The sequence below is a fragment of the Lachnoclostridium sp. An169 genome (genome assembly GCF_002160525.1).
Classification (GTDB): domain Bacteria; phylum Bacillota; class Clostridia; order Lachnospirales; family Lachnospiraceae; genus Mediterraneibacter; species Mediterraneibacter cottocaccae.
The window spans coordinates 1-57278 of the sequence record NZ_NFKT01000001.1; the positions used below are offsets into that span (position 1 = coordinate 1).

General features: G+C 49.8%; 57 protein-coding genes, 1 tRNA gene and 3 pseudogenes (1 of these 61 running past the window's edge). 43 read left to right on the plus strand and 18 right to left on the minus strand.

The genetic code is table 11. From position 1 onward, the window contains the following. The 14 genes and pseudogenes from B5F07_RS22525 to thiI all read left to right on the plus strand — a co-directional run. A pseudogene (locus B5F07_RS22525) lies at positions 1-368 on the plus strand (PD-(D/E)XK nuclease family transposase); the annotation flags it as partial. 245 nt (positions 369-613) lie between these two features. After that, positions 614-937 carry a PadR family transcriptional regulator gene (locus B5F07_RS00010; RefSeq protein ID WP_087159240.1) on the plus strand — a complete coding sequence of 108 codons (324 nt, stop codon included), beginning with the start codon at positions 614-616 and terminating at the stop codon, positions 935-937. Further along, a complete protein-coding gene (locus tag B5F07_RS00015) occupies positions 934-2340 on the plus strand; it encodes a DUF2812 domain-containing protein (RefSeq protein ID WP_087159241.1) in 1407 nt (468 codons plus the stop codon). The genes B5F07_RS00010 and B5F07_RS00015 overlap by 4 nt, the downstream gene beginning before the upstream one ends. Before the next feature lie 124 nt (positions 2341-2464). Beyond that, on the plus strand, positions 2465-3664 hold the full coding sequence (locus B5F07_RS00020) for a hypothetical protein (protein ID WP_087159242.1): 1200 nt from the start codon (positions 2465-2467) through the stop codon (positions 3662-3664). Continuing rightward, positions 3661-5313 carry a dihydrofolate reductase family protein gene (locus tag B5F07_RS23305; protein WP_087159243.1) on the plus strand — a complete coding sequence of 551 codons (1653 nt, stop codon included), beginning with the start codon at positions 3661-3663 and terminating at the stop codon, positions 5311-5313. The genes B5F07_RS00020 and B5F07_RS23305 overlap by 4 nt, the downstream gene beginning before the upstream one ends. Further along, positions 5294-5812, plus strand: coding sequence for a cyclic pyranopterin monophosphate synthase MoaC (gene moaC / locus B5F07_RS00030; protein ID WP_087159244.1), 519 nt, complete (start codon positions 5294-5296; stop codon positions 5810-5812). Before B5F07_RS23305 ends, moaC begins: the two co-directional genes overlap by 20 nt. Further along, on the plus strand, positions 5812-6315 hold the full coding sequence (locus tag B5F07_RS00035) for a MogA/MoaB family molybdenum cofactor biosynthesis protein (RefSeq protein ID WP_087159245.1): 504 nt from the start codon (positions 5812-5814) through the stop codon (positions 6313-6315). Before moaC ends, B5F07_RS00035 begins: the two co-directional genes overlap by 1 nt. 52 nt (positions 6316-6367) lie before the next feature. Further along, on the plus strand, positions 6368-7363 hold the full coding sequence (moaA, locus tag B5F07_RS00040; protein ID WP_087159517.1) for a GTP 3',8-cyclase MoaA: 996 nt from the start codon (positions 6368-6370) through the stop codon (positions 7361-7363). An 18-nt stretch (positions 7364-7381) separates the two neighbouring features. Beyond that, positions 7382-7822, plus strand: coding sequence for an MOSC domain-containing protein (locus B5F07_RS00045; protein ID WP_087159246.1), 441 nt, complete (start codon positions 7382-7384; stop codon positions 7820-7822). Positions 7823-7960: 138 nt separating this feature from the next. Beyond that, positions 7961-8866: a glycoside hydrolase family 25 protein gene (locus B5F07_RS00050; protein ID WP_087159247.1), complete on the plus strand. Its 906-nt coding sequence runs from the start codon at positions 7961-7963 to the stop codon at positions 8864-8866. Beyond that, positions 8863-9816 (plus strand): 50S ribosomal protein L11 methyltransferase, encoded by a 954-nt coding sequence (gene prmA / locus B5F07_RS00055; protein WP_087159248.1) that lies wholly within the window; start codon positions 8863-8865, stop codon positions 9814-9816. The genes B5F07_RS00050 and prmA overlap by 4 nt, the downstream gene beginning before the upstream one ends. Next, a complete protein-coding gene (locus tag B5F07_RS00060; RefSeq protein ID WP_087159249.1) occupies positions 9816-10583 on the plus strand; it encodes a 16S rRNA (uracil(1498)-N(3))-methyltransferase in 768 nt (255 codons plus the stop codon). Before prmA ends, B5F07_RS00060 begins: the two co-directional genes overlap by 1 nt. A gap of 12 nt (positions 10584-10595) precedes the next feature. Then, positions 10596-11753, plus strand: a complete 1158-nt coding sequence (locus B5F07_RS00065) for a cysteine desulfurase family protein (RefSeq protein ID WP_087159250.1) — start codon at positions 10596-10598, stop codon at positions 11751-11753. A 60-nt stretch (positions 11754-11813) separates the two neighbouring features. Further along, a complete protein-coding gene (gene thiI, locus B5F07_RS00070; protein WP_087159251.1) occupies positions 11814-13013 on the plus strand; it encodes a tRNA uracil 4-sulfurtransferase ThiI in 1200 nt (399 codons plus the stop codon). Positions 13014-13086: 73 nt separating this feature from the next. On the opposite strand, the gene B5F07_RS00075 is transcribed toward thiI, so the two are convergent. Beyond that, positions 13087-13320: an HPr family phosphocarrier protein gene (locus tag B5F07_RS00075; RefSeq protein ID WP_087159252.1), complete on the minus strand. Its 234-nt coding sequence runs from the start codon at positions 13318-13320 to the stop codon at positions 13087-13089. Between the two features lie 116 nt (positions 13321-13436). Between B5F07_RS00075 and mtaB the strand changes: the two genes are divergently transcribed. From mtaB to B5F07_RS00115, 8 genes are all read left to right on the plus strand, one after another. After that, positions 13437-14750, plus strand: coding sequence for a tRNA (N(6)-L-threonylcarbamoyladenosine(37)-C(2))-methylthiotransferase MtaB (gene mtaB / locus B5F07_RS00080; protein WP_087159253.1), 1314 nt, complete (start codon positions 13437-13439; stop codon positions 14748-14750). Positions 14751-14842: 92 nt separating this feature from the next. Beyond that, positions 14843-15106, plus strand: a complete 264-nt coding sequence (locus tag B5F07_RS00085; protein ID WP_087159254.1) for an IreB family regulatory phosphoprotein — start codon at positions 14843-14845, stop codon at positions 15104-15106. A 6-nt stretch (positions 15107-15112) separates the two neighbouring features. Further along, on the plus strand, positions 15113-15556 hold the full coding sequence (ruvX, locus tag B5F07_RS00090) for a Holliday junction resolvase RuvX (RefSeq protein WP_087159255.1): 444 nt from the start codon (positions 15113-15115) through the stop codon (positions 15554-15556). Between the two features lie 25 nt (positions 15557-15581). After that, positions 15582-15842 carry a DUF1292 domain-containing protein gene (locus B5F07_RS00095; RefSeq protein ID WP_087159256.1) on the plus strand — a complete coding sequence of 87 codons (261 nt, stop codon included), beginning with the start codon at positions 15582-15584 and terminating at the stop codon, positions 15840-15842. A gap of 56 nt (positions 15843-15898) precedes the next feature. Continuing rightward, positions 15899-16360 carry a Fur family transcriptional regulator gene (locus B5F07_RS00100; protein ID WP_087159257.1) on the plus strand — a complete coding sequence of 154 codons (462 nt, stop codon included), beginning with the start codon at positions 15899-15901 and terminating at the stop codon, positions 16358-16360. A 111-nt stretch (positions 16361-16471) separates the two neighbouring features. After that, positions 16472-18142, plus strand: coding sequence for a ribonuclease J (locus tag B5F07_RS00105; protein ID WP_087159258.1), 1671 nt, complete (start codon positions 16472-16474; stop codon positions 18140-18142). Positions 18143-18145: 3 nt separating this feature from the next. Continuing rightward, positions 18146-18808 carry an O-methyltransferase gene (locus B5F07_RS00110; RefSeq protein ID WP_087159259.1) on the plus strand — a complete coding sequence of 221 codons (663 nt, stop codon included), beginning with the start codon at positions 18146-18148 and terminating at the stop codon, positions 18806-18808. After that, positions 18792-20048 carry a peptidase U32 family protein gene (locus B5F07_RS00115; protein ID WP_087159260.1) on the plus strand — a complete coding sequence of 419 codons (1257 nt, stop codon included), beginning with the start codon at positions 18792-18794 and terminating at the stop codon, positions 20046-20048. Before B5F07_RS00110 ends, B5F07_RS00115 begins: the two co-directional genes overlap by 17 nt. Before the next feature lie 3 nt (positions 20049-20051). Here B5F07_RS00115 and B5F07_RS00120 read toward each other — a convergent pair. Together B5F07_RS00120 and B5F07_RS00125 are read right to left on the minus strand one after the other, a co-directional pair. Continuing rightward, a pseudogene (locus tag B5F07_RS00120) lies at positions 20052-20429 on the minus strand (sigma-70 family RNA polymerase sigma factor); the annotation flags it as partial. Beyond that, entirely contained in the window at positions 20419-22215 is a 1797-nt protein-coding gene (locus tag B5F07_RS00125) for a recombinase family protein (protein WP_087159262.1), read from the minus strand. The pseudogene B5F07_RS00120 and the gene B5F07_RS00125, both read right to left, overlap by 11 nt. A 571-nt stretch (positions 22216-22786) precedes the next feature. On the opposite strand from B5F07_RS00125, the gene licT reads away from it, so the two are divergent. The 3 genes from licT to B5F07_RS00140 all read left to right on the plus strand — a co-directional run bounded on the left by licT (position 22787) and on the right by B5F07_RS00140 (position 27148). Beyond that, on the plus strand, positions 22787-23626 hold the full coding sequence (gene licT / locus B5F07_RS00130; RefSeq protein WP_087159263.1) for a BglG family transcription antiterminator LicT: 840 nt from the start codon (positions 22787-22789) through the stop codon (positions 23624-23626). Between the two features lie 141 nt (positions 23627-23767). Then, positions 23768-25663 carry a beta-glucoside-specific PTS transporter subunit IIABC gene (locus B5F07_RS00135; RefSeq protein WP_087159264.1) on the plus strand — a complete coding sequence of 632 codons (1896 nt, stop codon included), beginning with the start codon at positions 23768-23770 and terminating at the stop codon, positions 25661-25663. A 24-nt stretch (positions 25664-25687) separates the two neighbouring features. Continuing rightward, positions 25688-27148, plus strand: a complete 1461-nt coding sequence (locus B5F07_RS00140) for a glycoside hydrolase family 1 protein (protein WP_087159265.1) — start codon at positions 25688-25690, stop codon at positions 27146-27148. A gap of 115 nt (positions 27149-27263) precedes the next feature. Here the strand turns inward: B5F07_RS00140 and mobQ are convergent, their stop codons facing one another. From mobQ to B5F07_RS00180, 8 genes are all read right to left on the minus strand, one after another. Continuing rightward, a complete protein-coding gene (mobQ, locus tag B5F07_RS00145) occupies positions 27264-28973 on the minus strand; it encodes a MobQ family relaxase (RefSeq protein ID WP_087159518.1) in 1710 nt (569 codons plus the stop codon). 95 nt (positions 28974-29068) lie between these two features. Then, positions 29069-29260, minus strand: coding sequence for a hypothetical protein (locus B5F07_RS00150; RefSeq protein WP_087159266.1), 192 nt, complete (start codon positions 29258-29260; stop codon positions 29069-29071). A gap of 143 nt (positions 29261-29403) precedes the next feature. Beyond that, on the minus strand, positions 29404-29625 hold the full coding sequence (locus B5F07_RS00155) for a DUF3847 domain-containing protein (protein ID WP_071144372.1): 222 nt from the start codon (positions 29623-29625) through the stop codon (positions 29404-29406). Between the two features lie 115 nt (positions 29626-29740). Then, positions 29741-30553: an ATP-binding protein gene (locus tag B5F07_RS00160; RefSeq protein ID WP_242972376.1), complete on the minus strand. Its 813-nt coding sequence runs from the start codon at positions 30551-30553 to the stop codon at positions 29741-29743. Beyond that, positions 30550-31098 carry a replication initiator protein A gene (locus B5F07_RS00165; RefSeq protein WP_087159268.1) on the minus strand — a complete coding sequence of 183 codons (549 nt, stop codon included), beginning with the start codon at positions 31096-31098 and terminating at the stop codon, positions 30550-30552. The genes B5F07_RS00160 and B5F07_RS00165 overlap by 4 nt, the downstream gene beginning before the upstream one ends. A 33-nt stretch (positions 31099-31131) precedes the next feature. Then, positions 31132-31509, minus strand: coding sequence for an adenylate cyclase (locus tag B5F07_RS00170; protein ID WP_087159269.1), 378 nt, complete (start codon positions 31507-31509; stop codon positions 31132-31134). Further along, complete coding sequence (locus tag B5F07_RS00175) at positions 31506-32429, minus strand: ParM/StbA family protein (RefSeq protein ID WP_087159270.1); 924 nt, start codon at positions 32427-32429, stop codon at positions 31506-31508. The genes B5F07_RS00170 and B5F07_RS00175 overlap by 4 nt, the downstream gene beginning before the upstream one ends. Positions 32430-32622: 193 nt before the next feature. Then, entirely contained in the window at positions 32623-32979 is a 357-nt protein-coding gene (locus tag B5F07_RS00180) for a hypothetical protein (RefSeq protein WP_242972377.1), read from the minus strand. A gap of 127 nt (positions 32980-33106) precedes the next feature. Between B5F07_RS00180 and B5F07_RS00185 the strand changes: the two genes are divergently transcribed. Beyond that, complete coding sequence (locus B5F07_RS00185; RefSeq protein ID WP_330397696.1) at positions 33107-33301, plus strand: helix-turn-helix transcriptional regulator; 195 nt, start codon at positions 33107-33109, stop codon at positions 33299-33301. Here B5F07_RS00185 and B5F07_RS00190 read toward each other — a convergent pair. Further along, a complete protein-coding gene (locus B5F07_RS00190) occupies positions 33253-35565 on the minus strand; it encodes a tetratricopeptide repeat protein (protein ID WP_330397682.1) in 2313 nt (770 codons plus the stop codon). The genes B5F07_RS00185 and B5F07_RS00190 overlap by 49 nt on opposite strands. A gap of 209 nt (positions 35566-35774) precedes the next feature. On the opposite strand from B5F07_RS00190, the gene B5F07_RS00195 reads away from it, so the two are divergent. Further along, on the plus strand, positions 35775-35987 hold the full coding sequence (locus B5F07_RS00195) for a hypothetical protein (RefSeq protein ID WP_207744723.1): 213 nt from the start codon (positions 35775-35777) through the stop codon (positions 35985-35987). Positions 35988-36035: 48 nt separating this feature from the next. On the opposite strand, the gene B5F07_RS00200 is transcribed toward B5F07_RS00195, so the two are convergent. Both B5F07_RS00200 and B5F07_RS00205 read right to left on the minus strand, forming a co-directional pair. After that, complete coding sequence (locus tag B5F07_RS00200) at positions 36036-36581, minus strand: helix-turn-helix transcriptional regulator (protein ID WP_087159271.1); 546 nt, start codon at positions 36579-36581, stop codon at positions 36036-36038. A gap of 44 nt (positions 36582-36625) precedes the next feature. Continuing rightward, a pseudogene (locus tag B5F07_RS00205) lies at positions 36626-36952 on the minus strand (sigma-70 family RNA polymerase sigma factor); the annotation flags it as partial. A 288-nt stretch (positions 36953-37240) separates the two neighbouring features. On the opposite strand from B5F07_RS00205, the gene B5F07_RS00210 reads away from it, so the two are divergent. From B5F07_RS00210 to B5F07_RS00275, 14 genes are all read left to right on the plus strand, one after another. Then, on the plus strand, positions 37241-38842 hold the full coding sequence (locus B5F07_RS00210) for a YifB family Mg chelatase-like AAA ATPase (RefSeq protein ID WP_087159272.1): 1602 nt from the start codon (positions 37241-37243) through the stop codon (positions 38840-38842). After that, positions 38842-39960: a DNA-processing protein DprA gene (gene dprA / locus B5F07_RS00215; protein ID WP_087159273.1), complete on the plus strand. Its 1119-nt coding sequence runs from the start codon at positions 38842-38844 to the stop codon at positions 39958-39960. The genes B5F07_RS00210 and dprA overlap by 1 nt, the downstream gene beginning before the upstream one ends. A gap of 60 nt (positions 39961-40020) precedes the next feature. Next, positions 40021-42099 (plus strand): type I DNA topoisomerase, encoded by a 2079-nt coding sequence (topA, locus tag B5F07_RS00220; RefSeq protein ID WP_087159274.1) that lies wholly within the window; start codon positions 40021-40023, stop codon positions 42097-42099. 104 nt (positions 42100-42203) lie between these two features. Further along, positions 42204-42983 (plus strand): GTP-sensing pleiotropic transcriptional regulator CodY, encoded by a 780-nt coding sequence (gene codY, locus B5F07_RS00225; RefSeq protein WP_087159275.1) that lies wholly within the window; start codon positions 42204-42206, stop codon positions 42981-42983. A gap of 16 nt (positions 42984-42999) precedes the next feature. Beyond that, a complete protein-coding gene (locus tag B5F07_RS00230) occupies positions 43000-43329 on the plus strand; it encodes a hypothetical protein (protein WP_087159276.1) in 330 nt (109 codons plus the stop codon). A 155-nt stretch (positions 43330-43484) separates the two neighbouring features. Beyond that, positions 43485-43772, plus strand: a complete 288-nt coding sequence (locus B5F07_RS00235) for a co-chaperone GroES (protein ID WP_087159277.1) — start codon at positions 43485-43487, stop codon at positions 43770-43772. A 27-nt stretch (positions 43773-43799) separates the two neighbouring features. Next, a complete protein-coding gene (groL, locus tag B5F07_RS00240; RefSeq protein WP_087159278.1) occupies positions 43800-45425 on the plus strand; it encodes a chaperonin GroEL in 1626 nt (541 codons plus the stop codon). Between the two features lie 336 nt (positions 45426-45761). Further along, complete coding sequence (gene guaB, locus B5F07_RS00245) at positions 45762-47216, plus strand: IMP dehydrogenase (protein WP_087159521.1); 1455 nt, start codon at positions 45762-45764, stop codon at positions 47214-47216. A 112-nt stretch (positions 47217-47328) separates the two neighbouring features. Continuing rightward, the gene (locus B5F07_RS00250; protein WP_087159279.1) at positions 47329-48063 is read left to right on the plus strand and encodes a peptidoglycan recognition protein family protein; all 735 of its coding nucleotides are present in this window, start codon (positions 47329-47331) and stop codon (positions 48061-48063) included. A gap of 80 nt (positions 48064-48143) precedes the next feature. Beyond that, positions 48144-48929, plus strand: coding sequence for a shikimate kinase (locus B5F07_RS00255; RefSeq protein WP_087159280.1), 786 nt, complete (start codon positions 48144-48146; stop codon positions 48927-48929). Then, positions 48929-49438, plus strand: a complete 510-nt coding sequence (locus B5F07_RS00260; RefSeq protein WP_087159281.1) for a YqeG family HAD IIIA-type phosphatase — start codon at positions 48929-48931, stop codon at positions 49436-49438. The genes B5F07_RS00255 and B5F07_RS00260 overlap by 1 nt, the downstream gene beginning before the upstream one ends. Before the next feature lie 129 nt (positions 49439-49567). After that, positions 49568-50125 carry an elongation factor P gene (gene efp, locus B5F07_RS00265; protein WP_087159282.1) on the plus strand — a complete coding sequence of 186 codons (558 nt, stop codon included), beginning with the start codon at positions 49568-49570 and terminating at the stop codon, positions 50123-50125. Positions 50126-50349: 224 nt separating this feature from the next. Next, positions 50350-51294 (plus strand): DUF5688 family protein, encoded by a 945-nt coding sequence (locus tag B5F07_RS00270; RefSeq protein ID WP_087159283.1) that lies wholly within the window; start codon positions 50350-50352, stop codon positions 51292-51294. A gap of 145 nt (positions 51295-51439) precedes the next feature. Further along, positions 51440-51511, plus strand: a tRNA-Arg gene (locus B5F07_RS00275). Positions 51512-51572: 61 nt separating this feature from the next. Here B5F07_RS00275 and B5F07_RS00280 read toward each other — a convergent pair. The 4 genes from B5F07_RS00280 to B5F07_RS00295 all read right to left on the minus strand — a co-directional run bounded on the left by B5F07_RS00280 (position 51573) and on the right by B5F07_RS00295 (position 54431). Beyond that, positions 51573-52382 (minus strand): hypothetical protein, encoded by an 810-nt coding sequence (locus tag B5F07_RS00280; RefSeq protein ID WP_087159284.1) that lies wholly within the window; start codon positions 52380-52382, stop codon positions 51573-51575. Further along, complete coding sequence (locus tag B5F07_RS00285; protein ID WP_087159285.1) at positions 52376-53074, minus strand: ABC transporter ATP-binding protein; 699 nt, start codon at positions 53072-53074, stop codon at positions 52376-52378. Before B5F07_RS00285 ends, B5F07_RS00280 begins: the two co-directional genes overlap by 7 nt. After that, complete coding sequence (locus B5F07_RS00290) at positions 53058-53441, minus strand: GntR family transcriptional regulator (RefSeq protein ID WP_087159286.1); 384 nt, start codon at positions 53439-53441, stop codon at positions 53058-53060. Before B5F07_RS00290 ends, B5F07_RS00285 begins: the two co-directional genes overlap by 17 nt. A gap of 87 nt (positions 53442-53528) precedes the next feature. Then, positions 53529-54431: a deoxyribonuclease IV gene (locus B5F07_RS00295; protein ID WP_087159287.1), complete on the minus strand. Its 903-nt coding sequence runs from the start codon at positions 54429-54431 to the stop codon at positions 53529-53531. A 620-nt stretch (positions 54432-55051) separates the two neighbouring features. Here B5F07_RS00295 and B5F07_RS00305 point away from each other — a divergent pair. Next, positions 55052-56761 carry a [Fe-Fe] hydrogenase large subunit C-terminal domain-containing protein gene (locus B5F07_RS00305; RefSeq protein WP_087159522.1) on the plus strand — a complete coding sequence of 570 codons (1710 nt, stop codon included), beginning with the start codon at positions 55052-55054 and terminating at the stop codon, positions 56759-56761. A 3-nt stretch (positions 56762-56764) separates the two neighbouring features. Then, positions 56765-57278: the beginning of a SpoIIE family protein phosphatase gene (locus tag B5F07_RS00310; protein WP_087159289.1), read on the plus strand. It continues 662 nt past the right edge of the window; the window shows 514 of its 1176 coding nt (coding positions 1-514); its start codon is at positions 56765-56767; the stop codon falls past the right edge of the window.

The following is a 57278-nucleotide window of genomic DNA, read 5'->3' on the forward strand; positions in this document are numbered from 1 at the left end:
CATGGCTTGCTTTCCTCAGTGTGGACGAACCGGAAGTGATTGTAAAGCTGATCGGGGAGTATCCGCAGTTTAAGAAATATTATGAGGAAATCTATACACTGTGCCGGAATATGGAGAAGGTGATGAATATGTTTTCCAAGGAACTGCAGGAACTGGACCGGAATACCGTACAGTATATGATCGATGAGATGCAGAATGAGATTGATGCTTTAAAGTTGGAAAAGGACAGTGCGTTGGCGGAGAAGGAGGCTGTCATTTCAGAAAAGGACAGTGTGTTGGCAGAGAAGGAGGCTGCTCTCTCTGAAAAAGACAGGGAGATTGCAGAATTAAAAGCACAGCTTGCCAGGCTTTCTTCTGGCGGCAATTAATTCCTGCGATTGGTAAGATCAGCTGCTTTTACGATCGGGGGAAGATATTGATAAATCAGCCGGAGTAAATCCCGGCACACAGAGAAGGAAGAAAAAAACGGGGAAGTGCCAGGGGAATTTTATCACCAGGTAGTTCCCCGTTCTTTCTGCTTGACATTCTCGAATATCGAGAATATACTGAAAGTAAGAAAACTCGAATATCGAGAATGAACTTATACCTGTATATTCAGAAGGGGGTGACGCCCATGCCAAGAGCGAAGTTTCAGACACTGACCGAGCAGATGTTCTACATTCTTCTCTGCCTGAAAGAAGAATGCTACGGGATGGATATTCTGGACCGGGTGCCCGCCATGACGGAGAACCGTGTCAGCGTGGGATCGGGGACACTTTACAATCTGCTGGAGCAGTTTCTGAACGAAGGTTTTATCCGTGAGACAAAAGTGGAGGGACGGCGGAGAAGCTATATCCTGACGGAGAAAGGGCGGGAGATCCTGAAGAAGGAATATGACCGTATCTGCGCCCAGGCTGTGGATTACCGCCGGATCTTTGGAGAGGAGGAGGGACAATGAGAGAGACAAAGCGAAGAATGGAGCTGTTTTCATCTTATGACCGCAGAGGGATGGAACTCCATATGGAGCGGATGGCTGCGGAGGGATGGCTGATCGAAGAGATATCGACCTTTACATGGAAATACAGAAGGATCGAGCCGAAGAAACTGCATTTCTGTGTGACGTTTCATCCGGATGCTTCTGAGTTTGAGCCGGAACCATCAGAGAATGAACTGGAATTTGAAGAATTCTGCAGGCATACGGGATGGGTTCTGGCGATGAAGCGGGCTTCCATGCTTGTCTTTTACAATGAGCGGGAGAATCCCACGCCCATTGAGACGGAGCCGGAAGTGGAGATCGACGCCATCCATACAGGCATGGTGAAAACGGTCCTTGTGCCGTACCTGGTTCTTGCCGTGATGGCTCTTGTGGCGGGCGGCGTCTGTCTGTTTTTCATACTGCAGAATCCAGCCGTACAACTGGCAAATGCGGGAGCAGCAGCGAGTGTGTTGGAAATGGGGGCGCTGCTTCTGCTCTGCATGGTTGAGATCGGCGGGTATTACCTGTGGCGGTTCCGTGCGCGAAGGGCAGCGGTACACGGAGAATTTCTGGAATCCGGGAGATGGGCAACCCTGTTTCAGAGGATTCTTGTTATCTTTGTTATTCTTGTATTTGCCGGAATGCTTGTCAGCCTGGCAGTACAGTCCGGATCTGCGGCGGCTCGGGTACTGCTGACGACACTCGTCTATGCAGTGGGAGCTGTACTGATCAACGGAGTGAGAAATGCCCTGAGAAAGAGAAAAGCGTCCCCCGGAGTGAACAAAGTCGTTTCCTTCCTTGTCGGTTTCCTCTTCCTTTTCACTCTCCTTATGGTGGTCAACATCGGGATGATGGTGCTCAATGACACGGTATTTGCCGATTCCGATGAGGAGAGTTATGAATATGAGGGGAATACGTTTACTGCTTATCACGATGAACTCCCCCTGACTCTGGAGGAGCTGCTTGGTATTCCTTCAGACGGATACAGTATGCGGCGCTGGTATGAAGGATCATTTCTTGTACAGCGCTCGGAGATGTCTCAGTACCCCAGGTTTGACGCGGAAGATTTCCGGGAAATGCCGGATATGTCCTATACGGTCACGCATATTTCCGTACCTGCACTGTATGGAATCTGCCGGGAAGATCTCCTGAATGACGCGCAGAATACAGTCAGTGACGGAGAGGTTATTTACCGGGACTTTTATGAACCGGTGGACCCTGTGCCGTGGGGGGCAAAAGAAGCTTACAGAAGATACCATCTGGAAAGCTATACGAATCAATATCTGCTATTCTACAGCGACCGGATCATAGAGATCCGCTTTTCCTGGGAGCCGGATGAGCAGCAGATGCAGACCGCCGCAGAAAAACTCCTGGCTGGTCAGTGAAGCTCTCTGTACAGGGAAAATTTCCATTCGGAACCCTCTGCCTGTAATTAAAAATCCTCTGCTTGTATCAGAGGGAAACATTCGCTATAATGGGAAAAGAACATAAAAGCAGGGGGACAGAATTTTGAAAGAGAAGATTGTCGGAGTGATCATGTTTATCCTGTTTCTCGCCGCAGGCGGCGCGGGCGGGTATGCGCTTGCCGCCTGGGCTGACCGGGTGGAACTGGATGCCGGGGAGTTTGTGTTTTATGCGGCGTTTCTGCTTGTCAGTATTTATATTGCATATTTTATCCAGACTATTCTCCATGAGGGAGGACATCTGATCTTCGGACTGCTGAGCGGCTATACATTCTGCTCTTTCCGCATCGGAAGTTTTCTGTGGATGAGAGAAAATGGCAGGATTGTCCGGAAACGTTACGCCCTGGCGGGTACGGGAGGACAGTGTCTGATGGCGCCGCCGGATATGCAGGACGGGAAGGTTCTCTATGTGCTCTACAACCTGGGCGGAGTCCTGGTCAATCTGATTACCGGTGCATTCTTTCTGGCAGCTGCTCTGCTTTTAAGCGGTGCTGTTCTGCCGCAGATCTTTTTTGGATGCCTTGCTGTACTGGGATTTCTGGCCGCACTGACAAACGGGATTCCCATGAAAGCAGCACTTATAAATAACGACGGACAGAATATCGTGGATATCGGAAAAAGCCGGGAAGCCATGAATTCTTTCTGGGTTATGATGAAGATCGGAGAATTGCAGACAAAAGGCATGATGCTCAGGGAGATGCCGGAAGAATGGTTCCGGGTTCCGGATGAAAATGAGACGGGAAATCCGATCACTGTCTCACGGGCGATTTTCGTGGAAAACAGACTGGTGGAGGAACGCCGTTTTGAGGAGGCTTCCAGACTTTGTGACAGGCTTCTTTCCATGGAGTCGGCGGCAATAATCGGCGTATACCGGACGGTTCTGGTCTGCGACAGGATTTATTTCGAGCTGATTGGAACACAGGATGAAGCTGTGCTGTCGCAGTGGACAGAGAAGAGACATCAGAAAATGCTCAGGCAGATGAAAAATAATCTTACGGTGCTCCGGACAGAGTACGCCTGGACGCTGCTTTACAGGGGTGGGAACGGAGCCGGTAAAGAAGCAGAAACCGGAAAAGGAACGGAGCAGGCTCTAAAGCTCCGTACCCGGTTTGAAAAGTGTGCGGCTTCTTACCCTTATCCTGCGGATGCGGCAAATGAACGGGCACTGATGGAGCTGGCGGAGAAACGCTGTGAGGAACGGAAGACAAAGGGAGAAATATCAGGAAATCAGGAGGTGAGTGCATGAGAAAGGTTGTCCTTTATATTGCCATGAGTCTTGACGGCTGTATCGCAGATACAGACGGAGGCGTGGACTGGCTGAACAGCACGGCGGATGTCCCCGGGAATGAGAAGGAAGAATCCTCATACGATGCGTTCATCCGGGACGTGGACACCGTCATCATGGGGTGGAACACTTATCACCAGATCGTGACGGAACTCTCTCCCGACCGGTGGGTATATGAGGGGATTCCCTGCTATGTACTCACCCACAGAGAGATGGAGGATACAGAGGAAATCACATTTATCGATACGCCGGTATGTGATCTTGTAAAAATTCTGCGCAGGGAAGAAGGGAAAAATATCTGGATCTGCGGGGGCGCGCAGGTGGCGGAGGCTCTGATGCACGAAGATCTGATCGACCGCTACCAGATCACCGTTGCCCCGGTGATTCTCGGGGAAGGAATCCGTCTTTTCCCGGAACTTCCCGGGGAGAAGCACCTCAGGCTTACAGATGTCAGGCAGTACGGCGGTTTTGCGGAACTGACCTTTGAGCGCCGGGAGGAGTGGAACGTGTATTACGGCGAGAGCTTCTGGACAGAAGGAATCGGAAAAAGACCGGGCAGGGAGCGGAAGATCAACCGGGATTTTGAATGGGAAGGCGATACATTCCGTCTGCTCTCCCTGTATGTCTGCGACGAGGGACTGGTTCTTGACCTCTGCAAAAAAGTGGAACAGGAGCAGATCGAGGCATACGAAAAGAAATGGCGGGAAATGCTGAACCATCCCGGGGATATGACGGAATCGGAGTTGGATCGGTGCATGGCAGAGAGCCCCATGGACCTGAAATGCCGGATACGGCTGAAAGCTGACGGGGAGGAACTGATGTCCGCAGAGGTCCGGGGAATGGGATGGAGACCGGACAATCCGGAACAGTCCGACCGGGAGGCGGAGGACTTCCTGAAGCACTATGATCTGGATGCGGAACAGTACTGGACTATGGAACGGCACAGCTTTTCCTGGATAAAATCCCGCGGAAGAGAAGCAGTTGGAGAAAACTATCCGAAAAAACTGGATCTTCATTTCCAGGCGGTTCCGGAAAGCGTGACCGCAGCGGAGTTTGAAATATGGGAAACCGGGCAGAAGATACCGTTTACCCATCCGGAAACGGGAAAGAAACATGTGATGCAGATCTGCTACCGGGAGCAGAGAAATATGGCGGAAGAGCTGTCCCGGGCGGAGGACGAAGCGGGAAAAATGTGGGAGGACTACCGGATGCCCCAGTGGTATGAGGTGATCGGCTATACCATGACGCCGGACCTTCCGGAATCATCTTATACGATCCGCTGCCGGGTGCAGGGGGAACAGCCGGTTCCTGTCAGAAAGAAATCTGCGGCAGATGCGGAGAAATATACAGGGATGGCTGCAACGACTTATAACGGTACAGATGACCCGGATGCGGGAACGGCAGCAGGGACAGACATGCAGATCATCGGCGGTGCTTCCGGTCCCACGGCTATTTTTATGGCAGGAAAGATCAGGGATAAAGAATGTACACAGCCGGAAGTCCACGAGGCCTTTTCCGCGGCTTTCTTTGAACCGGCAGTGGTAAAGGAGTGGGAGATTGTTTTTCAGGTAAGGAAGAAGGAGGAATTTCATGTGCTTTACACATTTTGACGAGAACGGCAGGGCGGTCATGGTGGATGTGACGGATAAGCAGGACACCGTGCGCCAGGCTGAGGCGGCGGGCACGATCTTTGTCAGCCGGGAAGTATTCCGGGCAGTCCGGGAGGGCACTGTGGCAAAAGGCGATGTGCTGGGCGTGGCGGCGACAGCGGGGATCATGGCGGCAAAGAGGACGTTTGAACTGATTCCCATGTGCCATATCCTGCCCATCACCAACTGCCGGGTGAATTTTGACCTGGACGAGAAAGAATGTGCCATCCGCTGCAGATGCACGGTGAAAGTCACGGGAAAGACAGGCGTGGAAATGGAGGCGCTCACCGGTGTCAGCACAGCTCTTCTGACGGTCTACGACATGTGCAAAGCCATGGATAAGACCATGGAGATCGGAGAGATCTATCTTGTGCAGAAGAGCGGCGGAAAGAGCGGCGATGTCCGGAACGACCGCCCGGGTACGAGAGAGGAAACCGGAAGAAAGAAGGTGCGGCAATAATGGAAACGGGAAAATGGCGGGCTGCTGTAGTGACACTCAGCGACAAGGGATACCGGGGAGAGCGTGAGGACAAAAGCGGACCTTTGGTCCGGGAACTGCTCGCACAGGCGGGATATTCGGTGGAAAAGGAAGTGCTTCTTCCGGATGAACAGAAAGAGATTGAAGACTGCCTGCGCCGCCTGTGTGATGAGGATGGATTTGATCTGGTGGTCACAACCGGCGGCACCGGATTTGCGCCCCGGGACTGTACGCCGGAGGCGACTCTCGCCGTTGCCACAAGAAATGCGCCCGGCATTGCGGAGGCCATGCGCCTGGCATCTCTGAAGGTTACGCCGCGGGCGATGTTAAGCCGGGGCGCTTCGGTGATCCGGGGCGCGTCACTGATTATCAATCTTCCGGGAAGCCCGAAAGGGGCGAAAGAAAATCTGGAAGCGGTCCTGCCTTCCCTGGATCACGGCCTGGCGATCCTCACCGGAAATGCAGGCGAGTGCGCGAGACCCTGACGGACGATGGAAAAAGGAATGCAGGTGCGGTGCGGGAAAGGATGAGCAGAAGATGAAAGACCAGTATGGCAGGAAAATTGAATACATGAGGGTATCTGTCACAGACCGGTGCAATCTGCGCTGCATCTACTGCATGCCGGAAACGGGGATCTGCTGCGTGAGCCATGAGGAGATCCTGCGTTTTGACGAGATTGAGAGAGTCTGCCGGATTGCAGCGGGGCTTGGGATCTCGAGGATTAAGCTGACCGGAGGCGAACCCCTGGTGCGCAGAGGACTGCCGTCACTTCTGGGAATGCTGAAAAAGATTCCCGGAATCGAACAGGTGACGCTGACCACCAACGGCATCCTCCTGAAGGAGCATATGGCGGAACTGGCGGCGAACGGACTGGATGCCGTCAATATCAGTATTGACACACTGGATGAAGAGAAGTACAGGAGAGTGACACGGGGCGGGGATCTGCGGAGAGCTCTTGAGGGGCTGGAGGCGGCGCTTGCCTGTCCCGGTCTGCGGGTGAAGATCAACTGCGTCCCCCTTGCGGACGCCGATCCTTCCGACTGGATCAGTCTGGCAGAACTTGCGGAAAAACGCTCTGTTGACGTGCGGTTTATCGAGATGATGCCTGTCGGGCTGGGACGGCAGTTCGCGGGAACAGAAAGAGGGCAGATCATTGACACTCTGGAAGGAAAATTCGGGGCGGCTCGGATATACCGGGGAGAGCGGCCGGGCAACGGGCCGGCAGAATATCTGACATTTCCGGGCTTTGCGGGGAAAATCGGGTTTATCAGCGCCATGACGCACAAGTTCTGCAGTACCTGCAACCGGATACGTCTGACGCCGGAAGGATATTTAAAGGCATGCCTGCAGTACGATACCGGCGCGGATCTGCGCAAAATGCTGCGGGGAGGATCCACGGATGAAGAGCTGCGAAGTGTGATGGAGAAAGTGATATACGAAAAGCCGGCGTGCCATCATTTTGAAGAACAGGGGAGGGAAGAAGAGGAAGACTCCCATATTGAGAAAAAAGAGATGGCAAGGATCGGCGGATGACATGGAGGTAATATCAGTATGGGAAAGGTAATCGCAGTCTGCACAAGCCTGGAGAAGGGTACGCAGAAGACGAACATCGGCGAAGGAAATTTTATCGAGGATTACGGGATCGAGGGAGATGCCCATGCGGGAAAATGGCACCGCCAGGTCAGCCTCCTCTCCTATGATAAAATCGAAGAGTTCCGGAAAAAAGGGGCGGAAGTGGCGGATGGTGCCTTCGGAGAGAATCTTGCAGTGGCGGGCATTGACTTCCGGACCCTGCCGGTGGGAACAAGGCTTCGCTGCAATGATGTGGTCCTGGAGATCACCCAGATCGGCAAGGAGTGCCATCACGGGTGCCAGATTTTTCAGAAGATGGGAGACTGCATCATGCCCAGGGAGGGCGTGTTTGCCCGGGTGATCCATGGAGGCAAAATCTGCGTCGGCGACGAGATGGAGACTGTTCCGGCTCAGGAGTGAAAGAAACCGCAGAGGCAGAGAAGTATGAGAATTTCTCTTGCAAGAATCACGGATTCGTTATATCCTAGGATGGTAGCACATGAGGTGCCATCAAAATAACAGCCCTGTACCGCGTGCGGGGCTGGCGGCGGAGTATTTATGAAAAAAAGCAAGATTTTGTCCCTGATCCTGGGATGCGCCCTGCTGACAACTGCCTGTCAGGTCAGAGGCGGAGAAAATGCCGGGGAAGACACAGGCGATGTATCAGGGATTACGATAGAAGAGAAGGACGGAACCAGGTATTTCCATTTTCAGGATGTGGAGGAGAATGAATACGAAGCAGAGCTTCTTGAGACGGTTCCGGAATGCACTTATAATTTTGAATATCTTTTCACTGATGATGAGACAGGATACAAGTCCTTTGCGGATGCCGAAGACGGCGTCACGGCAGAAATGGGAATTGATGTCTCGGAGTTTCAGGGCGAGGAGATCGACTGGAAACAGGTGAAAAAGGCGGGTGTGGAATTTGTCATTGTCCGTCTGGGCTACCGTGCTTACGGGGAGAGCGGCGATCTGGTGCTGGACGCCATGTTTGAACGGAATGTTCAGGGAGCGCTGGATGCCGGGCTGGATGTGGGGGTCTATTTCTTCTCCCAGGCGATTACGGCGTCGGAGGCTGTCGAGGAGGCGGAGTATGTACTGGGACATATCCGTCCCTATGACATTGACGGCCCGGTTGTATATGATACGGAGGATATCAAATGGGATACCGCCCGCACCGATGAGAATACGGACACCGACTTCACCAATTTCTGCAAGGTTTTCTGTGATATCATTGAGAGCGAGGGGTACGACTCCATGATCTATGCCAATCTCCCGTGGATGGCATTTACGCTGAAGATGGACCAGCTTGCCGGGTATGATTTCTGGTATGCGGACTATCACGAACTGCCCCAGTGCCCTTATGATTATAAGATCTGGCAGTACAGCGAGAACGGGAAAGTCCCGGGAATAAAGGGCAATGTGGATTTGAATCTATGGTTTCAGGAGGATGAGAAAGAATGAAATGGAATAAATTCCGGTTGAAGACAACGACAGAGGCGGAGGATATCGTCAGCAGCATGCTGATGGATCTGGGAATTCAGGGCGTGGAGATCGAGGACAGGATTCCTCTGACCCAGTCGGACAAGGAACAGATGTTTGTGGATATCCTGCCGGAGATCGAACCGGACGACGGGGTGGCGTACTTAAGCTTTTATCTGGAGGAAGAGGATGACAAAGATACGATTCTGGCGGACGTCATGCGTGAGCTTAAGGAGATGTCTTCCTATGTGAATGTGGGAGACTGTACGATAGAAGAGTCCCAGACTGAGGATGTGGACTGGGTCAATAACTGGAAGCAGTATTTCCACCAGTTCTATGTGGACGATATCCTGATCATCCCGTCCTGGGAGGAAGTGCAGCCGGAAGATAAAGACAAGATGATCATTCATATTGATCCCGGCACCGCCTTCGGCACGGGCATGCATGAGACGACACAGCTTTGTATCCGTCAGATCCGCAAATATGTGACGGAGGATACAAGGATACTTGATGTGGGGTGCGGCAGCGGAATTCTGGGGATGCTGGCTCTGAAATTCGGCGCCGCCTATTCGGTGGGAACAGATCTGGATCCCTGTGCAATCGATGCCACCAAAGAGAATATGGAAGTAAACGGAATCAGTCAGGACCGCTATGAGGTGATGATCGGAAACATTATTGATGATAAGGCGATTCAGGACAAAGTCGGCTATGAGAAGTATGACATTGTTGTGGCGAATATCCTTGCCCCGGTTCTTGTGGAGCTGACTCCGGTGATCACATCCCAGCTGAAAAAAGGCGGGATCTACATTACAAGCGGTATTATCGATGACAAGGAACAGACGGTAAGAGACGCGGTGACAGCGGCAGGCATGGAGATCCTGGATGTGACGTACCAGGGCGAGTGGGTCTGCATTACGGCGAGGAAGAGATAATGCAGCAGTTTTTTGTGAAACCTTCGGATGTAAAAGAAAATAAGATTCTCATGCAGGGACCGGATGTGAACCACATCAAAAATGTCCTTCGGATCCGTCCGGGGGAGGACCTGCGGGTCAGCGACGGCGAGGGACATTCCTGGCTGTGCTGCGTGGATCATTACGGCGAGAAAACCGCTGTCCTGGATATCCTGAAAAGCCTGGATCAGGATACGGAGCTCCCCTCAGAACTCTGGCTGTTCCAGGGGCTCCCAAAGGGGGACAAGATGGAGCTTATTGTCCAGAAGGCGGTGGAACTGGGGGTGTACCGCGTGGTTCCCTTTGCGGCAAAGCGCTCGGTTGTACGCCTGGATGAGAAGAAAGGGCAGAAGAAACAGGCAAGGTGGCAGCTGATTGCCAAAGGTGCGGCGGAGCAGTCCGGGAGAGGAAGGATCCCCGGAGTATCCGAACCGGTTTCCTTTGCAGAAGCTCTGGCGGAGGCAGAGAAACTGGATGTAATCCTGATCCCTTATGAACTGGAGGAGGGAATGGAAGAGACCGCCCGGATTATCGAAAGTATACGCCCCGGACAGTCGGTGGGAATCTTTATCGGCCCGGAGGGCGGATTTGAGGAGGAAGAAGTGATTCGCGCCCGGGAGGCAGGCGCACAGCCGGTTACTCTGGGTAGGAGAATCCTGCGGACTGAGACGGCGGGGCTTGCGGCTCTGTCAATCCTGATGTATCATCTGGAGAGCGGGGAACATAATTTAATAGTAAGAAAAGAGTAAAGGAAAGGAACAATGGAAGTATATTTGGACAATTCCGCCACAACCATGTGTTATCCGGAAGTGGGGGAACTGGTATATAAAGTGATGTGTCAGGATTACGGGAATCCCTCTTCCATGCACCGGAAAGGTGTGGAGGCGGAACATTATATCCGGAACGCGAAAGAGACTCTGGCGCGGATCCTCAAGGTGAACGCCAGAGAGATCGTCTTTACTTCCGGGGGGACAGAGAGCGATAATCTGGCACTGATCGGATGCGCAAGGGCAAACCGGAGAGCGGGAAATCACCTGATCACCTCCTCCATCGAACATCCGGCAATTCTGAACACCATGCGGTATCTGGAGGAGGAAGAAGGATTCCGGGTGACTTATCTGCCGGTGGATTCTTTTGGGAGGATCAAGCTGGACGCTTTAAAGGAAGCGCTCTGTCCGGAGACGATTCTCGTATCTGTCATGTATGTGAACAATGAAGTGGGAACCGTCCAGCCCATTCAGGAGGCGGTGCGGATTGTGAAGAGCTATAAGCCCTCCATTCTGTTCCACACGGATGCGGTGCAGGGATTCGGAAAATACCACATTTATCCGAAACGGATGGGAATCGATCTGCTTACGGCGAGCGGGCATAAGATCCACGGCCCCAAGGGGATCGGGTTTCTCTATATCGACAGCCGGGTGAAGATCAGGCCTATCGTATTCGGCGGCGAGCAGCAGAAGAATATCCGTTCCGGTACGGAGAATGTGCCGGGAATCGCAGGGCTGGGACTTGCGGCAAAGATGATCTACCGGGATCTGGATATGAAGACAGCGCTGATGCGGGAACTGAAGGGGCATTTTCTGGACGGAATTGCGAAGATTGAGAATACTACCGTCCACGGGATGACCGATGAGGGAAGTGCGCCTCACATTATCAGCGTCGGGGTTGCGGGCGTCCGCAGCGAGGTGCTGCTCCATACGCTGGAAGAAAAGGGCATCTACGTCTCTTCCGGCTCAGCCTGTTCCTCGAACCATCCGGCGGTCAGCGGGGTGCTCAAAGGCATCGGAGCGGCACGGGAGTACCTGGATGCCACGCTTCGGTTCAGTATGTCGGAGTTTACCACGAAAGAAGAAATTGACTATACACTGGAAACACTATATAATTGTATACCGGTGCTTCGGAGATTTACGAGGCGGTAGTACAGTGAGTTTACAGAGTTCCGGCATCAGTGCCGGAGCGGAAAAGATTGGGAGAGAACTATGAGATTTCATTCATTTTTGATCAAGTACGGGGAGATCGGGATCAAGGGGAAGAACCGGTATATGTTCGAGGATGCCCTGGTCCGTCAGATCCGCTATGCGCTTCAGGACGTGGACGGGAAGTTCTATGTCCACAAATGCCACGGGAGAGTCTATGTGGACTGCGACGGGGAGTATGATTTCGATGAGACAGTGGAAAGCCTGCAGAAGGTATTCGGCATTGTCGGCATCTGCCCGGTGGTCCGCACGGCGGTTAAGGAACTGGAAGAGCTGAAAAAGGACGTTGTCGCTTATGTCGGAGAGGTATATCCGGAAGGAAACCAGACGTTTAAGGTAGAGGCAAGAAGAGCAAACAAAAGTTATCCCGGGAATTCCATGGAAATCAACTGTGCCCTGGGAGAGGCGGTTCTGGATGCATTCCCCGGGATGAAGGTGGATGTGCACAACCCGGATATCCGACTGAATGTGGAGATCCGCGAGGAGGTCTATATCTACTCCCGGATTATCCCCGGACCGGGCGGAATGCCGGTGGGAACAAACGGCAGCGCCATGCTTCTGCTTTCCGGCGGCATTGACAGCCCGGTTGCCGGATATATGATCGCAAAGAGAGGCGTTGAGATCGAGGCAGTCTATTTCCACGCGCCGCCGTATACGAGCGAGAGGGCAAAGGAGAAAGTGATTGACCTGGCGCGTCTTGTCTCGGAGTATTCCGGTCCCATCAAACTGCATGTCGTGAACTTTACGGACATTCAGCTCTATATTTACGAGAAATGCCCGCATGAAGAACTGACCATCATCATGCGCCGCTATATGATGCGGATTGCGGAACATTTTGCAAAGAAAGACGGATGTCTGGGCCTGGTGACGGGAGAGAGTATCGGTCAGGTGGCAAGCCAGACCATGCAGAGCCTTGCGGCGACGAACGCAGTCTGCACGCTGCCGGTTTACCGTCCGCTGATCGGGTTTGACAAGCGGGAGATCGTGGAGATCTCGGAGAAGATCGGAACGTATGAAGTGTCGATTCAACCCTTCGAGGACTGCTGCACCATCTTTGTGGCAAAGCATCCGGTGACCAAACCCAATGTGGAGTGGATCGAGAAATCGGAGAAGAATCTGGATGAGAAGATCGACGAACTGATGCAGGCTGCCCTGGAGAGCGCCGAGGTGATCACGGTGAAGAAACGGGGAGCAGAGGAGTAGGAGAAGAGAAATGAAAAAGCTGTCTCCTTGCGGGACAGCTTTTTTATTTCGTTACAATTGTTCAATCGATCAATTATTTGATGATGTACGGATCAAGGGCAGCCAGAATCTCGCTTACATCGCCGTCAGCGTGAATGTTGAGGTCGATCGGCTTGGAAAGATCAAGACTGAAAATTCCCATGATTGATTTGGCATCTATAACATATCTCCCGGATACTAAATCGAAGTCATTGTCATACTTTGTAATTTCGTTTACAAATGATTTTACTTTGTCGATTGAGTTTAATGAAATCTGTACTGTTTTCATTTTAAAGTCCCTCCTTGAATTATACAATAAAAGTACGGCCTCAGAGCCTATGTATATTCTACGGGATAGGGCGTAAAAAGTCAAGAAACAATAGAGGAAAAATGAGGTAAATCGTTATGAAAAAAGCAGCGCTGCACAATCTTGGATGCAAAGTGAACGCCTACGAGACCGAGGCAATGCAGGAGATGCTCGAGAAGGCGGGATACGAAATCGTGCCCTTTCAGGAGGGGGCGGATGTCTACATTATCAATACCTGTACCGTGACCAATATTGCCGACCGCAAATCAAGACAGATGCTCCACCGGGCGCGGAAGATGAATCCGGATGCCATCGTGGTGGCAGCAGGCTGCTATGTGCAGGCACAGGAGGGAAAACAGGAGACGGATCCCTGCATTGACATTGTGATCGGGAACAACCACAAGAAAGATCTTGTCAGAATTCTTGAGGAATATGAACAGAAGAAGGGGCAGGGAAAGGATGGAGAGGATGCGCTCCGGGATATCGAGGATATCAGCCGCACCCGGGAATACGAAGATCTGCATCTGGGGAAACCGGGGGACCACACCCGGGCTTACATCAAGGTTCAGGACGGGTGCAATCAGTTCTGCACCTACTGTATCATCCCCTATGCCCGGGGAAGAGTCAGAAGCCGGAGTATGGACGATGTGGTGCGCGAGGTGGAAGACCTTGCAGAAAACGGGTATAAGGAGGTCGTTCTCACGGGAATCCACCTAAGTTCCTATGGAATCGATTTTGACGGGGAGCGCCATCTGCTCCCCCTGATCCGGGCTGTCCACGCTGTGGACGGGATTGAACGCATACGTCTGGGCTCTCTGGAACCGAATATTATCACGGAAGAGTTTGCCCGGGAGATTTCCCGGATGCCGAAGATGTGCCCCCATTTTCATCTCTCTCTTCAGAGCGGGTGCGACGCTACGCTCAAACGGATGAACCGGCGGTATACCAGTGCGGAGTACTATGAGAAATGCTGCATACTCCGGAAATATTTTGAAAATCCTGCCCTTACCACGGATGTGATCGTGGGCTTTCCGGGGGAGACGCAGGAAGAATTCGAAGAGTCCCTTGCCTTTGTGGACCGGGTGAACTTCTATGAGACCCATATATTCAAATACTCCAGAAGAGAGGGGACGAAAGCTGCCGTCATGCCGGATCAGATCGATGAGAAGGTAAAGGCGCAGCGCAGCGCGCGCATGATTGCCCTGGGAGAGCAGAAACAGCGGGCGTATGAGCAGAGCTTCATCGGAAAAGAGGTGGAAGTGCTCATTGAGGAGGACGCCCTCATCGATGGAAAAATGATGCAGACGGGACACACAAAGGAGTATATGAAAATTGCACTAGAGAAAAAAGAAAATTTGAAAAATTGTGTCATAAAAGTTCAAATTGATAGTGATTTACAAATTATTCATTGAATTTTAAAAGTTCTTATATTAGAATTGTAAATAGGGTATTCAGGCTATTTTATACTGATTAGACGCAACTTACACGAAAAGGAGGAGAAAAAATGAGTGATTTAAGCAACACTCAGTTCTTTCAGGTTGAGCCGGGACCGCAGATCTCAGCAAAGGATATCCTTGAGATCGTATTCAAGGCGCTGAAAGAAAAAGGATATAATCCGGTGAATCAGATTGTCGGATATATCATGTCGGGAGATCCGACCTACATCACCAGCTATAACGGAGCGAGAAGCCTTGTAATGAAGGTGGAGAGGGACGAACTGGTGGAAGAACTGTTGAAGTCGTATATCCAGAACAATTTGTGGGAATAATCTGTTATGAGGATTCTTGGACTTGATTACGGTTCAAAGACTGTGGGGGTCGCTCTGAGCGATCCGCTTGGGATTACAGCCCAGGCAGTTGAGACGATCGAGCGCAGGGAGGAGAACAAGCTCCGGCGGACCTGTGCCAGGATCGAGGAACTGATTAAAGAATACGGCGTAGAGAAGATTGTGCTTGGCTTTCCGAAGCATATGAACAATGATGTGGGGGAGCGCGCCCTCCGGACACTGGAATTTCGCGATATGCTCACACGGCGGACCGGACTTGAGGTTGTCATGTGGGACGAGCGTCTGACGACTGTCTCAGCGGAGCGCATATTGATCGAGAGCAGCATAAGACGGGAAGAACGCAAAAAATATGTGGATAAAGTTGCTGCTGTGTTTATTCTGCAGGGATATCTTGACTCTCTGAGCATGAAACAGGGGCAGGAAGCGGAATAGGACGCATATAAGGGGATAATATTGAATGGAAAAAGTAAGGTTTACTTTCAGTGACGGAAACGGAGAAGACGAATTTTTTGTCCTTGAGGAGACGAAGATCGGCGGGACTGCATACATACTTGTGACAGATTCCCAGGATGATGATGCCGAGTGCCTGATTCTTAAGGAGATCCCACAGGAAGGGACAAAGGAAAGCGTCTATGAGATCGTGGAAGATGAGACAGAACTTCTGGCGGTATCGAAAGTATTCGAGGAGCTGTTGGAAGATGTGAGTATCGAAATGTAAAATCTTCGGATGTTTACAATAGATTTATTTACTGCAGGGAGACAGAAAGGACACGGATGGAACAGAAAAAAACAGAGGAACTGCTCAAGGAGAGACTGAGGGAAAAGGGGCTGAAGGTGACTCGTCAGAGAATCCTGGTTCTGTCAGTACTCGAGCAGAATGCCGGCAGGCACATGACTGCCGAGGATGTCTATGATCTGGTATCGGAGGATTATCCTGAGATCGGGCTTGCTACAGTGTACCGCACACTGCAGCTTCTCTGGGATATGCAGCTTGTAGACAGGATCAGTCTGGATGACGGGTGTGTGCGGTACGAGATCGGGCATCTGTTTAAGGGGGATGCGAAGCATAACCACCATCATCTGATATGCAGGATATGCAATAAGGTCATTCCCTTCGGGGGCGATCTGCTTGACGAACTGGAGCAGCAGATCGAGGACGAGACCGGTTTTCATGTCCTTGACCATGAGCTGAAGTTCTATGGCGTTTGCAGAGAGTGTCTGAAAAAGGGAAGATGACTTTGTAAAAGCAGCCGGCCATACTGCTGTTCTTTTTGCGCCCAAAAGTAAATTAACAGTTTTATCCGTCCAGGAAAAACGTACATAATTTATGATGGAGGTGCTTGTTTTTTGAAAAAAGAGAAAAAAGGAAAACTGCGTATCATACCGCTCGGGGGACTGGAGCAGATCGGTATGAATATCACTGCCTTCGAGTATGAAGACAGTATTGTTGTAGTAGACTGCGGGCTTGCATTCCCGGAGGACGACATGCTCGGAATCGATCTGGTGATTCCGGATGTCACATATTTAAAAGACAATATATCGAAAGTAAAAGGATTCGTGATTACCCATGGACATGAGGATCATATCGGAGCGCTGCCCTATGTGCTCAAGGAGATCAACATTCCCATCTACACGACAAAGCTTACCATGGGAATCATCGAGAATAAGCTGAAGGAACACAACCTGCTGCGTTCTACAAAGCGCAAAGTGGTAAGGCACGGACAGTCTATCAATCTGGGGCAGTTCCGGATTGAGTTTATCAAGACAAACCACAGTATTCAGGATGCGTCCGCCCTGGCGATTTACTCTCCGGCCGGTGTGGTTGTCCACACAGGAGACTTCAAGGTGGATTACACACCGGTGTTCGGCGATGCCATCGATCTGCAGCGTTTTGCGGAGATCGGGAAGAAGGGCGTACTCGCCCTGATGTCGGACAGCACGAATGCGGAGAGAAGAGGGTTTACCCAGTCTGAGCGGACGGTTGGAATCACTTTTGACCATATATTTGCGGAGCATCAGAATACCAGGCTGATCATCGCCACATTTGCATCTAACGTGGACCGTGTTCAGCAGATTATCAACTCGGCGTACAAGTATGGAAGAAAAGTAGTCGTTGAGGGGCGGAGCATGGTGAATATCATTTCCATCGCCTCGGAACTGGGATATCTGAATCTGCCGGAGAATACGCTGATCGAGATCGATGAGATGAAGAATTATCCGCCGGAGAAGATGGTGCTGATCACTACAGGAAGCCAGGGAGAGTCCATGGCGGCGCTGTCCCGTATGGCGGCTGACGTGCACCGCAAGGTGACGATCCAGCCAAACGATACCATTATATTCAGTTCCAACCCGATCCCGGGCAACGAGAAGTCCGTGTCCCGCGTGATCAATGAGCTCTCCTCGAAAGGGGCGGAGGTTATTTTCCAGGATGCCCATGTGTCCGGACATGCCTGTCAGGAGGAGCTGAAGCTGATCTATTCTCTGGTGAAGCCGAAATATGCGATTCCGGTACACGGCGAGTACCGGCACCTGAAAGCGAATGCAGAGGTGGCAAAATCTCTGGGTATTCCGAAAGAAAATGTATTTATCATTCAGTCCGGAGATGTGGTGGAGCTTGATTCCGAGTCCTGCAAAGTGGTGGACAAGGTGCATACCGGAGCCATTCTCGTGGACGGTCTGGGAGTCGGAGATGTGGGAAATATCGTGCTCCGCGACAGACAGCATCTGGCAGAGGACGGCATTATTATCGTCGTGCTGACACTGGAGAGAAGGACGAACCGTCTCCTTGCCGGTCCGGATATCGTCTCCCGCGGTTTCGTCTATGTAAGAGAGTCGGAGCAGCTCATGGGCGATGCGAAAAAAGCAGTGTCCGATGCCCTGGATAAATGTCTTTCCGGAAGGCATACGGACTGGAACAAGATCAAGCTGACGATCCGCGATGCGATGAACGACTATATCTGGAAGAAGACAAAGAGGAAACCTATGGTTATCCCGATTATTATGGATGTGGATGTGTAACATATGATAGTAGATGAACGTGTTGTTACATTCATCAATTCCCTGGATACAGAGAACATTGAAATACTTGAGGAGATCGAGCGGGAAGCCCGTGCATCTTCTGTCCCGGTGATCCGGCGGGAGATGCAGAGCTTCCTCAAAGCTCTTCTCCTGATCAAAAAACCTATGCGCGTCCTGGAAGTCGGGACTGCCGTAGGTTTCTCTGCGTTATTGATGAGTGAATATGTGCCGGAAGGGTGCAGGATTACAACGATTGAGAATTATGAGAAAAGGATTCCCATTGCCAGGGAGAATTTCCGGCGGGCGGGAAAGGAAGAGATGATCACCCTGATTGAGGGGGATGCATCCGAGGTGCTCCGGGATCTGGAAGGCCCCTATGACTTTATCTTTATGGACGCTGCCAAGGGACAGTATATCCATTATCTCCCGGACGTGCTGCGCCTGCTGGAGGATGGCGGCTGCCTTGTCTCGGACAATGTCATGCAGGACGGGGAGATCTTTGAGTCCCGCTTTGCAGTGGAGCGGCGGAGCCGGACCATCCATGCGAGGATGCGGGAGTATCTCTATGAACTGAAACACAATAAGGAGCTTACCACTTCCATCATTCCCCTTGGGGACGGAGTGGCGTTGAGCGTGAAAGGAAAATACAATGAGCAGACATCCTGAATTACTGATCCCGGCGAGCAGCCTGGAAGTATTGAAGACCGCAGTAGTTTTCGGGGCAGATGCCGTCTATATCGGCGGGGAGGCCTACGGACTGCGGGCAAAGGCGAAGAATTTCTCCATGGAGGATATGAAGGAGGGAATCGCATTCGCCCATGAGCATGGAGTAAAAGTATATGTGACGGCAAATATCATCGCCCACAACGCCGATCTGGCAGGTGTGCGCGAGTATTTCCGGGAGCTTAGGGAACTGCGCCCCGACGCGCTGATTATCGCGGATCCGGGAGTGTTTGACATAGCAAAAGAAGTTTGCCCGGAGATTGAACGCCATATCAGTACACAGGCAAACAACACCAATTACGGGACATATAATTTCTGGTACCGTCTGGGGGCCAGCCGTGTCGTCTCCGCCAGGGAGCTCTCTCTCAGAGAGATCAAAGAGCTCCGCGCTAATATTCCGGAGGACCTGGAGATTGAGACTTTTGTCCACGGAGCCATGTGTATCTCCTATTCGGGACGCTGCCTGCTGAGCAGCTATTTTACCGGACGGGACGCCAACCGGGGGGCATGCACCCATCCCTGCCGCTGGAAATATGCGGTGGTGGAGGAGACACGGCCCGGGGAATATATGCCGGTCTACGAGAATGAGCGGGGCACCTATATCTTCAACTCGAAGGATCTGTGTATGATTGAACATATTCCGGAACTGATCGATGCGGGCATTGACAGCTTTAAGATCGAGGGACGCATGAAGACCGCTCTGTACGTGGCAACAGTGGCGCGGACATACCGGAAGGCCATCGATGATTATCAGAAAGACCCGAAGCTGTACGAGCAGAATATGCCCTGGTATCTGGATCAGATATCCAACTGTACCTACCGGAAGTTTACCACGGGATTCTTCTTCGGGAAACCGGATGAGGACTCCCAGATCTATGACAGCAACACCTATGTGAAAGACTATACCTATCTGGGTATCGCCGGGGAGATCCGGGACGGTATGTGCCGGATTGAGCAGCGCAACAAGTTCTCTGTGGGGGAGACCATCGAGATTATGAAGCCCGACGGCAGGAATGTGGAGGTGAAGGTGGAGCGCATCCTCAATGGAGAGGGAGAAGACCAGGAGAGTGCGCCCCACTCAAAGCAGGTGCTCTTCGTTCAGCTCAGTGAATGTCCGGAGAAGTACGATCTTCTGCGGAGAAGGGAAGAAGAACAGCCGGACGGCGGCAGCGCGGCGTCCTGACCGCTATTCTTTTGCCTCCTCCCCGAAAAATTTCCGGAGTTTGAGGATGGCGCTTTTTTCAATCCGTGAGACGTAAGAGCGGGAAATGCCGAGCTGTCTGGCGATTTCCCGCTGCGTGTACTCCTCACCGTTATAAAGGCCGTAGCGCATTTTTAAAACGAGCTTTTCTCTTGAGGAAAGCTCGTTTTCCACTTTTTCATAGAGTTTCTGTATGTTTGCTTTCAGACTGACCCGCTCGGGAATGTCGTCTTCATCGGCTTCGATGATGTCGTAAAGCTTGATTTCGTTTCCTTCCCGGTCGGTTCCGATCGGTTCGTAGAGGGAGATCTCCTTCCCGTTTTTCTTCCTGGCGCGCAGATGCATGAGAATCTCATTTGCTATCCTCTCCCCAATGAGTTTTTGAACCGTCAACGGTTTCGTCTTCATAAGCTACATCGCTGAACCGTTCCAGTTCTTCCAGGTCGTCTTCTGTGCTGTCTGTTTCATCTGTTTGATAGGAAAGCGGAGGATATTCAATCTCATCGTCCTGCACGCCGAAGAGGATGATATGGGCGTTGACACCGTCCCATACAACTTTCCGGACAAGAGTGCGGATTGCCGCACGTTTCTGTTCTATGCTCATTTCATCAATGCTGGTTTTGAAGACTGACAGCAGTTGGCGCATAACGTCAAATTCGATATCGCTGAAAGTGTGCTGGGAAGTCAGTGCTTCCAGTTCATGGATCCGGGTGTCTGTTTCCTCACATTTCTGATTCAGCTGTTCAATGCGTCGTGCCACCTGATTCCTAACCGTGCTGTCACCCAAATCGGCTAGGGAATCAACCAGACCTTCAATTTTCTTTTCCAGTTCTTCTTTCTCATGACGGATAGAAGCCAGCTGATCTTCATAGGCTGCACGGTTGCCGGTATAGAATTTCCGGCTTTGTTCCAGCTGGTCAATGAAGAAACCTTTGTCATCTTCCAGCAGCTTGATCTGCTCGATCACAGCCAGATCCAGTGTGTTCCCATTGGCATTTTTACTGTTGCACATGGAACGTTTGCTGCGCTCTTTTAATTTGCATACATAAGTGTATATCGGCTTCCCGTCAGCAGTTTTTCGCTTGCTGATCTTCGGATACATACGGCTGCCGCAGGTGCAGTATAAAAGACCGGTCAGGAGTGCTTCGTTATTCCGAGGCTTTCGGTATGCCTTACTTTTATTCCGATCCAGAGACTCCTGTACAGAAATCCAGACTTTGCCCGGAACAATGCCCTGATGCAGACCTACCGCAACAATCCATTCATCGGGCGGAAGATAGGTGACGGCTTTCCCTTTTTCCTGTTTGGTGCGGTTATATACCATCATGCCATGGACGCTGTCGAATTCATCTTTGGCAGAATTAAGATCTGCGTTCTCTTTTACAAAAAAGTTATATGCGTTTACATCCGCGATCATGTAAACCGGATTCTGTAAGATAGACTTGATTGAAAAACGGGTAAAGAGTTTATTGTTTTTTGTTTTAAGTCCCCGCTTTATTAATTCTGCTTCTACAGAAGTCAGAGAATCGTGTTCGATATACAGGCTGTAGATCAGACGGACAATTTCTGATTCTTCCGGTATCAGTTTCAGCTTGCAGGCCTTTTTTGCTTTCCCGTCTATGGTAACTTTCTGTACCGATTCTGAGGCATATCCTGTGGGAGTTGTTCCCCCAAGCCATCGTCCGGTTTTCGCCAGTTCATGCATATTATCTCTGATACGCTCGGCTATGGTTTCACGCTCCAGCTGGGAAAAAACAGAAGCTATATACATCATGGCCCGTCCCATGGGAGTTCCGGTATCAAACTGTTCTCGGATAGATATGAAAGCAATGTCCAGTCTTGACAATTCTTCAATAAGGTTGGAAAAGTCACTGATATTCCGGCTGATTCGGTCCAGGCGGTAGACAATGATCGCTTTGAACTTACGCTGCCTTGCAGCTTCCATCATTTTTTTAAAGTCCGGTCGGTTGAGATTACCGCCGGAAAAGCCTTCATCCTCATACACTAAAATATGATCCTGTGGAATTTCAGTATAATGTGCCTGGATATATTCTTTGCAGAGTTCAACCTGATTGCCGATGCTTTCACCTTTGCCGGTGAATTTTGACTTTCGGGAATAGATGGCAATATAATTCTCATTTTCTTTCATTATGTTTCTCCTTATTATACGATATATGACTTAAGCTATTATATCATATAGTATAAAACGGGTAAATGGTAATAGAGACATATATGCGTATAAAAGTAAAGTATGAATAACTTTCAAATCTTGAAATTAATATCAGTCAAAAAGCTCTTTCCTCAACAAATTTCATCCGTGTTCTTGGAAAAATTTTTGTACTGACGTGGTGAACATCCATACATTTTACAGAAAAGAGATGAGAATGTACTTGTATTGGAAAATGATAGAAGCTTTGCAATGTCGGCTCCGATCATCATATTTTAGATAAAATGTTTTGTATAGTTCTACAGGTTGGCTGGAGCTGAGAAAATAATTTTGAAATATTGTACAAAAATAAAAAAGAAAATTGTAATATATGATGAAAATGAATATAGCTATGGACAAATGCACTGAGAACTGTTAAAATATATATAAATTAAGTTTGTTATTACGTAATGGTAAGCAAGACTGTTTATAATACTGATTGGGATAATAGTATTATGGACAGTTTTTTTATATTAGAATTGCTTCGGATGTTTGCTAGAGGGGGCAGGAATAGGTGAAGATCGTCAGGGTTCTGAATACAAATGCAGTTGTATCGTTGGATTCGTACGGCCGGGAAATCATCATTACCGGTGCCGGGATTGGTTTTAAAAAGAAAAAAGGCGAAGAGCTGGACAAGTCCTGCGTGGAGAAAATTTATTGCCTGAAGAGTGCGGAAGATAATTACAGGTTGCAGCAGGTGGTGAGGGAAATCTCGGAAAAATATCTGGAGATTGCCGGCAAGGTGGTCACTGCTTCCAGAGAAGAAGGACTGAAGGTGAGAGATACCCTCTATGTCACGTTGACAGATCACATCAATTCCGCTGTGGAGAGATACCAGAGCGGAATCAGCCTCAAGAATTTGATGCGACACGAGATTCGGAAATTTTATCCCCAGGAATACAGGGTGGCCCAGGAGGCCATTGAGTGGATTCGGAAGATGACAGATATTGATCTGGGAGAAGACGAGGCGGGATTTATTGCCATGCATATTATATCCTCAGAGTTTGAGAGCAATGAGGTTTCAGATGTGCAAAAGATGACAGAGCTGATCAATGCCATTATCAAGATTGTAAAAATGCATTTCAGGATTGAATTTGATGAGGATTCTGTGTCCTATCAGAGATTTTTGACACATTTAAAATTCTTCTCGGCCAGAGTGCTGGATGGTGAGGTTTACCAGGACAGCATGGAGGAGATATACCATGCAATGGTGGCACAAAACGGGCATGCCTATACGGGTGTGGAAAAGGTGGCCCAGTTCATTGAAAAGCAGTACGGATACCGGCTTAGCATAGATGAAGAGCTATATCTGCTGATTCATATAAAGAGAATACTGGACGAACAGCATCGCTAGTTCACAGGTTTGTTATTATTCAGTTAAGCAAGACCTGGTCCTGAAGGGCACATTTCCCGGGAAAATGCGCTCTTTGAGGCCAGGTCTTTCTTTTTCCGGAGACTTCCGGGATGCATAAATTTATTTTAATGAGGTGAAGATATGGATTACGCAAGTGTTGCAAAGAAAATCCTGCAGCGTGTAGGAGGAAAAGAAAATGTAATCAGCCTTGTACACTGTATGACCAGACTGAGATTCACGCTGAAAGACGAGTCCATTGTGGACGACGAGGCAGTGAAAAAGACAAAAGGCGTTATGGGAGTAATGAAGAAGGCTGGACAGTACCAGATCATCATAGGCAATGACGTGGCCAATGTCTTTGCAGAGCTGAATAAGCTCGGTAACTTCTCAAACGAGACGCCGAAGAGCACACCCCAGAAGCAGGAAAAGAAAGGAATCATCTCCATGCTGATGGACACGATTTCCGGCATTATGGCGCCAGTTATTCCAGCGCTCATCGGAGCAGCTATGATCAAGGTGCTTTTGACGCTGCTGCCCATGATAGGCGTGCTTGATACAGAAGGGAATACCTATAACCTGTTAAGTGTTATGGGAGACGGAGCCTTTTTCTTTATGCCTGTTTTGATTGCCATCTCTGCATCAAAGAAATTCGGGACAAATATGTACTATGCGGCCAGCATTGCGCTTATCATGCTCCATCCTAATTTTATTTCTCTGATGAGCAATGCAAATGAGGCAGGGGAGGTGGTAAAATTCCTCGGCTTTATTCCGGTTACCTATGCTTCCTATTCCTACTCGGTTATCCCGATCATCCTGGCAGTATGGTCCCTAAAGTATGTGGAGAAGCTGGCAGATAAGATTACACCCGTGGTGACTAAGAACTTCCTGCGTCCCATGCTGGTGGTGCTGATCGAGGCACCGATTGCCCTGATCGTGCTGGGACCTTTGGGGGCAATCCTCGGCAATGTCCTGTCAGATATCGTATACTTTATCCATGACCAGCTCGGTTTTATCGCCATCGGACTGGTGGCCGGTATTTATCCGTTTGTTGTCATGGCTGGTATGCACCATGCATTTACCCCGATAAAGCTTGGTATGATTGCCACAACCGGGTATGAGAATTTTATCTGTATCGGTGAGCTCTGCGCCAACATGGCACAAGGTGCTGCTTCTCTTGCTGTATCCTTAAAGAGCAAAAATAAAGATTTTAAACAGGTGGCAGGCTCTTCCGCATTCTCCGCACTTGTGGCAGGTATTACAGAGCCCGCTCTCTACGGTGTGACACTGAGACTGAAAAGACCAATGCTGGGAGCCTGCATCGGAGCCGTTGCAGGCGGACTCTTTGGTGGATTTTTCCAGATGAAATGCTTTGGTATCGCAACACCGGCAATCGTGACGATTGTTCAGTATGTGGAGGAGGACAGAGCGGCCAGCCTTCTGATAGCAGCCCTTACCATTGTCATAACAATCATTGTGGCATTTATCGCCACTATGCTGATCGGCTTTGAAGACATTGTGGACGAGGATGATGAGGATATTCTGGCAGAAGAAGCCAAGCCTGCAGCCGCTCCCCTTCCGGAGGGAAGAGAAATCCGTATTTCGAGCCCTATCCAGGGAGAGTGCATCCCGCTGGATCAGGTGAAGGACGCTACATTTTCACAGGGAATCCTGGGAAAAGGCGCCGCTGTCATCCCGGAGAAGGGAGAAGTGGTAGCCCCCTTTGACGGAAAAATAGATATGATGTTTGAGACCGGTCATGCAGTCGGAATGACCAGCAATGATGGTGTGGAATTGCTGATACATGTAGGTATGGACACGGTAAATCTGGAAGGAAAATATTTCTATCCGAAAAAGGCTTCCGGAGATACAGTCAAGAAGGGAGAAGTTATCCTGGAGTTTGACAAGGATGAGATCCTGAAGGCGGGATATGACATCACGACTCCGGTTATCGTATCCAACACGGATGCATTTGCGGATGTCTCTGCCACCTCCTCCGGACTGGTGAAGGAACTGGATGAGATACTGATAGTACGTTAATCGAAAATAAAAGGAGGAAGAGACATGGAACAGATGAGAGCAGCAGGATTTCCGGAGGGATTTCTCTGGGGAAGTGCTTCTGCCGCCTATCAGATTGAAGGCGGATGGAAGGAAGGAGGAAAAGGGATGACGAACTGGGATGCGTTTGTGCGCATCCCGGGCAAGACTTACAAAGCTACTACAGGGGATGTGGCAGTGGATCACTATCACAGATACAAAGAAGATATCGCACTGATGGCGGAGATGGGACTGAATACATACCGCTTCTCTGTCTCCTGGGCCAGGATCTTCCCTGAGGGGACCGGGGAGGTCAACGAGGAGGGAATAGCTTTTTACCAGGATATCATTGACGAGTGCCTGAAATACAACATAGAGCCCATGGTGACTATTTACCACTGGGATCTGCCCCAGGCCCTTGTCGATGAGTATCAGGGGTGGGAGAGCCCCCGCATCATCGATGATTATGTACATTATGCAAAAACGCTGTTTTCTAGGTTTGACGGCAAGGTGAAGTACTGGATCACTCTGAACGAGCAGAATATATTTACTTCGCTGGGATGGCTGACAGCCCAGCATCCGCCGGGTAAATTTGATGACCAGAAAATGTTCTACCAGGTCAATCATCATGCGTTTATGGCTCATGCAAAGGCGGTGTTGGCCTACCGGCAGATGGGAGGAAAGGGACAGATAGGGGCGAGCTTTGCCTACACCCCCTCCTATGCCCTGGACTGCAAGCCTATCAACGCTATGGCAAAAGCCAACTACGATGACCTGAAAAACTACTGGTGGATGGATGTATATGCATACGGGCGTTATCCTGTTGCGGCGATGACATATCTGAAGAAAAAGGGGATTGCGCCGGACATAGCTGATGGAGACAAGGAGATTCTCAGACAGGCGGCATCACAAATCACGTTTATGGGCGTGAACTATTACCAGAGCTGTGTGTGCGAGTACAATCCCATGGATGGAGTCACTCCCTACGGGACTATGAACACGACCGGTGTTAAGGGCTCTGCCCAGGAGCTGGGGATGCCAGGGATTTACAAAAATCCGGCCAATCCGTATCTGATGACCACAGACTGGGACTGGAGTATCGATCCTTCGGGACTTCAGTTCTGCTGCAGAGAGATTACGAGCCGCTATGCGCTGCCCATAGTCATCTCTGAGAACGGACTGGGAGCATTTGACAAGAAGACTGAGGACGATCAGATACATGACGAGTACAGGATCTGCTACCTGAAAGAGCATATCAAGGCGCTGGGAGAAGCTGTGGAGGAGGGCTGCCAGGTACTGGCCTACTGTACCTGGTCCTTCACTGACCTTTTGAGCTGGCTGAATGGATATCAGAAGCGATATGGTTTCGTTTATGTGGACCGGGAAGAAGAGGAGGGTGGCACACTGAACCGCTTCAAAAAGGACAGCTTTTACTGGTACAAAAAAGTTATTGAAACAAATGGGAAAGAAATCTTTGAAGAGGAGTAAAATACAGAAGATTTATTCTTGACAGGACCGCTAGACAGGTGTGAGACCTCGATAAAAGTCTATTATTATAAATTAATCATGTAATAGAGTAACAGGCGGTATTTAGTTCCACCTGTTACCGTTCATGATTATGCACTTTTTTCTTCAGTCGGACAGGCTGCTCTTTCCTGCGTTCCATTTCCCGTGCAATTCGTTTTTGATAAGTACGGTCATGAAAAGCTTCTGGATCTTCACCGAGCCGATCGTCTATGTCACTGACAGACTCATGAAACAGGGAAGCATCGAATTTCTGTCCCATCGTGGCATATAATTTCTGATAAACCTGATCCCTGATCATATCTCTTTCGTCAACTCTTGCATCGAACAGCTCCGCAGATTTTTCGGGACTGACATCTGCTTTGATTTCCTGATACTTTTTTTGATTTTCTGTCAGCTGATCAGATAAGTTGTCATACTGGGCATCCAGTTTCTTTAAAAAGTCTTTCTGATTTTTAAGAGCGATTTCACTCGTCTTTATTTCGGATTCATTGTGAAAGTAATTATCACAGATAAGCCGTTCTTTCTGCGACAGCAATTCTTCAATATCCTCAGTAAGAGTTGTGATCTTCTGGCTGATCTGATAGTACTGTACCGGCTGCAAAAAGCTGAGTTTCTTTTTCTGTGCCTGAAGAGACTTCTTTTCTGTCTGCTTTGTCCGGATTGTCTTTGTGATAGCTTTGTATTTCTTCAAAACCGGTGTAATCATAGAAATCCATTCTCTGGTGGAGGATGCCTGCATACGGTTATGGAACAGATAGTAACGGATCATGATCATAGTGCCCCGGAGCTGCTCCAATCGTTTTGCGACGGAATGGATATTTTCGCTGACTGTCTTTGTTAGTTTCTCTACCTGCCGTTTTAATTCCCGGAAGAGTCGATTGTCTTTCCGAATCTGGCGGTTGATCTCACAGCGGTCGGAAATCAATCCTTTCTTCTCCATATCTCTTGCATGGTATCCCTCATGGATGGTAGGCTGTTCATCACGTCCCTGATCAGCAAAACTACGGTGATCTATCCGGGTGTCGATCTGATGTTCCTGTAAAGTATGGTTGACTGCATCTGCCCATGCTTTCCGCCATTCTCGAAGCTGTGCTTCGCTGTTCCACTGTTCTGAAACAGGATTCTGTCTGCCGAAACGGGTGCTTTTCGGATGTTTGTCTGCTCGGATATAACCATGTTCCTGGGCTGCTGAAGGTGCCATATATACCTTTTTTTTTCCGACTTTATAAGGATATTGCTTTTCCCACCCCTTTGTCTGAGCATCTTTAAATTCGGAGGCAGTAAAGCCTTTTTCTTCCCCATTCCTGATGCAGAGGTATTCTTTCTGTGTTTTATACTGCCAGGTTCCGTCAGTTTCCAGCGGGCGGACGGTTAGCAGGATATGGGCGTGGGGATTATGACCGTCTGTGTCGTGGATCGCAAAGTCAGCACACATTCCCATATCGACAAAATTATTTTGGATGAAATCACGGAGTAATGAGATTTGTGCCTTCCTTGGCAGTTCAATGGGAAGTGCTACAACAAATTCTCTGGCAAGCCTGCTGTCTTTGGTTTTCTCGGCTCGTTCCACGGCATTCCAGAGCTGCTCCCGATCTTTCCATTCTGGTGAAGCCTTTGGAGGGAGAAGGACTTCCTGAAAAATAAGTCCCTGTTTCCGGGTATAATCATGCTGGACACCATCGTAATCATTATACATGCGACTGCAACTAAGATAGGCAGAAGCAGCAACGGCGGAACGGCCTGCGCCACGGCTGACCACTTTTGCCGACATATGGTAAATTGCGATAACGATCATCTCCTTCCTGTGAATATCGCTGTACTATAAAGGAGCATGGTTGTTTCCATGTTTTTCTACAGAAAAGCTGCCGGTGGCAGGTTTTCTCAGACAGCCATCTCCGGCTGGAGGATCCTGCCGGAAAATTTGCCGGTGTTCTTCCGGCAGGTGTATCCGCCGGAGTCTGGCGGATGGATGGCTGCATAGCCGGTGCTGCCTGCCAGCAGCGGATAGCCCTCGGCAGAGCGCACGAGCCCGACCAGCGGGAGGGATACCACCGCTTCACGGGGACCCCGCAAAGCCTGCTTTGTGGGGAGAGGAGGAGCAAGGTGGCGTCCGTAGTTTCCGCCGGAGGCGAAAACGGAGGAAAGCGGACTTTGCGACGACGAAGTGGTGAGTAAGTGCGCCCTTCGGGAATAAAAACATGCAGAGCTATTGCTGCTTAAGAATGTTTCTGTAAATGGAGCAGAAGAAAATGCCGAAGCTCCTCCGTTGTCATCTCCCGGACTTCCGGTACAACACGTTCCAGTTCCGCTCCTTCCAGGATCAGACGCCTTGTCCGGGCGCTCCGCTCTTTTTTCCGGTCTCTGGCCTGGGCAGCCTCCATCCGGTGTTTTGCCTGCAGTAACTGCTTTTTTGTTTCTTCTGTTGATAATTTTTCCATAAAAGTTCCTTTCCGGTATCTGTCCGGTACCGGCTGTGCCGTGTTCCGGTACTGATACCTGTGTGCGTGTGAGGTCTTGATCTGACCGGTATGGTTTTCCTGTTCTTCTGGTATGCTATTTCCTGTCCACGGTGTCAGATTGGAACAGTTTCCGTACTGCTTTCAGGTTAGAAGCGGCATTCATCTCCCGTATATTCTGACGGCTGATCTTCACGGGAATACAGCGCTCCAGTATGCGGTCATAAATTCTGGCGTGTGCCAGATCCTGCGGTTTTTTCAGCTCTTCCAGAGTCAGATTTGTTGTGATGATTATGGGTTTCCTGCTCCGGTAACGGCTGTCGATGACACTGAATACCTGCTCCAGGGCAAACTCAGAACTGCGTTCTACGCCAAGGTCATCGATGATCAGCAGGCTGTATTGATTGAAGCTTTCAATGAACCGGTTCCGGTCATCGGAGTACATCCCGGTCAAGGTGTTCAGGATGCGGGCAAAATTGGTCATCAGAACCGGCACGCCCTGTTCCAACAGTGCGTTAGCGATACATCCGGCAAAAAAGGATTTCCCTGTTCCTACATCTCCCCAGAGCAGAAGCCCCAGAGACTTTTCTTTCATCTCCTTCCAGTGGGCGACATACTCATGTGCTTTCCGGATTTCCGGATTATAGCCTTTGTCATTGGAAAAGTTATAATCCTGCAGCGCTTTGTCCTGCAGGCCGCTGGCTTTGAGCCGTGAGATATGCTCCAGGAATTCCCGCTGTTTCCGTTCTTTCTCCTGCTGTTCGTATGCGTCCTGCTGACAGCGGCACCGTATGGCCGGACGGAATTCTTTCCCGCCAAGCTGGACTCTGCACTGCCGCGGCGTATGGCATTTGGAACAGTAAATGAGCCCGTCCGCTTCGTTTAAATATTCGTCCTCTTTTAAGGTCATAGGCTTTCCTCCTCCTTGCATTCATATTTCCGGTCGGAACCGGGGCCGTAAGGAATGCGGTTTCCCCGATCCCATCGGTTTCTCTCTTGATATTTGTTCTTCTTATTTTTACTACCGGACAGATTCCTGTCTTTCTGACAGACAAGATCCTGTCTCTCTGACAGACAGTTTTCTGTCTCCCTGATGGACAGTTTTCTGTCTGTGGACGGCAGGGCATCCGGATACTTTACATAGATGCGGTTAGGACGTCCGATCCCCTGACGCTTTCGATAAATGAGCTGTTTTTCTTCCAGTGCTTTCAGCGCCGTTTTGATGGTCATTTCGCTCTTATGCATGGCGTCTGCCAGAGAGGGTATGGTGAAGAAGAGGTATACATGGCCATTTTCATCCGTCCATCTGTCATTCTTCTGTGACAGCCTTGCCCGGTCGAGCAGGATCATGTAAAGGATCTTTGCTGTCTCATTCAGATCATCTATTTCCAGTAAAAATTTTGGGAATACCAGATAGTTCAGGATCTGGCTGCCCGGCGTGAGAAACTGTGTCATGTGCTTCCTCCCCTCATATGACAGGTTCAGGGACTACTCGCCCAGAAAATCCCAGTCCACATCGGCGTCAGGGTCAGTCGCCGGAGATTCTGCAGGGGGAACGGCTGCATTGGACTTTGACAGCCCGGCCATGCAGCCGGCCAGAAAGGCTGGAAGTGCTTTTTCCATAGACTTCTCCACCGCAGAGACGATCTGCTGTACAAACTGTTCTTCCCGCTCCCGAGTTTCCAGATAGGGATCTTCCCGGCTTTTGTAATAGCGGTCAAAGTAATCTACCAGAGCGGCGGCGATCACCTGACTGTAGGATTTGAATCCCTGCCTGTCCATAGTCTGGAGATACTGCCATGCCTGGGCAGGGATCTCCTTGTCCAGGTTAAACCGGACATTGGTGCTTCGGATTCTGTCTGTCATGGGCGCTCCTTCCTGCGGAGAGCGGCAAGCGCAAGAGCTTCATATCCTTTTGCCGTGGCACAGATATCATCAATGATCGTTACCCGGCTTTCCTCATACCGCCCGAAGTTTCGGATCAGACAGCCACCGCCGCCCACAATATACAGCCGCATGAGATCCGGATTGTATTCATACCGGCGCAGGGTGGTAAAAATATCTGCCACATACTGCCTTGCCGCAGAGGTGATACAGTCCAGATAAGGTTTCCCGATATCAGCAGTACCGTGGCGGAATACCTGTTCAATCGTTGCTTCATTGATCCTGACACCGAAGGTATCCATGACTGCATTTCGTGCTGCGGTCATGCACTGGCTGACACCGAACTTTTCTGTCCAGCAACGGCTCTCCACGGCCTTTTTGTTGTTGATATACAAAATGTTCATAGTACCGTTCCCGATATCTGCCAGAAGATTTGTCCCTCTGAAATCTTTGAGACGGCTGACAACGGCAGGGTATCCCTGGGGATACAGGCTGCATCCGGCCAAGCGGATGTGATACTCTTTTTTGTTGAACCGATAGGTTACTTCCGGATTACGGAGCAGATAGCTTCGGAATTCTTCCCGCTGTCTGCGGATCCATGTGAGTGGAAGTCCGGCCGCAAGATGAACGTCTGCTTCCCGGATGCCGTACAGGTTCAGCTCCCTTGCCACAGCCATCAGCGTGAGCAGGTAATAGTCCTCATCCGCAGCTTTGTCCGGGATAAATTCCTTGTGGCAGTCCCCAATCCGATAGTACATCCCGCCGTATTCCAGGATGTTGCCGGAGAAGATCGGTTCGGTCTCATAGGCTGTCACGCTGCTTTTTGTGACAGTACCGGCGGTCTTAATATTGCCGTAGCCGTGATCCACGCCGATGATCATGAGATTTTTAAATTCTTTCATGCGTCTTTGCACCTCCCTGATTTGTCTTTTTGCTCATAAAATAAATCCTCCTTTCTGCAGATTTGTCTGGAAAGCAGCACCGGTTTTAAAGAAATGGTGCTGTATTCACTGCAAGTTCATTCTACTGAAAGAAGGCTATAAGAACATTGAGAGGGGATTGAGCGGAAATTGAGCAAAAGAAAAGCACCGGTTTTCAGAACCGATGCCATGTGATTTCGCCGGGATAATCCGCGGATTTATTGTGAGCATAATTGAAGATCACTGTTTTAAATGGTCCTGATCCATGTCTGAGGTGCCAGCGGGAATAATAGAGATTCATTTCAAGGGAGGTCGGCGTGCCGTTGATCCGGTTATGTTCCTGTTCGATGGCTTTGACCGTATCATCTATATCATGATATTTGTAAATCACAACTTTTATTTCCGTCTCCCGGGTATTTTCACTGCTAAATGACATACTGTTTACAACAACGTAGTCAGGCAGGCTGATATAATAACAGGCTGCCGATAATAGAATGACGGAAATAAGTAGAATGATCATTTTTCGCTTCATTTTGTCAACCTCGCTTTTTAATAGGGAATAACTATATAGTACCTTACTATATAGTGAATTACTACATAAAGAATTATCAAATATACTTTGTATTGAGGTGAGGCGAATGAATTATGGTCATCTGGAAATGCGAATAGAAGAATTGTTGAAAGAAAAGGGAATCAGCAAGAATACGATCTGCCGTGACTTGGATATTCCAAGAGCAAATTTTAACAGATATTGCAGAAATGAATTCCAACGGATAGATGCAAATCTGGTCTGTAAATTATGCAGTTATCTGGACTGTGAGATTGGAGAACTGATCGTATATGTAAAAGAATAAAAAGCCTGACGGATTTCCTGCTTTTTTGTCTCAATCATATCCGGTTCCCCATTATATACCCCTTCATAGATAGCCAGTGCTTTTTTAAAATGAGAGGTAGCCTGTTTGACTTCACCTGTAATCAGGCAGATACCGCCCATTGTTTCCTGAACTGTGGCGTAATCCAAGGTCTGGTCAGAGTTCAAGTCCCGGATCATCCGGGATAGTTTTTTCAGAGCGGAGAGCCCTATTTCCGGCTGCCCCATTTCAGTAAGGAGAACGGCATAGTTCGCAGTCTGGGCAATACTGTCATGGTAGTAAAGAAGATCATACTGTTCCAGAATCCGAAGCCCCTGCTCCATAGACTGCTGTGCCAGATCCCGTTTCCCTGCTTCTTTGTAAAGCCCGCCCAGATTGGAGCAGAGATTGGAAACAAGGTGAGCATTTTCTTCTGAGATCTCCGGGAACAGGGCGATGGCTTCCTTTTCCAGTTTAATGGCTTTTTCTGTTTTATCTTCACAGGCTGCACGATAATCCAGAAGAAGCGCCCGGTCTGTGCTGCGTCCGACAGTTTCGTCCGTAAGTAGCCCGGATAATTTGCCGATGACTAATTCCATCCCGGCTGTATAGTGGTATTTTTCCATGTAGGGAAATACATCTTCCAGAAAACTCAAATAAGCCGGCGTATTGTCATCTGCAATCTCCCGGATGATGTTCTCGATGGTCAGAAACAGCGGTTTGTGCCAGGTGACGTCACGTCCATGGAATAGACAGATGGTCTGCAGGCTGTTAAGCAGTACAGCACTGTTATTCATTGACGGTCTGGTCTCGTCAACTGCCACTTCCTGTATCATAGGATGAAGAGAAATCTGTCTTGCGGACTGTGTCTGTACAAAGCCTTTTTCAATCAGGTCATTGATTCTGTTCATGTCCGGGAGTTTCATCCAGTTCGCATACAGCCGTCCGCTGATTCCACTGACGGGAGTAAAAATCAGTCCCCGCATAATATCAAGTTCTTCTTCGGAGAGGCGATACAGAGAAAACAACGTATGTATATGGTCATAATAGGTAGCTTTCCGACTTTGCCCGTCTTTTACGATATCAATGGTATCTGTTGCGCCAAGGGCAGATTTTTCAATCTGTAGCCGCGCCAGTAATTCCTGTGGCTCCAGGATGCCCGTTTCCAACAGCCGTGCGGATAATTCTACCGCCAGTGTATGGCTGTGAACGGCCTGAATAATCTGCTCCAGGATAAACTGTTCCCTCTCTGCATCTGAGTAGAAATATCCCATTAGTGACAATAAAGCATCAGGATCAGATATTTCTCCAAGATTGAAAGATGCATAGTTGTCAAAACGGCTTCGGGTAGTAAATAGGATACGGCAGCGGTATTTTAACAGTACGGAGAAGAAGGCGTCTTTTCCGGCTGTAGTATTAAAGTTGTCTATGATAAGCAAAGTATCTTCTTTTAGTGACCGCAGGAAACGGTTGTGTTTGCGGAAACGGTCTTCTTCCGTGTCCTCCGGCAGATCATCCACAAAGTCCAGATCAATGATATCCTGCCGCAGATCACCGCTGTAGGTCAGATACAAAATATTTGTATAGTCTTTTCTGTAAGCTCTTGCATATGCTTTGGCAAGCTCGCTTTTCCCGATACCGGCAATCCCCTGCAGAAAAATGATCCGCTTTTCTGAAATTAATTCGTGAAGTGTGGAAAGCTCTTGATTCCTTCCGCAGAAATGAGCACACGCCTTGGGAACTTCTCCGTTATAAACAAAATCACTGATTACCGGAGACAGTGTTCCGGCAGCAAGCAGTTTTTTGGTGGCAGCGTTCCTTTTAACAAATGTCCGTTCCATTCCAAAGCAAAGAACAGACGCAAGAAAAGCAGCCTGTTCTTCAGAAGTATGACACGGGTAATCCTGAGTAAGCTGTTCTTTTTTCTGATCGGAAATAGTTCCATCCTGTATCAGGATCTTGTAGATTTCCTGTATTGCCATTGCGCTGTCACACATTAGCGGCAGAATATTTGTTTCTATATCATCAGCCAGACGGTTCCTGTTGTCTGTATGGAGATAATATCCGGAGATGCGGGGGCTGATCCGTGCCTGTCCGTTAAACCAGCGGCAGACAAGACCGTTGTCAAAATCAAAGTCCTGTGAAGATTCCTCTTCAAGAAAACCTTCAAACAATTCATAAAGCAGATCAATCTGATTCATTCCTCTGTCATCGCCGATATATTTGCGAACCGTGGTAATGATTGAACTGAAATCGCAGCGTTCCATATATTTCCTCCTGATCCTGGTCAATTTATGCTCAAACTGCGCTCAATGAGCTTTTGCAAACTCCCTGATAAGATGGTATCACAAAGAAGTTTTAATGCGTTTCTTCTATATATTATAACATCAAATTTAATGTGATGATGCAGAAAAAGGAAACAGTCTCCGGAAGAATAGCGGACAACTTCTCGTTCATAAACTGAAATACCGGGGAGGTGCGTGGTATCGCAAGGAAAAGTGCTCCGATCCATGTGATCGTTCATTATCCGAAAACAGAAGAGGGCAGACATGAGCTGGCAGTCCGGGCGGCAGGCGTCCACGCTGATATGGTCGGTCAGTATATCAACAGGTTGAATTGCCCCTCTGAACAGAAAATACAGTTGATTGATGAGATCATCCATTCAGCTGTCAAAGAAAAAACAGACTGACGATCTGGGTTCAAGATGGTCAGTCTGTCGAAGTATGACTTCAATTATTCAAATGTTATTCTGATTTGATGCATTCTGGTTGGCTAAGAGCACTTCACGAAAATATTTTTCCCAGGTAAGCTTAAACATTCTTTTTTTATCTGATTCCCAGTTCCGGTAAGTATTTGGATTCACATGCAGCATTCTCGCAAAGGGTTTCTTCTTTAACCCCATTTTTTCCCGGCACTCTTTTAGCATTTTCCCCTGACCTTTATATAAGAAAAGATTGTATTCATCCAGAAGGTCTTCAACCGGGATATGATAGAAGTCTGCCAGCCTGTCCACCACTTCTTTCGGGTAGTAATCTACATATCCTACTTCATAATCTATATAGTGCCCTTTGGAGATCCCGATCTGTTCTGCAACCTCTTTCTGCATCAGCCCCATATGATGGCGGCACCAGCGCAGACGGTCAGGAACGTTTTGTATTTCTTCATAACTGTGATACTGCTGATTAAACTGCTGGGCTTCCCGGAGCTTGCGGGGAGCGATCAGCCGGAATGTATGGATGCACAGAGGCGCGTACTGTACAATGCCGTCTTCTGTTCTGCACATGAGATAATTTTCATCTGAAAACTTTGTAAATACCTTCCAATGTGACTGCAATCCTTGCTGGGGGATTTTTCCCGGGAGTAAAACCGCATTGGCGATAGGATAGCATTTTCCACACAGCGGGAGGCATAGGCGGCCAGACGGTTTCCTTTATCCGGATTGAAAGTGACGACTGCTTTGATCAGTCCGATCGTTCCGATGGAGATCAGATCCTCAGGATCCTCCTCAAGGTTCTGATACTTCTTGATGACATGGGCTACAAGCCGGAGATTTCGTTCGATCAGGATGTGCTTTGCCTCGAGGTCTCCCTCAGTATATCTCTGGATGTAATACTTTTCTTCCGCAGGAGTGAGGGGATTGGGAAATGATTTCAAGACGGCACCTCTTAGCACATTTGATATAGTTTATGTAAAAGTGTCGGAAATTGTGCTTTTCCAACAAAAATGTCCCTTTGGAGAAAAAAAGATTGACAGTACGCTCTGCGTGGAGTATGATAACAGTACATTTCCGGGTGAGTCTTACCCGGCGATCATTTCCGGCTGGTTCAGCCAAGTTTTCAGAAGCTGGTTTGCCGTAAGGTTTATTGACGACTGAAAAAGCGGTTGTGGTGGACTGCATTTACTTTTGCTACGGAACAGGAAACTCATGGAAAGGAGTGCAGGATGAGTTTCAGCACAGTTTTATCCGCGGCTGTGGACGGGCTTGCGGTGGAGTTTGTACACGTGGAGACAGATGTGTCCAACGGGCTTCCGGTATTTCACATGGTAGGATATCTGTCATCAGAGGTAAAGGAAGCGGGGGAGAGAGTACGCACGGCGGTAAAGAATACGGGGCTCGCTTTCCCGCCGAGGAGGATGGTAGTAAACCTTTCGCCTGCCACAGTGCGCAAGAGAGGGGCGTCCTTTGATCTGCCGATTGCGGTGTCGGTTCTCATGGCGCTAGGAGAGATTGATCCGCTGCGCGCGGAGGGATGTCTCATCATAGGAGAACTGGGACTGGACGGGAGCGTGAGGAAGGTGCCGGGGGTCCTGCCTGTTGTCATGGAGGCAAAAAAGCGGGGAATCCTCTGCTTCATCCTCCCCGGTGACAATGCGGCGGAAGGCGCCCTTGTGGACGGAGTCAGCATTATCGGCGTCCGGACCCTTATGGAGGTAGTCGGCTGCCTTCGGGACACGGCGCCCTTAGAGGCTATTGCCGGGCGGCAGCGGGAAGAGAAGGAAAGAAGGGGGCGGAAAGCAGGCAGTGGCTCACAGGAGGCGGATAACCAGTCCCCGGCGCCGGACGGACAGGGTGCGGAGGCGGATTTCTCACAGGTACGGGGGCAGGAGAATGTGCGCAGAGCAGCGGAGATTGCAGTGTCCGGCGGGCATAACCTGCTTCTCATCGGACCTCCGGGAAGCGGAAAGTCTCTCACGGCCCGGTGCATCGCGGGCATTCTTCCGCCGCTGACCATGGAGGAGAGCATGGAGATCACAAAGATATACAGCGTCATGGGGATGCTGGATGAAGAACAGCCCCTGATCCGCCACAGGCCTTTCCGGGAAGTGCATCACACGGCGACCAGGGCAGCGATGATCGGCGGCGGAATGGTGCCAAGACCCGGGGAGATCAGTCTCGCAAGCGGCGGAATTCTCTTCCTCGACGAACTTGCGGAATTTCGCAAAAGCGTGCTGGAGGTTCTGCGGCAGCCCCTGGAGAACCGGGAAATCCAGATCTCGAGGACTTACGGAAAGTACACCTTCCCGGCAGATTTCATCCTTGTGGCAGCCATGAATCCCTGTCCGTGCGGATGCTATCCGGATCTGGACAGGTGCACCTGCACTCCCTTCCAGATTCAGAATTACTTAAGCCGCATCAGCCAGCCTTTCCTGGACCGCATCGACCTGTGTGCGGAGGCGGCAAAGGTAAAGTACGGCGATCTGACCGGTGGAAAGCCTTCGGAAAGCTCGGCGGAAATCCGCAGGCGGGTCTGTGCGGCCAGAGAGGTGCAGAAAGAACGGTACCGGGGAAGCAGAATCCGGACAAACGCCATGCTGAGAGGTGCGATGCTGGAGAAATACTGCGAACTGGGCGAAAAAGAAAAAAGGGTAATGGAACAGGCATATGAGGTGCTGGGACTGACCGCCAGGGCATACCACCGGATACTGAGGACTGCGCGCACTATCGCGGATATGGACGGAGAGGAGAAGATCCGGGAGGAGCATCTCTGCGAGGCAGTGGGATACAGAACTGTGGACAGAAAATACTGGGGAGGCAGACTGTGATGGAAGAGAAAGAGAACAGAGGGACAGAGACAAAGATCGCACCGGAGGAGTACTGGCTTGCAGGGATCCGGAAGCTTCCGGGAAGAAAAAAATATCTCCTCAGGCAGCAGTTTAAAAATGCAGAGAATGTTTATTATATAGAAGAAACAGAATTATCGAAAATTCAGTTCTTGACAGAGGCGGAGCGCAATACAATATTGCAGGCGAAGAAGGACAGGGGATATGCCGGAGAATATGAAAAGATGAAGGAGAAAGGCATCCGGTTCATCCCGTATTTTTCGCCGGAATATCCGGATAAACTCCGGGAGATTCCCGACTTCCCCTATGCCCTCTATGTCAGGGGAACCCTGCCGGACTGCAATTCGAGGAAGGCGGCGGTGATCGGGGCGAGGCAGTGCAGTCCCTACGGAGAAAAATATGCCGTGGAATTTGCAAGGCAGCTTGCGGCGGGAGGTGTGGAGATTATCAGCGGCCTGGCACGCGGGATTGACGGAATGGGACAGCGGGGCGCTCTTATGGGAGGAGGCAGGACATATGCTGTGCTTGGATGCGGGGTGGACATCTGTTATCCGAGAGAGCATATCGGGCTGTATGTGGATATTCTGGAGCAGGGCGGAGGCATCCTGTCGGAACTGCCTCCCGGTTCCCCGCCCCTTCCGCAGAATTTCCCCGCCCGCAACCGGATCATCAGCGGACTTTCCGATGCGGTCCTGATCATGGAGGCAAGGGAGAAAAGCGGGTCGCTGATCACGGCGGACATGGCGCTGGAACAGGGGAGAGATGTTTACGCCCTGCCGGGACCGGTAAACAGCGCCTTAAGCTGCGGCTGCAACCGGCTGATTCAGCAGGGCGCGGGGATTTTACTGTCCCCGGAAGCACTTCTGGAGGAGTGGGGGATTTCCGGAGGCAGGAAAGGGAAAATGAACGACAAAAATCAAAAAGTGCTTGAAAGTACAGAAAATTTGGTGTATAGTTGTCTCGGTTTGTTTCCGAAGAGCGTGGACCAGCTGTCTGCAGAGACAAAGCTTGGGGTAAAGGAGCTTATGCGGATACTGGTTTCCCTGGAACTGCGGGGATATATCAGAGAAATATCAAAGAATAATTACGTATCCGTGTGAAAATTTCCGCACGGATATATAGAAAAGGCAGCAGGGCTGCCGGATGGAGGAGTAAGGTATATGGCACACTATCTGGTTATCGTGGAGTCGCCTGCAAAGGTAAAGACGATTAAGAAATTTCTGGGAAATAATTATACGGTAGCAGCTTCCCAGGGGCATGTCCGCGACCTGCCAAAGAGTTCGCTGGGAATCGACATCGAGCATGATTACGAGCCCAAATACATCACGATACGGGGAAAAGGAGACATCCTTGCAAATCTGAGAAAAGAGGCAAAAAAATCAGACAAAGTGTATCTTGCAACCGACCCTGACCGGGAAGGAGAGGCAATTTCGTGGCATCTTGCAGCGGCGCTGAAACTGGATGAGAAGAAGATGCGCCGGATCACATTTAACGAGATCACGAAGAATGCGGTAAAAGCTTCGCTGAAGAATCCAAGGGACCTGGACATGGATCTTGTGGATGCCCAGCAGGCGCGGCGTGTCCTGGACCGTATGGTGGGATATATGATCAGCCCGATCCTCTGGGCAAAGGTAAAGCGCGGCTTAAGTGCGGGAAGAGTCCAGTCTGTCGCCCTGCGGCTGATTGCGGACCGGGAGGATGAGATCAATGCGTTCATTCCGGAAGAGTACTGGACGCTGGATGTGATCCTCAGAGTGAAGGGGGAAAAGCGCCCTCTTACTGCCAGATTCTACGGCACGGAGAAAGAAAAGATGACGATCCGTTCCAGGGAAGAACTGGATCAGATCATGAAAGCAGTGGAAAACGCACAGTTTTCCATCGCGGATATTAAAACCAGTGAGCGGATCAGAAAGGCGCCTCTGCCGTTTACTACCAGTACGCTTCAGCAGGAGGCGTCCAAGGCGCTGAATTTCGGAACCCAGAAGACCATGCGCATCGCGCAGCAGCTCTATGAAGGCGTGGATATCAAGGGAAACGGCACGGTCGGTGTCATTACCTATCTGCGTACCGATTCCACGAGAATTGCCGAGGAGGCGGATGCGGCTGCGAGAGAGTACATTGCTTCCACTTACGGGGAGAATTATGTGGCGGCAGGCAGCGGCACAAAAAGTACCGGAAAGAAGATCCAGGATGCCCATGAGGCGATCCGTCCCACGGACATCACGAGGACGCCGGCTTCTCTGAAAGATTCTCTTACAAGGGATCAGTTCCGGCTGTATCAGCTGATCTGGAAGCGTTTTGCGGCCAGCAGGATGCAGCCTGCCCGCTATGAGTCCACGGCGGTGAAAATCGGTGCCGGCGGATACTTCTTTACGGTTTCCACGTCGCGGCTTGTCTTCGACGGATTCCGTTCGGTCTATACCGAGGCAGAGGAAGAGAAGGAAGAGAGCAATGTGCTTGTAGGCCATCTGAACAGGGATTCTGTCCTGACGAAAGAAGAACTGGAGTCAAAACAGCATTTCACACAGCCGCCGGCGCACTATACGGAGGCGACTCTGGTGAAGACGCTTGAGGAGCTGGGAATCGGGCGCCCGAGTACCTACGCGCCCACTATCTCCATCATCCTGGGGCGCCGTTATGTGACGAAAGAGGCGAAGAATCTCTACATTACGGAGATCGGCGAAGTTGTAAACAATATGATGAAGCAGTCTTTCCCGAGCATTGTGGATGTGAATTTCACCGCCAATATGGAGGGGCTTCTCGATATGGTCGAGGAGGGGAAGGTGCCCTGGAAAGAGGTAATCCGCAATTTCTACCCGGATCTTGAGGAAGCGGTGAAAAAGGCGGAAAAAGAACTGGAGACGGTCAAGATCGAGGATGAAGTGACCGATGTGATCTGCGAAGAGTGCGGGCGCAACATGGTGATCAAATACGGTCCCCACGGGAAATTCCTCGCCTGCCCGGGCTTCCCGGAATGCCGCAACACCAAGCCCTATCTGGAAAAGATCGGCGTCAAGTGTCCGGTCTGCGGAAAAGACATTGTGATCCGCAAGACGAAGAAGGGCAGAAGATATTACGGGTGCGAGAACAATCCGGAATGTGATTTCATGTCATGGCAGAAGCCGTCTGACCAGAAATGTCCGGAGTGCGGCAGTTATATGGTTGAGAAGGGAAGCCGTCTTGTTTGCGCGAACGAGCAGTGCGGATATGTGACTGCTTTGCCGAAAGAGAAAGAGTAATTGTATTGATTATTTGCGAATTGTATGATAATATATGAATATCTGACGATTTGTCGCAAATTTTATACACAATTTTTCAAATATACCAAAAAATGGAGGAAATGATGAGCGTACAACTATTGGATAAAACGAGAAAAATCAATAAGCTGCTGCACAACAACAATTCCAGCAAGGTTGTCTTTAATGATATCTGTGCTGTCCTGACGGAGATACTGGATTCGAATGTCCTTGTGGTAAGCAGGAAAGGAAAGATCCTGGGAGTGAGCAAGTGCAGCAGGGTGAAGGAGATCCATGAGCTGATTACCGAGTCGGTGGGATCCCATATCGACAGTATGCTCAACGAACGCCTCCTCAGCATTTTGTCCACGAAGGAAAATGTCAACCTTGAGACCCTGGGATTTTCTCCGGATTCTGTGGAGGGATACCAGGCGATCATTACGCCGATCGACATCGCGGGGGAGAGGCTTGGCACACTGTTTATCTACAAGCAGGACGCGACCTATTCCATCGACGATATCATCCTGAGCGAATACGGAACCGCCGTGGTCGGTCTGGAGATGCTCCGCTCCGTAAATGAAGAGAATGCGGAGGAGACGCGGAAAGAACATATTGTCCAGTCGGCGATCAGCACGCTTTCGTTCTCGGAACTGGAAGCGATTATACATATTTTTGATGAGCTGGGCGGCAGCGAGGGAATCCTGGTGGCCAGCAAGATTGCAGACCGGGTGGGAATCACAAGATCTGTTATTGTGAATGCGCTTCGCAAGTTCGAGAGTGCGGGAGTGATCGAATCCCGCTCCTCGGGAATGAAGGGAACTTACATTAAGGTGCTCAATGATTATGTGTTTACCGAGTTAGAGCGGATCAAGAAAGAACGGATGTAGGCAGGAGGAAAAGCATATGTATGAAGGCAATCCCGTAGACCTGCAAATGGAAAAAGTGATTTCGGCGGACGGGATCTTTGACGATTCCACCCGCAAATGCCAGGTATACAAATACGAAGTGGAAGAGGACTACATCTATCTGGAACTGAAGGAAGACGACCTGACGGCCATCTCTCTGGATGCCAGATACCGCTGCTATATTTCCACCAGAACCGAGCTGCTGTACTGCACGGGAGTGGTGAAGGAGAGATACCGCTGCGAGGACCGGAATCTTCTGAAATTCCGGATTAAAAACGGTTTTTATAACGTCACGGAAGAAAGACGGGGAAAAGAGCGTGCTTTTTAAGTGCGCTCTTTTAAAATACAAAAAAACAGGAAACTGTTTGTAAAAAAAATTTAAACTGTGTTGACAAATGGAATCCGGAGTGCTATTTTATATTCATGAGGTTTAGCACTCGATTGAAATGAGTGCTAATAAACAAATTTCAAGGAGGAATTACAATGAAGTTAGTACCATTGGGTGACAAAATTGTTTTAAAACAGTTAGAAGCAGAAGAGACAACAAAATCCGGCATCGTTTTACCGGGACAGGCAAAAGAGAAACCGCAGGAAGCTGAAGTTATCGCAGTAGGCCCGGGCGGAAATATAGATGGCAAAGAAGTTGTTATGCAGGTTAAAGTGGGAGATAAGGTAATTTACTCCAAATATGCAGGAACAGATGTAGAGCTTGACGAGGAAGAATATATTATCGTAAAACAGAGCGATATTCTGGCAATCGTTGAGGATTAATAAATTTAAAATAGGAGATGTATAGAGATGGCAAAGGAAATTAAATACGGAGCTGAGGCAAGAGCAGCTCTTGAAAAAGGTGTAAACCAGCTTGCAGATACGGTTAAGGTAACACTTGGACCGAAAGGAAGAAATGTAGTTCTTGATAAATCATTCGGCGCACCGCTGATCACAAACGACGGTGTTACAATCGCAAAAGAGATCGAGCTTGCAGACGGATTTGAGAACATGGGAGCACAGCTGATCAGAGAAGTGGCTTCCAAGACAAACGACGTGGCCGGCGACGGTACAACGACAGCTACCGTTCTCGCTCAGGCAATGGTACATGAGGGTATGAAGAACCTGGAAGCAGGAGCTAACCCGATCGTCCTGAGAAAAGGTATGAAGAAAGCAACAGACAAGGCTGTTGAGGCAATCCAGAACATGAGCAGCAAAGTCAAAGGAAAAGAGCAGATCGCCAGAGTAGCGGCTGTATCTTCCGGAGATGAAGCAGTAGGCGAGATGGTTGCAGACGCTATGGAGAAGGTTTCCAATGATGGCGTTATCACAATCGAGGAATCCAAGACAATGCAGACAGAACTGGATCTGGTAGAAGGTATGCAGTTCGACCGCGGATACATTTCCGCATATATGGCAACTGATATGGAGAAGATGGAAGCTGTTCTGGAAGATCCGTACATCCTGATCACAGACAAGAAGATCTCCAATATTCAGGATATTCTTCCGCTGCTTGAGCAGATCGTACAGTCCGGAGCAAGACTGCTGATCATCGCTGAGGATGTAGAGGGCGAGGCTCTTACAACTCTGATTGTCAACAAACTGCGCGGAACATTCAACGTAGTTGCTGTAAAGGCACCTGGATATGGCGACAGAAGAAAAGAGATGCTTCAGGATATCGCTATCCTGACAGGCGGACAGGTAATTTCCGAGGAACTCGGACTTGACCTGAAAGAGACAACAATGGAGCAGCTCGGACGTGCAAAATCCGTTAAAGTTCAGAAGGAGAACACAGTGATCGTTGACGGCTGCGGAGACAAGGGCGCAATCAACGACAGAATTGCACAGATCAAGAAGGCAATCGAGGAGACAACTTCTGATTTCGACAGAGAGAAACTGCAGGAGAGACTTGCAAAACTGGCAGGCGGCGTAGCAGTAATCCGTGTAGGAGCAGCTACAGAGACTGAGATGAAAGAAGCAAAACTCCGTATGGAGGATGCTCTGAACGCTACAAGAGCTGCTGTTGAGGAAGGTATCATCGCAGGAGGCGGCTCCGCATATATCCATGCTGCAAAAGAGGTTGCAAAACTGACAGACGAGCTGGAAGGAGACGAGAAGACAGGTGCGAAGATCATCCTGAAAGCTCTTGAGGCTCCGCTGTATCAGATCGCTGCAAACGCAGGACTTGAGGGTGCGGTTATCGTAAATAAAGTAAGAGAGTCAGAGCCGGGTATCGGATTTGACGCTTACAAGGAAGAGTACGTAGATATGGTAGAGAATGGAATCCTTGATCCTGCCAAAGTTACAAGAAGTGCTCTTCAGAACGCTACCAGCGTTGCTTCCACACTGCTTACAACAGAGGCTGTAGTCTCCACTATCAAAGAGGAAGCTCCGGCAGCTGCAGCAGGCGGCGCAGGCGGAATGGGAATGATGTAATTCATTCGGCGATGTCCGCAGGCGAATGTCATAAACATTAATATTATAAAATCCGGGTACATCCCTTTCGCGGGGAATACCCGGATTTTTTTGTCCGGATTCGGGCGGACCGGGGCTGGGGCTGCGCGGGGACGGAGAAAGCCTTCTGTTTTACGTTTTGCTTCTTAAAAAAGCTGATTTATAAGCACAGCTTAAAAATAAGGTTTAAAATAAATCAGGACAGGAGAGGCATGCGAATCTGGAAAAGTCTTGACATATCCGGGGATTTTCTGTAGTATATCAGTTAAATATTTACATATTTATATTGATTTCCAAGAAAGAGAGGTAGAGATGGATATGGGAAAAATTATTGGCGAAGGAATTACGTTTGACGACGTTCTGCTCGTTCCTGCGTATTCGGAAGTGATCCCCAATCAGGTGGATCTGTCAACATATCTTACGAAAAAAATAAAACTGAACATTCCGATGATGAGTGCCGGAATGGATACGGTTACGGAGCACCGCATGGCGATTGCGATGGCGCGTCAGGGCGGTATCGGTATTATTCATAAGAACATGTCGATAGAGGAGCAGGCCGAGGAAGTAGATAAGGTAAAAAGGTCGGAGAACGGAGTCATCACAGATCCCTTCTATCTCTCTCCTGAAAATACACTGGAAGATGCAAACAATCTGATGGCGAAGTTCAGGATCTCCGGAGTGCCGATCACAGAAGGCCGCAGGCTGGTGGGCATCATCACCAACCGTGACCTGAAGTTTGAGGAGGATTTCTCCAAGAAGATCAAGGAATCCATGACTTCAGAGGGACTGATTACGGCAAAAGAGGGAATTACTCTGGAAGAGGCGAAGAAGATCCTGGCAAAGGCGAGAAAGGAGAAACTGCCGATCGTTGACGACGAGGGCAATCTGAAAGGCCTGATCACCATCAAGGATATCGAGAAGCAGATCAAGTATCCGCTCTCCGCAAAGGACTCCCAGGGAAGACTGCTCTGCGGAGCGGCAATCGGAATTACGGCGAACTGCCTGGATCGTGTGGCAGAGCTGGTTAAGGCGAAAGTGGACGTGGTTGTTATGGATTCTGCCCACGGACATTCCGCCAACGTTCTGAGAACTGTCCGCATGGTGAAGGACAAGTTCCCGGAGCTTCAGGTTATTGCGGGAAATGTGGCTACAGGTGAAGCGACAAAAGCTCTGATTGAGGCCGGAGCGGACGCTGTTAAGGTCGGAATCGGACCGGGATCCATCTGTACGACCCGTGTGGTTGCCGGAATCGGTGTTCCGCAGATCACGGCGGTTATGGACTGCTACGCTGCGGCGAAAGAGTACGGCATCCCGATTATCGCGGACGGAGGAATCAAATACTCCGGAGACATGACAAAGGCGATCGCAGCAGGCGCCAACGTCTGCATGATGGGAAGCATCTTTGCAGGCTGTGACGAGAGCCCGGGAACATTCGAACTCTATCAGGGAAGAAAATATAAGGTATACCGTGGCATGGGATCCATCGCTGCCATGGAAAACGGAAGCAAGGACCGCTATTTCCAGGAGAATGCAAAGAAACTCGTTCCTGAGGGTGTGGAAGGCCGTGTGGCATACAAGGGTACTGTTGAGGATACAGTATTCCAGCTTATGGGCGGACTCCGCTCCGGTATGGGATACTGCGGCACACCGGATATCGAGTCGCTGAAGGCGAACGGACGCTTTATCAAGATTTCTGCGGCGTCACTCAAGGAGAGCCATCCGCATGACATCCATATCACAAAAGAGGCGCCGAACTACAGCGTGGACGAGTAAAATACAGGATAAAAAACGGTTACGTTTATAAAATCATAAGATTTTTTTCACAATCCCTTATAAAATCTGTGTTATCATGAAAAAAGTTACAGAAGAACAGTGAGGCGTACGTATGAGTGATAACAGGGGAAACAGCAGGGGAAACGGAAGAAGAAGTTCACAGGGCAGCAGAAAAAGCCCCGGAAATGGCAGGAGGAGCGGAAAGAAGAAAAGGCAGGCAGGATACCGGCTGGCTAATGTCAACCGGGGACTTGTCATCCTGATTATTATCGCAGTGATCCTCGGGATATACTCCTGTGCCGTGCGGGGGGACAGGGAAATTGTAAATGTGGATGCATCGGAGCCCAATATTGATGTGCAGCTGCTTGATGTGAACCCGTATTCCAGACCGGGGACCCAGGTGAACCAGATCAACGGGATTGTGGTGCATTACACGGCGAATCCGGGCAGCACCGCCCAGCAGAACCGGGATTATTTCAACGGACTTAAGGACAGCCATGAGACCGAGGCGAGCAGCAATTTCATTGTGGGTCTGGACGGAGAGATCATCCAGTGCGTGCCCACATGGGAGATGGCGTATGCGTCCAATGAGCGGAATGCGGACACGGTTTCCATTGAGTGCTGCCATCCGGATGAGAGCGGACGTTTTACCGATGATACATACCGCTCTCTTGTACAGCTGACGGCCTGGCTGTGCGTGAAGTTCAATCTGACGCAGGACGACGTGATCCGGCACTATGACGTGACCGGAAAGGACTGTCCGAAATATTTTGTGGAGAACCCGGAAGAGTGGGAGATCTTTAAGGAAAATGTGGGAAAAGCCATTGAGAAAAGCTCTGCAGAGTAAATCTGCAGGCTTTTCTTGCCTTTACACGGGAAAGTTGTTATAATATGTTGTATTGTGTAGAGAAAGTGTGGAGGAAGAAGATGAACGACCTGGAGATGTACCGCGAGCAGCTCGCCATCTGCGACGACAGGATTATCGACGCGCTGGTGGAGCGGAATGCGATCGTGGAGAAGATCATGGCATATAAGGAAAAATACGGCATGGCGATCCTGCAGCCTGCCCAGGAAGCCAAGCAGGAGAGACGGCTTGAGGAAAAGCTGAAAGACAATAAATACAGGGAAGAGATCCGGGATGTGTTCCAGCGCATTCTGAGGAACAGCAAACGGATACAGGCGAGAAAGCTCTTCTCCTATAATATTGTTCTGATCGGTTTCATGGGGGCGGGAAAATCGACGATTTCCGATTACCTGAGCACTATGTTTGACATGAGGCTCGTTGAGATGGATCAGGAGATTTCCGAGCGGGAGGAGATGAGTATCCCGGATATTTTTGCGACTTATGGAGAAGAATATTTCCGAAACCTTGAGACGAAGCTTTTGAAAGAGATGCAGTCGGAGAAAAACTGTATTATATCCTGCGGCGGAGGCGTGGCGCTCCGCGAGGAGAACGTTGTCGAGATGAAGAAGAACGGGAGGGTTGTCCTCCTTACAGCGAGCCCGGAGACCATATATGAACGGGTGAAAGACAGTGATGACCGACCGATTCTGAACGGGAACAATAATGTGGAGTTTATTGCAGAACTGATGGAGAAGCGCAGGGAGAAGTATGAGGCTGCCGCAGATGTGGTGATTCAGACGGACAACAAGACGATTCTGCAGATCTGCGAAGAGCTGATTACAAAGCTGATGGAGTTGGATGGCAGGTAATGTTTGAAAGATTTTTCCCGGACGACTATGTGGCGTCCACTTATGTGATTCCTTTCGAAAAACTGTATAAAGACGGGTACAGGGGCGTAATATTTGATATTGACAATACCCTCGTGCCGCATGGGGCGCCGGCGGATGAGAGGGCGGAAAAGCTGTTCCGGCGGCTTGGAGAGATCGGCTTTTCGTCCTGCCTGATCTCCAATAACCAGGAAGCAAGGGTGAAGATGTTCAACAGGAATATCGGGACCCACTATATTTACAACGCCCATAAGCCATCCACGAAGAATTATCTGAAAGCCATGGAGATTATGGGGACGGACAGAAGCAATACCGTCTTTGTGGGGGATCAGCTCTTTACCGATGTGTGGGGGGCGAAGCGCGCCGGAATCCGCAGTATTCTGGTGAAGCCGATCCATCCGAAGGAGGAGATCCAGATCGTTCTGAAGCGATATCTGGAAAAGATCGTGCTGCATTTCTACAAAAAACAGCGCAAACAGGCGGATATTTGACAGAAATCCGCACAAAAGACAGATTGTGGGCCCTAATACAGCAAAAAAATATTGAAAAATAAGGAAAACTATTATAGAATTAATAAATGGAATGCCGATAAGAGGCGTATGATTGAAGGAGGATTGTAAATGGTTTCAGCAGGAGATTTTAAGAACGGCCTTACCATTGAGATGGATGGGAACATTTATCAGATTCTGGAGTTCCAGCATGTAAAACCTGGAAAAGGTGCGGCGTTCGTAAGAACAAAATTAAAAAATATCATCAGCGGCGGTGTGGTTGAGAAAACGTTCCGTCCGACTGAGAAATTTGAGAATGCGCATATTGACAGAAAAGATATGCAGTATCTTTACAAAGACGGTGATCTGTACAACTTCATGGATGTGGAGACATATGACCAGATCGCTCTGAACTCCGACGTTGTAGGCGATGCGCTGAAGTTTGTAAAGGAGAATGAGACAGTAAAGATCTGCTCACACAAGGGAAATGTATTTTCTGTTGAGCCGCCGCTGTTTGTCGAGCTGGCGATCACAGAGACAGAGCCGGGCTTCAAGGGAGATACCGCTCAGGGAGCTACAAAGCCGGCTACAGTGGAGACAGGCGCAACCGTTATGGTTCCGCTGTTCGTAGAAGTAGGCGATGTGCTGAAGATCGACACTCGTACAGGAGAGTACCTCTCCAGAGTATAAGTCCGTGTTTTCAGAACGCCTTTCGAGAAGGTTGTTTGCAGGGGATGTTCCGCATTGCGGGACATCCCTTTTTGTGAAAAATTCCCTATTGCATTTCGGGACAGATTCTTCTATAATCAAGATTACATAATATTGTTCTATTTATTTTTTATCAGTTTCAAAATGATACGATTCGTATCGGTTTTCTCGTTAATTTTGTATGAACCGCGGCAGAAAGGAGAAAAATGAATTACAGAGAATTTGTAGGCGCGGTAGAGGAAAGACTGAATCAGAAGATGGAAGGCGGTGTGACGGTAAGTACATACAGAGCGGTGAAGAACAACGGAAAAGAGAGAGTAGGGGTGCTTCTCGAGACTCCGGGAGTCAACATTTCACCGACGATTTACCTGGAGGAATACTATGAAGGCTATCTGGCGGGGAAGCCGGTAGATCTGATTGTGGATGGTATCCTTGAGTTTTATGAGAATGTGAGAAGAAGAGAGTCCTGGGATTATGAAAAGGTTCTGAGCTTTGAAGGGGTAAAAGACAGAATTGTTTTCAAGCTCATTAACACGGAGAAAAACCGCGATCTTCTGGAGCGGGTGCCTCATATGGAGCTTCTGGACCTCTCTATTGTGTTCTATGCGCTTCTCGAGGTGACAGACGAGGGAACAGCGGCTATGCTGATTGAGAACAGTCATGCGGGCAAATGGAAGGTGACAACGGATACCCTCTGGGAAATGGGAAAGGAAAACGTAAGGAAACTTCTTCCGGCAGAATTCTTCACCATGAACTATGCTCTGAGAGAGCTGGTGAAAGGCAGGGTGAAGAGCAGCGCAGAGCCGGAAAATCTGCTGACTGACAGCGATGCGGATCGCGACGGAATGTATGTGCTGTCAAACCAGATCCGCAATTACGGGGCCGCATGTATCGCATATCCCTATATCCTGCGGATGATCGGGCAGATTCTTGGAGAGGACTACTACGTTCTGCCAAGCAGCGTGCATGAGGTGATTATCATCCCCTGTTCCATGAGCCTGCGTGCAAGTGAGATGGATGCCATGATACGCGAGATCAATATGACCCAGGTGGCGGAAGAGGAGATTTTAAGCGATCACTCATATCTATATGTGCGCAGTACGGAAAGCCTGATGATGGGAACCCGGAGGAGCCGCAGGAGCATGTTCTAGTTCCAGGCGGTGAAAAACAGGAGAAAAATGCCGGCGGCGGCATTTTTCTCTTTACAATCGGAAAAAATTGTGTTAGGATAATTAAGGTCGCTTGAAAGAGCCGGAAGTTCCCGGAGGAACAGAAAGCCTGAAAAGAGACTGGAATGCGTCTGTAGCTCAGTGGATAGAGCGATGCCCTCCGGAGGCATGTGCGGCGGTTCGACTCCGCTCAGACGCTTAAAAAAACCGGGAACTGCTGTAATTTCAAAAACTACAGCAGTTCCCGGTTTTTTGCTTTCTTATATCAGATTTATCTTTTTCTTCATAATAAAATGCATGACAGCATACTGGACAGCTGCAATGGCAAACATCAGCAGAATACTTCCCCAGAGCCCTTCAAACAGATAGCCGACTACACTACGGCCTTCTCCTGCGGTTACCCCGGCAAAATAGTCGGATGAAAAATGTCCGCTCGCAGCCAGAATAAGCATGGTCAGCACCTGCACACATGCCGATGTTATGAAGTATACGGCTACAGCCCCGATTACCCGGTGGGAGGGAAAGAGCTGTCCCGCGGCTACGCAGAAGTAGGAAGAAATCACTGCGCAGATCCCGGACAGGAAGGAAAGAACGAACATGTATATCCCGAATGTGGAAATCGGCATTCCGAATTCCGCAGTTACCTCGGCGGCAACCGCAGCGTAGGCGTCGGTCACATTCTGCCCGGTCACAAGAAGGACAATGCCTGCCGACAGGACGATGACATCCACTGCATACAGAATCCATCCGGAGATGATCTTTGCCCACAGATGCTGCACGCCGGAAGCCGGGAGCGTCCAGGTGAGGTATCCTTCCTTGCTGAAAAGGTTCCGGTAAAAACGGACGGTAAAAAGCAGCCATGTGCCGGAGTTTACCAGAACGAACAGAATGAGCATGGCTGAGGAAAATACAATGATCTGCGCAAGCAGCAGATCCTTATCTCCGTTGAAGTCCAGGCGGTCCATGAACAGGAACCTGGAGGCAAGGCAGATAATAAAATAAACGATATGCAGCAGAAGAAAAACTTTTGCTGTAGCCTTCAGGTCATATTTGATTAATTTTCCTAGCATCGGAACACCTCCCGGAATAAAGTGTCAACAGATTTCCCGTACTCGGTCCGTATCTCATCAACGGTGGCGTTGAGGCTGATCTGGCCGTTCTGCAGAAAAATGACCCGGTCCAGGACATTTTCGATTTCAGCGATCAGATGGGTTGAGATCAGTACGGAAGCGTTTTCGCTGTAGTTTGTAAGGATCGTCTGCAGAATGTAATCCCTTGCGGCCGGATCCACGCCTCCGATGGGCTCATCGAGCACGTAGAGTTCAGCGTCCCGGCTCATGACGAGGATGAGCTGCACCTTTTCCGCGGTTCCCTTGGAGAGAGTATGGAGCCTTGCGCGGCGGTCAATCTCCAGGGCGTCCAGCATTTTCGAAGCGCGCTCCATGCTGAAATTATCATAAAAATCTACATAGAAAGAGAGAAGCTCCTCCACCCGCATGGAAGAATTGAGATAATTCCGGTCCGGCAGATAGGAGACAATCCGCTTGGATTCCACTCCCGGCGCCATTCCGTTTATCATGATATGTCCTTCGCTGGGGACGAGCAGTCCGTTGATCAGTTTGATCAGAGTGGTCTTTCCGCTCCCGTTGGGACCGAGAAGTCCGATAATCTGACCCCGGTCAAGTGCAATGTTCAAGTTGGAGAGGGCAAAAAAGTTCCCGTATTTTTTTGTAAGCTGCTGACATTCAAGTATTGGTCGCATTGTTATTCCCCCTTATCGTTTCCTGTATCATCTCCAGAGTCTCACCGTCTGAAAATCCGAGATGGTGCATCTGGTCAAAGAAATGCCGGATGTGCTCCGAGGCAAGTTCCATTTTCATTTTTTTGATCATTTTCTCGTCCTCAGTAATGAATCGTCCGCTCGTCCTCTGAGAGTAGACGAGACCGGCGCGCTCCAGTTCGGAGAGAGCTTTCTGCATCGTATTCGGATTCACGGCGGCATCAAGAGCCAGATCGCGGACGGAAGGGATCTTGTCGCCCGGTTTGTAGACGCCGGAGATGATGTCATGCTGAATCCGTTCCATCAGCTGCAGGTAGATCGGGCGGTCATCATCCAGATTCCATGGCATCAAATCACCTCTTTTTTAAATTGTATTATTTGCTTAGTACAATCTTACGCTGAAAGGTAAGGATTGTCAAGAGTGTGTTAAAAATCTTTACAGATTATCCCGGATAATCCGTTCTTTCATCTGACTGTCAAAGACTCCGCTGCGAAGCATTTCGATCTCGTATCTGTAGGGGGCGAAGGACTTTTTCGGATTCTCCGGAGACGGGATATAGGGGGTCTCCAGGATCTTCGGGACATCCTCAAAGTCCGGGTGATGGACAATGTAGTTCAAGGCGTCGAAACCGATACTTCCGAAACCGATGTTTTCATGCCGGTCTTTCGCCGCGCCGGGTGCATTCTTGCTGTCGTTGATGTGGAAGACGGCGATCTGGTCTTTCCCGAGAATCCGGTCAAATTCCCCGATGACATCGTCAAAGTGGTGGATAATGTCATAGCCGCTGTCACTGGTGTGGCAGGTGTCAAAGCAGACGCGGAGCCGGTCGTTGTGGACCACACCGTCGTAGATTGCTGCAAGTTCCTCAAAAGTGCGCCCGATCTCGGATCCTTTTCCCGCCATGGCCTCCAGTGCGATATAACAGCCGGTGTCGGCAGTCAGCACCTCGTTGAGCCCCTTGACAATCTGGCGGATTCCCGTCTCGACTCCCTCTCCGACATGGGCGCCGGGATGGAGAATGAGAATATGGCTTCTGCAGCTTACGGTGCGTTCGATCTCCTTTGCCAGAAACTCTGTGGCAAGGGAAAAAGTCTCCGGTTTTACTGCATTGCCGAGATTGATAATATACGGGGCGTGGACGATGATCTCATCGATGCCGTGCTCCTTCATGTATTCCCATGCAGGGTCAATATTGAGTTCGCTGATTTCCTTCCTGCGGGTGTTCTGGGGCGCTCCGGTGTAGAACATAAAGGTGTCAGCCCCGTATGATACGGCTTCTTTTGCTGATCCGAGAAGCATCTCCTTCCCGCTCATACCTACGTGTGAACCAATTTTCATAATATGTTTTCCTTTCTGTAAAAAAAATCCGGGGGCATAAACCGGCGACACAGCCGGTAAAGTCCGTCATATCATAAACCGGTCATGCAGCCGGCAGAATCCGGCAGCTTTCAAAGCGGCGCCGGTCAGTCTCTTATTATAACGGTAAAACAGGGGAGGTGCAACCGGTATTGCGGGATGCCAGTGAAAAGTTATAGGGCTGCCGCAGCCGGTTGGTAAGATCAGCACACGACAAACCAACCGGGGCGGCAGCCCCATTTCTTCTCTAATATTAATATTATTACATATTCGCAGGAATCTGCCGGGTGATTATTCCTGAATCTTCACGTATGGCTGTGAAATCATCTCTCCGTCCTCTGAGAGTGCTCCGATACTGCGGAAGAAGCTCAGATAGGAGGAGTCAATACAGTCGTCATCCACTACGTAGACCGACGTACAGGTAAGAGTTTCCCCGCTTTCCACATCGGCAAAGAAGAAAACGCAGAAAGGATGCACGGGAAATGCATAAAAATAAAAAAATCCGTATCTGCAGCTACTGGATATTCCCCCTGCACTCTGTTAAAATATTGCCTATAGAGAAAATGTGCCTGAGAAGCAGGAAAACAGGAGGAGTTCTGAATATGAGAGTCATCGATTTTAAGGATGCGAAATGCCGCCACTGTTACAAGTGTGTGCGGCACTGTGCCGTGAAGGCGATCTCGGTCAGGGATGAGCAGGCGCGTATTATGGTGGACCACTGTATCAACTGCGGGCGCTGCCTGGAGGTCTGTCCCCAGAATGCGAAGACGTTTGCCAGTGACCTGGATCGGGTGAAGGGGTATCTGCACCAGGGGGCGAAGACAATTATTTCCATCGCCCCGTCCTATGCGGGAGTCCTGGAGTTCGACACTCCGGGACAGGTGGTGGACGCCCTGCAGAAGCTGGGATTCTATGAAGTGCGGGAGACGGCGGAGGGGGCTGCCATGGTGACGAACGAGTACAAGAAACTTGTCCGCGCGGGAGAGATGCCCAATATCATCACCACATGCTGTCCCAGTGTGAATGACCTGATCGAGAAGTACTATCCGGACTGTGCGAAACTGATGGCGCCTGTCGTATCCCCTATGGTGGCGCACGGGCGGTATATCAAAAAGATCTACGGACCGGACGTAAAAGTAGTGTTCCTGGGACCATGCATCGCCAAGAAGCAGGAGGCTATCGGAGACGAGCGGGTGAGGGGAGCCATCGACGCCATCCTGACATTTGAAGAACTGGCGGACTGGTTCAAAGAGGCGGGGATCGACCTGCACGCCTGCGAGGATAAGCCAATGGGCAACCCGGATCCGAAGATCAACCGGCTTTATCCGGTCAGCGGCGGCGTGATTCAGTCCGTCATCACGGAAGAGGAGGCGGACGGGTATCACAAGGTATTTGTGGACGGTCTGGAGAACTGTATGGAGATGCTGGAATGTCTGCGGAAAGGGGAACTGGACCACTGCTTTATCGAGGCAAATGTCTGCGAGGGCGGATGCGCAAAGGGACCTGCGTCGGCACACTGGAATACTTCCTATGTGAAGACAAAGGTGAAGATCGAAAATGTGGTTTCCTACAAGGCGGCCCGGGATCTGCCGGATATGACCACAGAAGAGCTGGCGAAGCAGTTCGGAGACCGCAGGGTGGCTGATCCTCTGCCGTCGGAGGAACAGATCCGGAGAATTCTGCGCTCCACGGGGAAATATTCCCCGGCGGACGAGCTCAACTGCGGCGCCTGCGGGTACTCCACCTGCCGGGAGAAAGCCATCGCGGTATTCCAGGGGAAGGCGGAGCTCTCCATGTGTATGCCTTACGCCTTAAATCAGGCGGAATCCATGTCGAATGTGGTGATGGATGTGACGCCGAATATGATTTTCGTCATCGCAAATGATATGAAGATCATGGACTGCAACAAGAAGGGACAGGATCTTCTGGGCGTGGGACGGGAAGAAGCGGTACAGAGGTACATATTCGAGTTTATCGAGGCGGACGATATCGAGACAGCTCTTCTGACGAGAGAACCGGTGCTGCACAAGAAGGTACAGCTTGAGAACGGAAGGATGACGGCGGAGGAGACCATCGTCTACATCGAGAATCTGGATGCGGTCCTTGTCACTTTCCAGGATATCACGAGAGAGGAGAAGATCCGGGAGCAGCACTATAATCTGAAGGTGGAGACCGTGGAGATGGCGCAGAAAGTCATTGAGAAACAGATGATGGTTGCCCAGGAGATCGCAGGTCTTCTCGGGGAGACCACTGCGGAGACAAAGGTCACATTGTCCAGGCTGAGGGATTCCATTCTGAACGAGGAGGAGTAGCCCATGAGTGTGAGTATTGACGTGGCATGGAGAAGCCTCAACAAACACCACGAGGAACTCTGCGGCGACAAGGTGGAGATTATCAAGAGGGATGACTCGGATATCGTGATTCTGGCGGACGGCATGGGAAGCGGCGTGAAGGCGAACATCCTCGCCACGCTGACTTCCAAGATTCTGGGGACCATGCTCTTTGAAGGCGCCGGGATCGAATCCTGTGTGGAGACCATTGCCAGAACCCTTCCCATCTGCAAAGTGAGAAAAGTGGCCTATGCCACATTCAGCATCCTCCAGATTTTCCACAGCGGGGAGGCATATCTGGCAGAATTTGACAATCCTTCCTGCGTGTTCATCCGGGACGGGAAAATTGTCAGTTATCCGTACGAAGTGAGAGAGATCGAGAACAAGAAGATTCATGAGTGCCGTTTTCAGGTGAAGAAAAACGACTGCTTTGTGCTGATGAGCGACGGCGTGATCTACGCGGGAGCGGGCTCCATCCTGAACCTTCAGGGATGGACCT

What these genes read in the sequence shown, in the direction of transcription:
- B5F07_RS00010 (WP_087159240.1), top strand. Translation starts at nt 614, where the DNA reads ATGCCAAGAGCGAAGTTTCAGACACTGACCGAGCAGATGTTCTACATT.
- B5F07_RS00015 (WP_087159241.1), top strand. Translation starts at nt 934, where the DNA reads ATGAGAGAGACAAAGCGAAGAATGGAGCTGTTTTCATCTTATGACCGC.
- B5F07_RS23305 (WP_087159243.1), top strand. Translation starts at nt 3,661, where the DNA reads ATGAGAAAGGTTGTCCTTTATATTGCCATGAGTCTTGACGGCTGTATC.
- moaC (WP_087159244.1), top strand. Translation starts at nt 5,294, where the DNA reads ATGTGCTTTACACATTTTGACGAGAACGGCAGGGCGGTCATGGTGGAT.
- B5F07_RS00035 (WP_087159245.1), top strand. Translation starts at nt 5,812, where the DNA reads ATGGAAACGGGAAAATGGCGGGCTGCTGTAGTGACACTCAGCGACAAG.
- moaA (WP_087159517.1), top strand. Translation starts at nt 6,368, where the DNA reads ATGAAAGACCAGTATGGCAGGAAAATTGAATACATGAGGGTATCTGTC.
- B5F07_RS00045 (WP_087159246.1), top strand. Translation starts at nt 7,382, where the DNA reads ATGGGAAAGGTAATCGCAGTCTGCACAAGCCTGGAGAAGGGTACGCAG.
- B5F07_RS00050 (WP_087159247.1), top strand. Translation starts at nt 7,961, where the DNA reads ATGAAAAAAAGCAAGATTTTGTCCCTGATCCTGGGATGCGCCCTGCTG.
- prmA (WP_087159248.1), top strand. Translation starts at nt 8,863, where the DNA reads ATGAAATGGAATAAATTCCGGTTGAAGACAACGACAGAGGCGGAGGAT.
- B5F07_RS00060 (WP_087159249.1), top strand. Translation starts at nt 9,816, where the DNA reads ATGCAGCAGTTTTTTGTGAAACCTTCGGATGTAAAAGAAAATAAGATT.
- B5F07_RS00065 (WP_087159250.1), top strand. Translation starts at nt 10,596, where the DNA reads ATGGAAGTATATTTGGACAATTCCGCCACAACCATGTGTTATCCGGAA.
- thiI (WP_087159251.1), top strand. Translation starts at nt 11,814, where the DNA reads ATGAGATTTCATTCATTTTTGATCAAGTACGGGGAGATCGGGATCAAG.
- B5F07_RS00075 (WP_087159252.1), bottom strand. Translation starts at nt 13,320, where the DNA reads ATGAAAACAGTACAGATTTCATTAAACTCAATCGACAAAGTAAAATCA.
- mtaB (WP_087159253.1), top strand. Translation starts at nt 13,437, where the DNA reads ATGAAAAAAGCAGCGCTGCACAATCTTGGATGCAAAGTGAACGCCTAC.
- B5F07_RS00085 (WP_087159254.1), top strand. Translation starts at nt 14,843, where the DNA reads ATGAGTGATTTAAGCAACACTCAGTTCTTTCAGGTTGAGCCGGGACCG.
- ruvX (WP_087159255.1), top strand. Translation starts at nt 15,113, where the DNA reads ATGAGGATTCTTGGACTTGATTACGGTTCAAAGACTGTGGGGGTCGCT.
- B5F07_RS00095 (WP_087159256.1), top strand. Translation starts at nt 15,582, where the DNA reads ATGGAAAAAGTAAGGTTTACTTTCAGTGACGGAAACGGAGAAGACGAA.
- B5F07_RS00100 (WP_087159257.1), top strand. Translation starts at nt 15,899, where the DNA reads ATGGAACAGAAAAAAACAGAGGAACTGCTCAAGGAGAGACTGAGGGAA.
- B5F07_RS00110 (WP_087159259.1), top strand. Translation starts at nt 18,146, where the DNA reads ATGATAGTAGATGAACGTGTTGTTACATTCATCAATTCCCTGGATACA.
- B5F07_RS00115 (WP_087159260.1), top strand. Translation starts at nt 18,792, where the DNA reads ATGAGCAGACATCCTGAATTACTGATCCCGGCGAGCAGCCTGGAAGTA.
- B5F07_RS00125 (WP_087159262.1), bottom strand. Translation starts at nt 22,215, where the DNA reads ATGAAAGAAAATGAGAATTATATTGCCATCTATTCCCGAAAGTCAAAA.
- B5F07_RS00135 (WP_087159264.1), top strand. Translation starts at nt 23,768, where the DNA reads ATGGATTACGCAAGTGTTGCAAAGAAAATCCTGCAGCGTGTAGGAGGA.
- B5F07_RS00140 (WP_087159265.1), top strand. Translation starts at nt 25,688, where the DNA reads ATGGAACAGATGAGAGCAGCAGGATTTCCGGAGGGATTTCTCTGGGGA.
- B5F07_RS00155 (WP_071144372.1), bottom strand. Translation starts at nt 29,625, where the DNA reads ATGGAAAAATTATCAACAGAAGAAACAAAAAAGCAGTTACTGCAGGCA.
- B5F07_RS00160 (WP_242972376.1), bottom strand. Translation starts at nt 30,553, where the DNA reads ATGACCTTAAAAGAGGACGAATATTTAAACGAAGCGGACGGGCTCATT.
- B5F07_RS00165 (WP_087159268.1), bottom strand. Translation starts at nt 31,098, where the DNA reads ATGACACAGTTTCTCACGCCGGGCAGCCAGATCCTGAACTATCTGGTA.
- B5F07_RS00170 (WP_087159269.1), bottom strand. Translation starts at nt 31,509, where the DNA reads ATGACAGACAGAATCCGAAGCACCAATGTCCGGTTTAACCTGGACAAG.
- B5F07_RS00175 (WP_087159270.1), bottom strand. Translation starts at nt 32,429, where the DNA reads ATGAAAGAATTTAAAAATCTCATGATCATCGGCGTGGATCACGGCTAC.
- B5F07_RS00180 (WP_242972377.1), bottom strand. Translation starts at nt 32,979, where the DNA reads ATGAAGCGAAAAATGATCATTCTACTTATTTCCGTCATTCTATTATCG.
- B5F07_RS00185 (WP_330397696.1), top strand. Translation starts at nt 33,107, where the DNA reads ATGCGAATAGAAGAATTGTTGAAAGAAAAGGGAATCAGCAAGAATACG.
- B5F07_RS00190 (WP_330397682.1), bottom strand. Translation starts at nt 35,565, where the DNA reads ATGGAACGCTGCGATTTCAGTTCAATCATTACCACGGTTCGCAAATAT.
- B5F07_RS00200 (WP_087159271.1), bottom strand. Translation starts at nt 36,581, where the DNA reads ATGTGCAGAACAGAAGACGGCATTGTACAGTACGCGCCTCTGTGCATC.
- B5F07_RS00210 (WP_087159272.1), top strand. Translation starts at nt 37,241, where the DNA reads ATGAGTTTCAGCACAGTTTTATCCGCGGCTGTGGACGGGCTTGCGGTG.
- dprA (WP_087159273.1), top strand. Translation starts at nt 38,842, where the DNA reads ATGGAAGAGAAAGAGAACAGAGGGACAGAGACAAAGATCGCACCGGAG.
- topA (WP_087159274.1), top strand. Translation starts at nt 40,021, where the DNA reads ATGGCACACTATCTGGTTATCGTGGAGTCGCCTGCAAAGGTAAAGACG.
- codY (WP_087159275.1), top strand. Translation starts at nt 42,204, where the DNA reads ATGAGCGTACAACTATTGGATAAAACGAGAAAAATCAATAAGCTGCTG.
- B5F07_RS00230 (WP_087159276.1), top strand. Translation starts at nt 43,000, where the DNA reads ATGTATGAAGGCAATCCCGTAGACCTGCAAATGGAAAAAGTGATTTCG.
- B5F07_RS00235 (WP_087159277.1), top strand. Translation starts at nt 43,485, where the DNA reads ATGAAGTTAGTACCATTGGGTGACAAAATTGTTTTAAAACAGTTAGAA.
- groL (WP_087159278.1), top strand. Translation starts at nt 43,800, where the DNA reads ATGGCAAAGGAAATTAAATACGGAGCTGAGGCAAGAGCAGCTCTTGAA.
- guaB (WP_087159521.1), top strand. Translation starts at nt 45,762, where the DNA reads ATGGGAAAAATTATTGGCGAAGGAATTACGTTTGACGACGTTCTGCTC.
- B5F07_RS00250 (WP_087159279.1), top strand. Translation starts at nt 47,329, where the DNA reads ATGAGTGATAACAGGGGAAACAGCAGGGGAAACGGAAGAAGAAGTTCA.
- B5F07_RS00255 (WP_087159280.1), top strand. Translation starts at nt 48,144, where the DNA reads ATGAACGACCTGGAGATGTACCGCGAGCAGCTCGCCATCTGCGACGAC.
- B5F07_RS00260 (WP_087159281.1), top strand. Translation starts at nt 48,929, where the DNA reads ATGTTTGAAAGATTTTTCCCGGACGACTATGTGGCGTCCACTTATGTG.
- efp (WP_087159282.1), top strand. Translation starts at nt 49,568, where the DNA reads ATGGTTTCAGCAGGAGATTTTAAGAACGGCCTTACCATTGAGATGGAT.
- B5F07_RS00270 (WP_087159283.1), top strand. Translation starts at nt 50,350, where the DNA reads ATGAATTACAGAGAATTTGTAGGCGCGGTAGAGGAAAGACTGAATCAG.
- B5F07_RS00280 (WP_087159284.1), bottom strand. Translation starts at nt 52,382, where the DNA reads ATGCTAGGAAAATTAATCAAATATGACCTGAAGGCTACAGCAAAAGTT.
- B5F07_RS00285 (WP_087159285.1), bottom strand. Translation starts at nt 53,074, where the DNA reads ATGCGACCAATACTTGAATGTCAGCAGCTTACAAAAAAATACGGGAAC.
- B5F07_RS00290 (WP_087159286.1), bottom strand. Translation starts at nt 53,441, where the DNA reads ATGCCATGGAATCTGGATGATGACCGCCCGATCTACCTGCAGCTGATG.
- B5F07_RS00295 (WP_087159287.1), bottom strand. Translation starts at nt 54,431, where the DNA reads ATGAAAATTGGTTCACACGTAGGTATGAGCGGGAAGGAGATGCTTCTC.
- B5F07_RS00305 (WP_087159522.1), top strand. Translation starts at nt 55,052, where the DNA reads ATGAGAGTCATCGATTTTAAGGATGCGAAATGCCGCCACTGTTACAAG.